We start from the raw sequence: 57,671 nt of genomic DNA on the forward strand, positions 1-57,671 counted from the left end.
CGCCTCGCACCTGACGGCCACCATCACCGCCACCTCGGGCGGCAACTTCGAACACCTGGTGGTCGGCACCGGCACGGCGACGGCCAACGTCACCGACACCGCCACCGACGCCACGGTCAACCTGAGCGCCTCGACGGTCGCCGAGGGGGCGGTCGCCAACTACGTGTTCACGGCGACGCTGTCGGATGCCTCGCAGGGCGTCACCACGATCACCACCGACCAGGGCATCATCACCATCGCCGACGGCCAGACCGTTGGCACGCTGACGATCGCCTCGGGCAATGGCGAGGACGTCTACAACGACGCCTCGCACCTGACGGCCACCATCACCGCCACCTCGGGCGGCAACTTCGAACACCTGGTGGTCGGCACCGGCACGGCGACGGCCAACGTCACCGACACCGCCACCGACGCCACGGTCAACCTGAGCACGTCGGATGTAACGGATCACGATGCCAACATCACCTTCACGGCGACCTTGAGCAATGCCTCGCAGGGCGTCACCACGGTCCACACCGACCACGGCGACATCACCATCGCCGACGGCCAGACCGTTGGTACACTGGTGATCGCAACTCCCAACGCCTCCAGCCTGTCCGCGACCATCACCGACACCTCGGGCGGCAACTTCGAACACCTGGTGGTCGGCACCGGCACGGCGACGGCACAGATCATCGACGCAACCGCGCCAACCATTCTGATCGGTACGGACGACAGCGCCCTGAAAGTCGGCGATGTGGCGCACCTGACTTTCACCTTGAGCGAAGCGTCGATCAACTTTGGCAGCGGCGACGTTAACGTGACCGGTGGCACGCTGAGCAACTTTGCCGGCAGCGGCACCAGCTACACCGCCGACTTCACGCCGGCGGCCAGCAGCACCACAACCGCCACTGTGAACGTGGCGGGCGGCACCTTCACCGATGCGGCGGCTAACAACAACACTGCAGCCGCGCAACTAAGCATGACGGTGGACACCGTCGCACCGACGGTGACGATTACCGACGACGAGCCCGGGACAGCCAACATTGCGGGCGGCAACGTTGTCTATACCTTCCAGTTCAGCGAGGCGGTAACCGGCTTTGATGCCAGCGACATTACGCTCGCAAACGGCACCAAGGGCACGTTCACCGTAATCGATGCCGACACTTACACGCTGGCGGTGACACCGAGCGCGAGCTTTACAGGCACTATGACGGTCGATGTGGCGGCGTCAGCCGCGTTCGACCTAGCGGGCAATCCCAGTACGGCGGCCACCCAGTCCGTGCAAGCGGTCGACACCTCTGCGCCATCCGCACCGGTGATCACCGGCTTTACCACCGACAGCGGCACAGTGGGCGACCACATCACCAACGACACCTCACTGACGATCAACGGAACGGCGGAGGCCAACAGCACGGTCACGGTGTTCCAGAACGGCGTGTCGATCGGCACGGCGTTGGCCGATGGCAGCGGCAACTGGAGCAAAATTGATAGCAACGTTCTGGTGAACGGCACCACTTATCAGTTCACGGCGACGGCAACCGACGCGGCGGCCAACACCAGCGGTCTGTCTTCTGCCTATGCGGCGATCATCGATACCACGGCCGCTGCACCGGTGATCACGGGCTTTACCACCGACAGCGGCACAGTGGGCGACCACATCACCAACGACACCTCACTGACGATCAACGGAACGGCGGAGGCCAACAGCACGGTCACGGTGTTCCAGAACGGCGTGTCCATCGGCACGGCGTTGGCGGATGGCAGCGGCAACTGGAGCAAAATTGATAGCAACGTTCTGGTGAACGGCACCACATATCAGTTCACGGCGACGCAGACTGACGTGGCCGGCAACACCAGTGCCGTCTCGGCCAGCTACGCGGCTATCATCGACACCACCACACCCACAGTAAGTTCAATTGTATTCTTAACACCTAACCCGGATGCCAGTGGCTACACGGACGTCAGTATCACGTTCTCAGAAGCGGTAAGCAACTTCGATGCCAGCGACCTTCAATGGCAAACTGGCGGTTCTGGATCTCCAGTAACACTCAGCGCCGCCTCTACCCCCGTGAAGGTCATATCCCTGACAACAGCGGACAACATCCACTGGGCCCTTCAACTCGATTATTCTGGCAGCAGTCCGAGTGGGAAAGATCTCGGAAGATTGATTGTCGCGGCCTCCTACACCGACATTTCCGGTAATATTGGGGCAACAGCTCAAACCTCATCGACGAATGAGAAAGTGGCTCCTGCGGGGGTTGCGGGGCAGCTTATTAATCTTGCTCTAACAGATCCGGAAACTGTGCATGGTGACATTGCAGTAACAGTTGCGGGCGTTCCGCTGGGTTGGAGCCTGAGCGAAGGCGTTGACAACGGCGACGGTTCTTGGACGGTGCAGACTAACAACATCGCCACTCTCTCTATCATCTCGCCCGACGGCTACACTGGTGCTCTAACACTCAATATCACTGAATACTGGACGAATGCCGACGGCAGCATGGCCAATGTTTTGATCGCCGACAATGTCGAGGCCTACGCGCCGGGCTCGCCGATCTTCGCCTGGTCGGGCGACGACGTGCTCACCGGCTCCCACGGCAATGATCTCTTCGTCTTCTCGCAACCGATCGGCGCCGACACGGTGCACAATTTCGATGCGGCCGCCGACCAGATCGATCTCATCGGCTATAACGGATTGGCTGATTTCGCCGACCTCCAGACGCATATCGCCGATGACGCCCATGGCAATGCGGTGATAGCGCTCGGCGATGGACAGTCGATCACGTTGGACGGCGTCCACTCGAGCGCGCTGACTACAAGCAATTTCCTCTTCGACCAGACACCGGTGGTCAACAATTCAGGCACCATGACGATCAGCGACGGCGCTCTGCTGCCGCTGAGCGGCACGGTCAACAACAGCGGCCTCATCTCGCTGAACTCGACCGGCGACGAAACGCTGCTGCAAGTCATCCAGCATGGCGTGACCCTTGAGGGCGGCGGACAGATTGACCTGTCCGACAGTGCCTTCAACGTCATCTCCGGCACCGGTCCGGACGTCACGCTGATCAATATTGACAACACGATCTCGGGCGCCGGCCAGTTGGGCGATGGTATGCTCGGCCTCGACAACAGGGGCACCATCATCGCTTCGGGCACCAACGCGCTCGTCATTGATACCGGCGGCAGTGTCGTCGCCAATTCCGGCACACTGGAGGCGACCGGTTCGGGCGGCCTGATCGTCGCCGGCGGGATCGCGAATTCCGGAATGCTCTCGGCCAATGGCGGCAACATCGTCATCCACGGTGAAGTCACCGGCGACGGCGATGCCACGATCGGCAACCTGTCGAAGCTGGAATTCGGCGCAGCGTCGTCGACGGATGTCACCTTCGCGCAGAACGCGGCGGGCACGCTGGAGCTCGATGACTCCTTTGACTACAGCGGACGAATCGGCGGCATCACCAACGACGACAAGCTGGACCTCAACGACGTCTTGTTCGGCACCGGCACGACGGTTGCCTATCAGGCCAGCCAGGACGGCAGCGGCGGCACGTTGACGGTCTCCGACGGCGCCCACAATGCCACGCTGCATTTGCTCGGCACCTATGATGCAAACAGCTTCAAGCTTGCCGATGATGGCGAAGGCCATACCGTCGTCACCTACAATCCGGAGTTCACGCTGACGGGCGTAGCCGGGGGAACGAGCGAGTTCGTGTGACGGAAAGAGAGCGAGGCCGCAATCACGCGCGGCTCGCCCGGTTTCTGCGCCGGTAGAGCGTTTAGCTTACGAATTAAGGTTTACGGAAGCTTTACGTGCAGATCGGGTGGCCCGTTGAAGGATCAGGAGTAGTATCGGGTCCGGGCATGCATTTTGGACAGGGGGCGGTTCTCCGCTAGATATTTTGGGTCTCGACAGCAAATCCAAGATGGTGAGGGAAGCGCTTCGCGCCTGCCGCCGCTATTTCCTGTTTGCGGCGGCGTTCAGCCTGGCGATCAATCTGCTTTATCTCGCATCCCCGCTCTACATGCTGCAGATCTACGACCGGGTGGTCACCAGCGGCAGCGAGACCACGCTGGTGATGCTCACCCTGGTGTTGCTTGCCGCTTTTCTGGCTCTTGCCGGCCTCGACCTTGTGCGCGCCGCCATCCTGACACGCGCCAGCGCGCGGCTCGACCGGCTGCTTTCGGTAAAGATCCTCGCCGCGTCCGTCGAAACTCCGTCGCCCAGCTCCTCGCCTAGCCAGCCAATCCGCGACTTCGATACGTTCAGGCAGGTCATCACCGGCAGCGGCATCCACGCCCTGTTCGACCTGCCATGGTCGCCCATCTATATCGGCATCATCTTCCTGCTGCATCCGTGGCTCGGCTTCTTCGCATTGGGCTGCTCGTTGCTCTTGATAGGCATGGCCGTGCTCAACGAGTATCTCGTGCGCTCGCCGCTAAAGCAGGCCAACGAGCTGGCGACGAACAACTATAACTTCACCGAAATGAGCCTCAGGAACTCGGAAGTCGTTCGCGCCATGGGGATGATCGACGGTCTCATCCGCCGCTGGGGCCGCGACCGCAACCTGGCACTGCGGCGCCAGGCGGAGGCAAGCGACCGTGCCGCCCTGATGTCGGGCCTGATCCGCTTCCTGCGGCTCACCATGCAATCGCTGATCCTCGGCCTCGGCGCCTATCTGGTCATCGAAAGGCAGATTACCGGCGGCACCATGTTCGCGGCCAGTCTCCTCCTGGGCAGGGGGTTGCAGCCTGTCGAGCAGATCGTCGGCCTCTGGCGCAGCCTGATCCTGGCTCGGGCAGCGTTTGCAAGGGTCGAGAAGCTGGTCGACGGGGGCGCTCGGAACGAACGAGCGTTCAACCTGCCCAAGCCCAGCGGCACGATCTCCGTCGAGCAGGTAAGCTTTGCAATTCAAAGCCAGCAGAAAGTGCTTCTGCGCGACGTGTCGTTTCGATTGGAGGCTGGCGAGGCGCTCGGAATCGTTGGCCCTTCCGGCGCCGGCAAGTCTACCCTGGCGCGCCACCTTGCCGGCGTCATGCAACCCAGCCGCGGCACAGTCAGGCTGGATGGTGCCGACCTGTCGCAATGGGGGCACGACGCACTCGGTGATCACATTGGCTACCTGCCGCAGGATATCGAACTCTTCTCCGATACGATCGCGGCCAACATCGGCCGCTTCAAGACCAATGTCGACCAGGAGGTGATCGATGCCGCGCGGCTCGCCGGCGTGCACGAGATGATCATCCGCCTGCCGCAGGGTTACGAGACTCAGATCGGCGAAGGCGGCGCAGTGCTGTCGGGAGGATACCGGCAACGGATCGCTCTTGCCCGGGCGGTGTTCGGAACGCCGAAACTGATCATTCTCGATGAGCCGAGCTCCAATCTAGACGCCGATGGTGACCGCGCGCTGAGCGACTGCGCGATTGAGCTGAAACGCCGCGGCAGCACGGTGATCATCGTCTCGCACCGGCCCTCGACCTTGGCGAATGTCGACAAGATCCTGCTGTTGCGCGATGGCGCCGTCGATGCCTTCGGGATGAGAAACGAGATCGTGGCGCTGCTCAACCAGCGCGCGGCTCCAATCGCGGTGGCGACCCAATGAACTGTGGTCGGAGAGTTCGATGAGCGACAGCGCCCTCACTTACCATAGCCTGCCCGGCGAGGCCGGCATCCCGGCTCCGGATTCCATCCGGGTGCCGGCCTATATCGGTCTGCTGATCATAGTGGCCTTTTTCGGAATTTTCGGCGGCTGGGCAGCTTTTGCCCCTCTGAACGGCGCCGTGCTCGCCGACGCCATCGTCAAGGTGGAAGGCAATCGAAAGAGCGTACAGCATTTCGACGGCGGGACGGTGAAGGAGATCCGCGTAAAGGATGGCGACGTCGTCAGGAAAGGCGACATAATGCTGAAGCTGGACGACACCAGGACCCGGTCCGAATTCAATCTCTATGCCCAGCAATATGCGCTGTTGCGCGCGACCGATGCCAGGATCAGGGCCGAACTGGACGGCAGCGAGGCTGTTGCCTTCCCCGAGGACACTCTCAAAGAGCACGAGGACTACCTCAAGGATGCAATGGCTAATCAGATCGCCGATCTGGAAACCCAGCGTGCCTCGATGGCCGGCGCCAAACAGATACTCGAGCGTCGCATTGCTGAGCTCGAGGAGCAGATACGGGGCAAGCAGTCTCGGGTCGAATCCTACCAGGCTCAGCTCAAGTCGACGATCGAGGAGAAGGCCAGCCTGTCGAAGCTGCTCAAGGCCGGATTGACGACCCGGCCACGCATCCTGGAACTGGAAAGGTCCGCCTCGGATTTGCAAGGCCTGATCGACGATAACCTCGGCGCAATCGGCGGCAGCCAACAGAGCAAAGCCGAACTCGAGAGCCAGATCGCCCAATTGACCAATGAGCGTCGGACCAAGCTGTCGGCCATGCTGATCGATACGCAATCGAATCTTTCCGACCTCGTACCCAAGATGTTCGCCGCCCGGGCTGCCATGGACCGGGCCGAAGTGCGCGCGCCCTATGATGGCCAAGTGATGGATCTCAGCGTCTTTTCGATCGGTGCGATCGTGGCGCCGGGCCAGACCATCCTCGACATCGTGCCGACCGAGAACTCGCTGATCGTCCAGGCACAGGTTCGCGTCGAGGATATATCGAACCTGCGGCCCAACATGGCCGCCGAAGTTCGCTTCACATCATACAAGCAGCGTTCGATACCCACAATTCATGGACGCGTCACCCGCATTTCGGCGGATCGCATTACCGACACCAAAACCGGCTTTCCCTATTACCTCGCGGACATAGCGGTCGATCCAGTGGAATTGGCCGCGGCCTCACAGATCGCGCTTTATCCGGGCATGCCGGCGTCAGTCATGATCGTTACCGACCAACGCACGGCACTCGACTACATTTTAGGCCCGCTGGTTGTGTCGTTCCACTCAGCGTTTCGCCAGAAATGACGGAAGTCCAACACCGTCCGCGGCGAGAACTCCCGCTAACCAGTCCTGAAAAATGCTTCTCTCCGCGTTGCGGCGCGCCTGGCCATCTTGTGATAATCCAGGAGACAGTCGGATATAGGCGCGGACGTATATTAAGTGTGCGCTGAATTGGTTCAGCCGTTTACCAAGCTCCGCATCGAGGGCTGTATGCTGCCCCGAGTAATGTCGACCGTCGCAAGGGTGACAGGCAGCTTGAACCGTCGTGGCCCAGCGCTGCCCGGATTCAAATAAAGCACGCCATCCACTGTCTCCATCCTCGGCACATGCGAGTGACCGGACACGACCAAATCGATGCCCTGGACAACCGGATCGATCTGCAGCGTCTTGAGATCATGAAGCACGTAGATTGCTCGCCCGGCGAGGCGTACGAGCTTGGTTTCTGCGTATTCCACAGCCCACCCACCGGTGTCCATGTTACCTCTGATTGCGGTAACCGGTGCGATACCGCGAAGCGCTGTGATGATCTCGGGGCGGCCGATGTCTCCACCATGAATGATGTGGTCGACCCCGGCCAGGCAACGCACCGCCTCCGGCCTCAGCAAGCCGTGCGTATCCGAGATGATGCCAATTCTGAACGTCATACCTTCTGTCACTAGACGGTGAGGGTCGTGAAATCCGTTGCGATAAGGCTGTTCGTAAATGTCCGGACGGCTTCCGCCAGAATTTCTTCGTCGCGATAGCGGCCGGAGATGTGCGTAAGAACGAGCTGCTTTACCTCACTGGTCGCTGCCAGCGAAGCTGCCTCCGCAGCTGTCAGATGTCCGTAGTCGCGCGCCATCGTTGCATCTCGTTCCAGGAATGTGGCTTCGATGACCAGCACGTCGGCGCCGCTCACCTGGTCGGCCAATCCATCGGTGGTTTCGACGTCGCCTACAATGACCAGTTTCTTGCCGGCTTCGGGTGGTCCGAGGACGGCTTCGGGAGCAATCATTCTGCCGTCGGGGAGAGAAATTGGGCGGCCTTCGGCCAAGTCCTTCCGGATCGGACCGTCTGGCACGCCCAGAGCTGCCAAGCGGTCCGGACGGAGATGACGGCGCGCCGGCGTCTCGAAGATGAAGCCGTAGCTGTCGGTGTCGCGATGGCGAACTTGAAAGCAGTCGACTGTGAACTCATCCACCTCGAACACGCGTCCGGGGACAAGCGGCACGAGTTTCAGCGGGATCGGCGCGCGTCCCTCACCCCAAAGGCCAGCGAGCATGCGGACGACGACGTCGAGGGTGTCGGCGCTGCCATGAATGATTACAAGGTCCTCGCTATGCCGAAGCCGAAGCGTCGAGAACAAGCCTGGAATCCCGAGCACGTGATCGAGATGCGCGTGCGTGAGGAGCAGGCGATCAAGTCGCCTGAATCCGGCGCCGCTGCGCAGAAGCTGACGCTGGGTGCCTTCCCCGCAATCGACCAGCACCCGCTGACTGCCGGCTTCAACGAGCAGCGCCGGGTGATTGCGCTCGGCCGAGGGCACGCTGGCCGAGGTGCCAAGCAAGACAAGCCTGAAGGTCATGCGAGCAGTCTACCTCGCGGGCAACGAGACCTCAAAGCGGGCGAAAGAGCGGTCCTGGATAGACTTCGCGTAGCCGGCTTGGCGCCGGAGATCTGGACATTGTGCATGGTGCTCTGGACATCGTTGGCGACCTCGATCTGTCCAAGCTTCACTGTCGGAATTCGACGAAGCGCGATTTCGCATCTGCGCATACCGGCCACAGGCCCATTTGGCATGCTCTCAATGGGACAGCATTGCCGCAACCTGGTTTCTCGTCCGCTCCTCTTGTGAGGCACTGAAAAAAGGGAAAACAGCCATGGCATCAGCCAAAAAAAGGCCTCTACCAAAGGCCTGAACGAACTCGTCGTCGACACTTTGTAGGACATCTATTTTCGCCGAGAAGACGATTCTCTCCACCTTGCCGAAGAGCAATAGCACAAACCCCGGACCTCAAAGTGCATCGATGACGGTACTTTTCAAGACGGGAGCGAGCATGTCGCCGGGTGGCGAGAGGTTGAAATCGTCCGATTGATCCCGATAGTCGAGGGAAAAAGGCTTTTCCCTTAGTCGACTGCCTTGCGAAATCTCAACTATATTTTCTGATCGATTTTCCCTTTAAAATAAAAATCAAATTTTCAGCGGCCACGCGGCGTCAACGTCCTCGGTAGAGAAAAATCGCCTTCAGATGATGTTTCAGTGCGGACGGTTTAGCTAGCCTAAGATGGCGTCACGAAATCTTTGGCGGCGTTGAAGTTGTGTTTTAGATTTCGGTGGCGGTTGCCTCGGCTCTCGGCCACTGCCACATATTACAACATCAAGGTCACGTGAGGGTCCAGTGTCTCCCGAGAGCAGTCAGCAGATGCGCGTGCTCGCCACGCGGCGACACGATGAGATCCTGAAGCGCCTCAGCGCCCAAGGTTCCGTTAGCATTGCCGAACTTGCCGGGTTCTTCGATGTCTCGCGCGAAACCATCCGCCGCGACCTGAAGCTGCTGTCGGATAAGGGACAACTCGGCATCGTGCATGGCGGCGCCGCCCGTTTCGAGCCGAGTGAGCCGGCAATGAACTTGCGCAGCCGAGAAAATGCCCGGGGCAAGGCCGTGATCGGCAGGGCGGCCGCAGGGCTCATACACAACGGCATGGTGGTTTTCCTCGATTCCGGCACCACGACGCTGGCCGTCGCGCAAGCCATGAGCGACCTGCGCGATCTCACCATCTGTACGGCCAGCCTGCCGATTGCGCTTCACCTGTGCCACATTCCAGGCATGCGCGTGCATATGCTGGGTGGCGAAATCGATCCCGGCGAGGAAGCGGCCGCCAGCATCGACATGCCCGAGGCAATGGCGCGCTTTCGCGTCGACATCGCCTTCCTCGGCGGTGGCGCACTCTCGCCCGACGGCGAAGTGACCGATTTCACCCGCGCCGGCGCCGAACAGCGCGGACGGATGATCGCGCTCGCAGCCAAAACCTACTTCGTTCTCGACAGCAGCAAGTTCGCAAAACTGACGCCGCTCAGGATCCCGAATTTCCAGCGCGCCGCCGGCTTGATCGTCGATGCGAAGCCGCAGGCTGATATCGCTGAAGCGGTGGTGCGCAAAGGACCTGAACTGATGGTTGCATCTTGATGTGATATTTTGTGGCATTTTGTGTTGATATTTGGGATTCGCCTGCTATGATCCAGCCGGTGTCAAAACGGCAGGATGTCCCATGGCAAACGAATTCCCCACGCAAGCGCGCGTCGTCATTGTCGGCGGCGGCATCACCGGCTGTTCGGTCGCCTATCATCTCACCAAGCTCGGCTGGACCGATGTGGTGTTGCTCGAGCAAGGCCAGCTCAGCGGCGGCACCACCTGGCATGCCGCCGGCCTTGTCGGGCAGTTGCGCAGCCATGCCAACATGACCAGCCTGATCCGATATTCCACCCAGCTCTACAGTGAACTGGAGTCCGAGACCGGTCTTGCCACCGGCTGGAAGAATTGCGGCTCGCTGTCGGTGGCGCGCACATCAGACCGTATGACAGTGCTGAAGCGTACGGCCGCCTCGGCGCGCGCTCAAGGGGTGGAGATCGATGTTATTTCGCCGAAAGAGGCGGCCGATCTGTGGCCGGTGATGGCGACGGACGATCTGGTCGGCGCCGTCTGGCTGCCGGGAGACGGCAAAGCCAATCCGACGGACTTGACACAGTCGCTCGCCAAGGGCGCACGCAACGGCGGTGCGAAAGTTTTCGAGCGGGTGAAGGTCACCGGGATCACGGTAAAAAACGGCGTTGCCTGCGGCGTTGAGACGGACCGTGGCGACATCGCCGCAGAGATCGTCGTCAACTGCGCCGGCCAATGGGCGCGCAAGGTCGGGTTGATGTGTGGCGTATCGGTGCCGCTGCATTCGGCCGAGCATATGTACATCGTCACCGGCAGGATCGAGGGCGTGCATCCGGATCTGCCTGTCATGCGTGACCCCGATGGTTTCATCTACTTCAAGGAAGAGGTCGGCGGCCTGGTGATGGGCGGCTTCGAGCCGCATGCCAAACCGTGGGGCATGAACGGCATCCCGGAAAATTTCGAGTTCGCGCTGCTGCCCGACGATTGGGACCAGTTCGAGATACTGATGGAAAACGCGCTTGTCCGCGTGCCGCAATTGGCGCAGGCCGAGGTGAAGAAATTCTACAACGGCCCGGAAAGCTTCACGCCCGACAACAATTTTCTCCTCGGCGAGACGCCGGAGCTGAAAAATTTCTATGTCGGCGCCGGCTTCAACTCGATGGGCATCGCCAGCGCCGGCGGCGCGGGTAGGGCGCTGGCCGAATGGATCGTCAACAGCGCACCGACCATGGATTTGTGGCCGGTCGATATCAGGCGCTTCGCCTCCTTCAACAACAATCCGCGCTGGCTGCATGACCGCGTCAAGGAGACGCTCGGCCTGCACTACGCCATGCCCTGGCCGAACCGCGAACTCGACACCGCACGGCCCTTCCGCCGCTCGCCGCTCTATGACCGGCTTGCCGCCAAGGGCGCCTGCTTCGGCTCCAAAATGGGCTGGGAGCGCGCCAACTGGTTTGCCGCTCCAGGAGAGAAAGCCGAGAACGACTACGCCTTAGGCTGCCAGAACTGGCATGGGGCGGTCAGACGCGAGATGAAGGCGACGCGTGAAGCCGTCGCCATTTTCGACCAGACTTCCTTCGCCAAGCTTCTCGTCCAGGGCCGCGATGCCTGCGCCGTGCTCAACCGCATCTGCGCCGGCAATGTCGACGTACCGGTCGGTGCGTCCGTTTACACAGGCGTGCTCAATGCCCGTGGCGGCTACGAAAGCGATCTCACCGTGATGCGGCTGGGCGCGGAAAAATTCCTCATCATCACCGGTTCCGCACAAGCGGTGCACGATGCCGACTGGATCGTGAAGAACACCCCCGCTGGCGCCCATGCCATCCTGACCGACGTCACCTCGTCCTACGCGGTGCTGGCGTTGATGGGGCCGCGATCGCGCGATGTGCTGGGCAAACTGTCCTCGGCTGATCTTTCCAACGCCGGCTTCCCTTTCGCCACCATCCGCGAGATCGATATCGGCTACGCCACCGCTTATGCCAATCGAATGACCTATGTCGGGGAACTCGGCTGGGAACTGATCGTGCCGACCGAATTCGCCGTCGGCGTCTATGAGGCGCTGCATGAGGCCGGTCACGAATTCGGCTTGACCGATGCCGGTTACTACGCGCTCGATGCCTTGCGCATCGAAAAGGGTTTTCGCGCCTGGGGTCGTGAATTGACGCCTGATATCAACCCCTGGCAGGCCGGACTTGGCTTCGCTGTCGCGATGGACAAGCCTGATGGCTTCATCGGCCACGAAGCGCTGGTCGAGGTAAAGCCGTCAGCGGCACCGGTTAGGCGCATCGTGCTGTTCACGCTCGATGATGCCGAACCAATGCTTTGGGGCGGTGAACTGATCCTGCGCGACGGCAAACCGGTCGGCGAGGTCCGCTCGGCGGCATACGGCCACACGCTTGGCCGTTCAGTGGCGCTCGGCTTGATCGAGAACGAGACCGGCGTCGACGCAGCGTTTCTCACCGGCGGCCGGTTCGAGATCGACCTCGCTGGTGATCGCCATGCCGCGACACCGCATTTGCGCAGCCCCTACGATCCGAAATCGGAGCGGGTGAAGGCCGATGTGGTGGAGATAAGGGTCGCAGCTTAATCCACCGACATCGAGCGCGCCATGTCGAGAAAGGCGCGCACGAGTTTGCCGCCGCTGCGTTCTCGCAAGCAGATCAGCGCCTCATCCATCAGCGTCTCAGGCGCGTCGATGGCGATCGGGACGAGCCGCGAATCCTGGCCGAATTCAGCCGCCGAGACGAAGCCGATGCCAGCGCCCGAGGCGACGATCTCGCGGACGGCTTCGCGGCCTTCGGCCTCGATCACGGGCCTCAGTTCAATCTTTGAAGCGGCTGCGAGGTCTTCGAGCTTCTGACGCGTCTTCGACCCGCGCTCGCGCATGACCAGTGATTCCTGCGCGAGCTGCTTGAGGGTCAGCGATTTGCTCGCGGCCAGCGGATGGTCGACGGAGGCGAAGGCGATGATCGGCGTCGAGTTGAGTTTCAAGACCTCGAAATCGCGCCCGGTCGGCACCTCGCCCAGCACGCCGATGTCGGCGTCGTAGCTGTAGAGGCTGCTGATCACCGTCTCGGTGTTGCCGGCGCGCACCGAAACCTGGACGCCCGGATAGCGGGCCCGGAAGCTGCCCAGGATGTGCAACAGATGATGCGCCGCATCGGCGACGATGCGCAGCGTGCCGGAGCGCAACGCGCGCGACTCCGTCAGCAACTCGAGCGCCTGCTGCTCGGTGTCGAACATGCGGTGGGTTATTTCGAGCAGCTTCTGGCCCGAATGGGTCAGCGTCACCTGCTTTTTGTTGCGGTTGAACAGCAGCACATCATACTCTTCCTCAAGCTTGCGGACCTGGTCGGATATCGCCGGCTGGGTCAGGAACAGCGCTTCGGCAGCCCGCGAAAAGCCACCTGAGATTGCCACCTGGTGAAAGGCCCGAAGCTGAACATAGCGCATTTCCCGTGCCTCCGAGATGCCAAGATAGACGGCAGCTTACCATAAGGTGTGCTAACTGAAAGATCGAAATGAACGATTTGACTTATGTTTAGCCGAGCCTCAGCCTGAATGAGGTCGACGTCTGCCGGCCATGGTTACCGGAGGCGCGCCATGCAATTTGCAATCATTCTGCTGGATCTGGCGGGTGCCGTCATGCTCCTGCTCTGGGCTGTGCGCATGGTGCGTACAGGCGCCGAGCGGGCCTGCGGTCCGGCGTTGCGCGGTGCCTTGAGACAGGCGCGCAACGCCCGGATCAGGTCAGCGGGCGCCGGCACCGTGCTCGCCGTGCTGCTGCAGAGTTCCACCGCCGTCGCCATGCTGGCTGCCGGATTTGCCGCGAGCGGCATGATCCCGGTGTCGGCCGGGCTGGCGATCCTGCTTGGCGCCGACCTTGGTTCGGCACTGGTCGTGCAGGTGCTGTCCTTCGACCTCAGTTGGTTGGTGCCGGCGTTGATCCTGGTCGGCGGCGCGATGGCCCTGAAGTTCGAGGCGCGCGGTATCAAGCAAGGCGGGCGCATTCTGATGGGTGTGGCGTTTGTTCTGCTGTCGCTGCACATGATCGGGGAGGCGACCGCGCCGATGCGGCAGAGCGCATTGCTGCCCCTGGTGATCTCCTATTTGCGCGCCGATTACTTCACCGCCTTTGCCGCCGCTGCCCTGTTCACATGGCTGATCCATTCCAGCGTAGCGGCGATCCTGTTGTTCGTGACCCTGGCCGCGCAAGGCGTCTTGCCGGTCGAGGTCGGTCTGTTCTTCATCCTCGGCGCCAATTGCGGCGGTGCACTGATTGCGGTGTGGCTGACGCGCGGCGAACCTGTCGAGGCGCGCCGTGTCCCGCTCGGCAATCTGATCTTCCGTGGCGCGGCGGCACTCGCCGCTCTGTTTGTGCTTCAGGTCGTGATGTTTCCGACGCATCCGTTCGGCGCAACCGAGGGCCGGCAACTGGTCAATCTGCACCTCGCCTTCAATCTGGCACTGGTCGTCTGTTGCTTGCCCTTCACCGGCACAATGGAAAAGTTGGTCACGCTGTTGATTGCCGACAGGCCGGCGGCGAAGGTGAAGGAGGGCAGGGATCTTCTCATGTCGCGCCGAACCAGTGCGCTTGACCGCACCGTCATGCGCACGCCAGGTCTGGCGCTGGCAAGCGCGACCCGCGAGTTGCTGCGCATGGGCGAGGTCGTCGAGGTGATGCTTCGACCCGTGATGGATTTCTTCGATGCCGGCACCACAGACCAGATCCGCAAGGCGCAGAAGCTCGATGACGACGTCAACCGCGCGCACACCGAGATCAAGCTCTACATTGCCGAAGTCAATCGCGGCAGCATGACCGCGGCCGAGGCCCAGCGCGGCGTAGAACTCACCGATTTCGCCATCAATCTCGAACGCGCCGGCGATATCGTCGCCAAGAACCTGCTCGTGCTTACCCAGGAGCTGCGCGACAAGAATCTGCGCTTTTCACGCGCCGGCTGGAGCGAACTGGCCGGGCTTCACAACCGTGTCATGGCCAACATGCAGCTTGCGCTCAACGTGCTGGTGTCGAGCGATCTTGTTTCGGCGCGGCAACTCGTCGTCGAGAAGGAGCGGATGCGCGAGCTGGAACGCATGAGCCATGACCGTCACCTCAAGCGCCTGCAATCGGGAATGACGCAAAGCGTCGATACCAGCGACATCCATCTGGAGGCGGTCAGGGCGCTGAAGGAAATCAACTCGCTGATGGCCTCGGTCGCCTATCCCCTGCTGACGCAAAGCGGCGATCTGCTTGAGAGCCGGCTGGCGAGAAGCGGTGAGGCCGCGGACTCAATAGCTGCCGCGCTGGCCTGACGGGAGGCATTCGCCGCTCGCGAGCTGCAATTTTTACCATCGTAACAATCGATATGTCGATACAAAATAACGATTTTACAAATATATCATTCGGACCAAGAATTAGGCGACATCGAAAAGCAGATCTTGCGGAGGACAATATGCTCGCCGAGACGAAATTTGCCGCGGAGCCGCTGGCCAGCCCGGCGCTGGGTGAGCCGTATCTGCTCACCCCGGGACCGCTCACCACGGCTTATTCGGTCAAACAGGCTATGCTGCGGGACTGGGGGTCCTGGGACGGCGACTTCCGCGCCATGACATCAGACATGCGCCGCCGCTTGTTGGCGCTGACCGGCGATGCCCGTGGCGAGTTCGATTGCGTGCCGATGCAAGGCAGCGGTTCCTTCTGCGTCGAAGCGATGCTGGGTTCGTTCGTGCCCAGGGACGGCAAGGTTCTGGTTCTGGCCAACGGCGCCTATGGCCTGCGCGCCGCGCAGACCATGCAGTATCTCGGCCGAGCCTACACGCTGATCGACAAGGGCGACTACCTGCCACCGCGCGGCGACGAGGTGGCGGCAGCACTTGAGGCCGACGGCGCCATCACGCATGTGATCGCGATCCATTGCGAGACAAGTTCCGGCATCCTCAATCCCGTCGCCGAGATTGCTGAAGCCGTATACGCCAAGGGCCGCAAGCTGCTGGTTGATTCCATGAGCGCCTTCGGTGCCATCCCACTCGACGTTAACGAGATCCGTTACGAGGCTATGGTCTCGTCCGCCAACAAATGCATCGAGGGCGTGCCGGGCTTCGGCTTCATCATCGCCCGCAAGAGCGAGTTCGAGGCCGCCAAGGGCCGCAGCCACTCGCTGTCACTCGACGTCCACGCGCAGTGGGCGCACATGAACAAGACAGGCCAGTGGCGCTACACGCCGCCGACGCATGTGGTCGCCGCCTTCCTCGAAGCGTTGCGCCAGCACGAGGGCGAGGGCGGCGTTGCCGGCCGTGGCGCCCGCTACACCAGGAACCGCGACGTCATGGTGGCCGGCATGCGTGAGCTCGGTTTTGAGACATTGCTGAACGATCGCTGGCTGTCGCCGATTATTGTCACCTTCTTCAACCCGGCCCACGCCAACTTCGCCTTCGATCGGTTCTACGACCTGATGAAGGACAAGGGCTTCATCATTTATCCAGGCAAGCTGACCGCCGTCGATAGCTTCCGCGTCGGCTGCATCGGCCAGATGGACGAACATGTCATGCGCCGCGTCGTCGAGGCGGCGGCTTTCTCGTTGAATGAAATGGGCGTCGACACCGCCGCTCCACCCGCCGCGGCAATCGCCGAGCGCGCCAAACTCGCCGCCTGAAGCGGCAGATTTCGAGGATTTCGATGAACCAGATCTCTCCCATCAATGTCGCTGTCAATGGCCGCACCTACGCCTGGCCGCGCGTGCCGGCCATCGCCATCTGCCTTGACGGCTGCGAGCCGGCTTATCTCGACGAGGCAATCCATGCCGGGCTGATGCCGGCCCTAGTCAGGATCAAGGAGAAGGGCACGGTGCGCTTTGCACACTCGGTCATCCCGAGCTTCACCAACCCCAACAATCTGTCGATCGCCACCGGCCGCCCGCCATCAGTGCACGGCATCTGCGGCAACTATCTCTACGAGCGCGAGACCGGCAAGGAAGTGATGATGAACGACCCGCGCTTCCTGCGTGCGCCGACCATTTTCCAGGCCTTCTACGATGCCGGCGCCAAGGTGGCGGTGGTCACCGCCAAAGACAAGCTGCGTGCGCTGCTCGGCAAGGGGCTTGCTTTCGATGAAGGCCGGGCGCTGTGTTTCTCGGCCGAAAAGTCGGACACCACCACCAAGGCCGAGCACGGCATCGACAATGCGTCGAAGCATTTCGGGCTGCCGGTGCCGGAGGTTTATTCGGCCGAACTGTCGGAATTCGTCTTCGCCGCCGGCGTCCAGTTGCTGAAGGAGTTCCGCCCCGACATCATGTACCTGACGACCACCGACTATGTGCAGCACAAATACGCGCCCGGCGTGCCGCAGGCCAACGCCTTCTACGAGATGTTCGACAAGTACCTGACCGAGCTTGATGCGCTGGGCGCTGCGATCGTCGTTACCGCCGACCACGGCATGAAGCCCAAGCACAAGGCGGACGGTTCGCCCGACGTTGTGTATGTCCAGGACCTGCTCGATGAGTGGCTGGGCAAGGACGCCGCGCGCGTCATCCTGCCGATCACCGATCCCTATGTCGTGCATCACGGCGCGCTTGGCTCGTTTGCAACCGCCTATCTGCCTGATGGCGCCGATCAGGCCGGCATCATGGCGCGGCTGGCCAAGGTCGACGGCATCATGCTGGTCGTCGACAGCCCGACGGCCTGCGAGCGCTTCGAACTGCCGGCCGACCGGATCGGCGACATCGTGCTGATCTCGACCGAAAACAGGACGATCGGCACCAGTGAACACCGCCATGATCTGGCGGCGCTCAACGAACCGCTACGCTCCCATGGCGGCCTGACTGAGCAGGAAGTGCCTTTCATCGTCAATCGCGTGCTGCCGGACCTGCCGAACGAACCGATCTTGCGCAACTTCGATGCCTTCTACTACGCCACCATGGCGGCGGCGCTGGCGGGCTGAGTGCCACCGTCGACCTCCACTCCGCCTCGCTTCGCTCGGCACCTCTCCCCCGTCGATCGGGGGAGAGGTGGCCCGAAGGGCCGGAGTGTGGGTTCGATCCTCCGCCGCGCCGCGTCCAAGAATCTGCTGGAGCAGAGCACATGACCAAGCTTGACCCTGCCATCAAAGTTCGCCACGAGCCGATGCGCATCGCCGGCAAGGAAGTCGATGCCGACGGCGTCGTCGAGGTGCGCTACCCCTGGAACGACACCGTAATCGGCACAGTGCCGGCTGGCCGCGCCGAGCATGCGCGCCAGGCGTTCGAGATTGCTGCCGACTATAAGTCCAAACTGACCCGCTACGAGCGCCAGCAGATCCTGTTCCGTACAGCTGAAGCGCTGGCGTCGCGCCGGGAAGAAATATCCGATCTCATCACGCTGGAACTCGGCATCTCCAAGATCGACTCGCTCTATGAAGTCGGCCGCGCCTATGACGTCTTCACGCTGTCGGCGCAAATGTGCATCCAGGATGACGGCCAGATATTCTCCTGCGATCTCACCCCGCATGGCAAGGCGCGCAAGATCTTCACCACCCGCGAGCCGCTGAAGGCGATCTCGGCGATCACGCCCTTCAACCATCCGCTCAACATGGTCTCGCACAAGGTGGCGCCGGCGATTGCCACCAACAATTGCGTGGTGGTGAAGCCGACCGAGCTGACGCCGATGACGGCGCTGCTGTTGGCCGACATCCTCTACGAAGCCGGCCTGCCGCCGGAAATGCTGTCGGTGGTGACCGGCTGGCCGGCCGACATTGGCAACGAGATGATCACCAACGAGAATATCGACCTGATCACCTTCACCGGTGGTGTGCCGGTAGGCAAGATGATCGCCCGCACAGCCGGCTACAAGCGTCAGGTGCTCGAACTCGGCGGCAACGATCCGCTGATCATCCTCAACGACCTCTCCGACGCAGATCTGGCCAAGGCAGCCGATCTCGCCGTTGCGGGTGCCACGAAAAACTCCGGCCAGCGCTGCACCGCGGTCAAGCGCATCCTCGTCCAGGAAAGCGTCGCCGATCGCTTTGTGCCGCTGGTGCTTGAGCGGGCGAAGAAGATCCGTTTCGGCGACCCGATGGATCGTTCGACCGACCTCGGCACTGTCGTGCATGAGAAGGCGGCGGCGCTGTTCGAGGCGCGTGTCCATATGGCCGCCGAGCAGGGCGCCGACATTCTCTACAATCCGGGCCGGCAAGGCGCGCTGCTGCCGCCGATCGTCGTCGATCGCGTTCTGCACAAATCCGAACTGGTGATGGAAGAAACCTTCGGACCGATCATTCCGATCGTGCGCGCGCCGGACGATGACGAGGCGCTGATCGCACTCTCCAACTCGACCGCCTTCGGCCTGTCGTCGGGCGTCTGCACCAATTCCTTCCCCCGTATGCAGAAATACATCGTCGGTCTACAGGTCGGGACGGTCAACATCTGGGAAGTGCCGGGCTACCGCATCGAGATGTCGCCCTTCGGCGGCATCAAGGACAGCGGCAATGGCTACAAGGAAGGCGTCATCGAAGCGATGAAGAGCTACACCAATGTGAAGACATTTTCGCTGCCCTGGTCCTGACCGGACCATAGCAACCGGCAGACCAACCGAGGGGGCATTTCACGCTCCCTCATTCGCGTTTCGGAGACCATCATGGCCACGATATCTGAGCTTGTGCATACCGAGGGCGATTCCAACACCACAGCGGCGCGCGGCCGCTGGGACGCACGCCAGGACGATCCGCGGATCCGTGGCCTGCTCGATCGCGATGCTGCCGCCTTCATGCATCAGAGCCTGTCCAGTCCCTGCCTGTCGACGATCGCCAAGGCTGAAGGCATCTGGATCGAGGACACCGCCGGCCGCCGTTTCATGGATTTCCACGGCAACAGCGTGCATCACCTTGGTTACGGCCATCCAAGGTTGGTCGCCGCGATCAAGAAGCAGCTCGACGAGCTCTGCTTCGCGCCGCGCCGCTTCACCTGCGAGCCCGCTGTCGAACTGGCCGAAAAGCTGGCAGCACTTGCGCCCGGTGATCTCGGCAAGGTGCTGTTCACTACTGGTGGCTCGGACGCCATTGAGGTGGCGCTGAAGATCGCGCGCGCCGCGACTGGCCGCTTCAAGACAGTATCGTTCTGGGATGCCTTTCACGGCGCCGGCTTCGGGGCGGCGAGTGTCGGCGGCGAGGCGACCTTCCGCTCCCACATCGCCGGACCCATGATGACCGGCACCGAGCATGTCGCGCCCTGGGACGGCTATCGGTGCCCGTACGGCCACGATTCGCTGGAAGCATCCGGGCTCGCCTGCGCCAACATGCTCGCTTACGTGCTTGGCCGCGAACAGGACGTGGCGGCGGTCGTCGCCGAGCCGATGCGGGCGACGCCCAACCCGCCGCCGCCCGGCTTCTGGAAACGGGTACGCAAGGCCTGCGACCGGCACGGCACACTGCTGATCTTCGATGAGATCCCGACCGGCCTTGGCAAGACCGGAAAGTTCTTTGCCCACGAGCATGATGGCGTGACGCCCGACATCGTCGTTCTCGGCAAGTCTCTCGGCGGCGGCATCCTGCCGATCGCCGCCGTCATCGCGCGCCGCGACCTCGACGTCACCGGCGGCTTTGCCATCGGTCACTACACCCATGAGAAGAACCCGGTGACGACGCGCGCGGCGCTGACGACGATCGACATCATCCTGGAGGAAGGACTGGTCGATCGTTCGGCCGAGCTTGGCCAACATATGCTGGGACGCATGCAAGACCTGATGACACGCTCGCCCCATGTCGGCGACGTCAGGGGCAGGGGGCTCATGGTCGGTGTCGAACTGGTCGAGGACCGCGTTACGCGCCAGCCCGCGCGCGACCTCGCCGAGAGGATCTTCTATACCTGCCTGGAGCAGGGCCTGAGCTTCAAGGTCAGCCAGGGCAATGTGCTGACGCTGTCGCCGCCGCTGGTCATTTCGAAGACTGATCTCGACCGCGCTCTCGATAGTGTCGAACGCGCCGTGCTGGCCGCCTGATCGTGAAAGCCATCCGCACAGATCGGGAACTTGAGTGTCCAGGGATCGACGCCGGCCTGCGGGCAAGAGGCGTCGATCTGGTGACGCTGCCCGACGGCATTCCCGAAGCTGACCTGATGCAAGCTGTCACCGACGCCGATCTTCTGCTGATGTGCTACACGCCGATTACCGCGCGGGTGATCGAGGCGGCTTCCAGATTGAAGGGCATCGTCAAATATGGCGTCGGCGTCGACGCCATCGACATCCCTGCCGCGATGCGGCGCGGCATCCCTGTCGTCAACGTACCGGAATATGCCGAGGAAACCGTCGCCGAAGGCGCCTTCGCCCTGATGATCGCGCTGGCCAAGCGGCTGCCGGCGATTACGTCCGCAATGTCGCGCGACGGCTGGATCTGGCCCGAGCAGCTCTGGCTGGGGCGAGACATTTCCGGCGCCACGCTGGGGTTAGTCGGCTGCGGCAAGATCGGCCGCAGCATGGCGCGCATGGCCGGGCAGGGATTTCGCGCCCGGGTTCTTGGTTTTGATCCCGGTGTCGATGCCGCAACCATGCGTGCCGCCGGCGTCGAGAAGGCCGATAATCTCCGCGCCATGCTGCGGGCCTGCGACTTCATTTCCCTGCATTGTGTGCTGAATGACAAGACACGCGGACTGATCGGCAAAGCAGAGCTCGCCTGCCTGAAGCCTTCCGCCATCATCATCAACGTCTCGCGCGGCGCGCTTATCGATGAGCGGGCGCTTGTCGAGGCGGTCGTTGCCGGGCGCATCGGTGGCGTAGGGCTCGACGTTTATTCGGCGGAGCCGCTCTCCAAGTCGGACCATCCGATGCGCGCGCTTTTCGATCGCGACAACGTGATCCTTTTTCCGCATCTCACCTTCTTCACGCATGAGGCGATGCGCAGGCTCGAGGACGACACGCTGGCGCGCTGTTTCGAGATCCTCGAGGGCCGGCCAGTGATCATCCGCTCGCAGGATCCGCGTTTGCGGGCTCAGACATCGGGCGTCTTATTCGGCTGATAACGGATATATTTCCAATCAGATCGTCCACTCCGCGCAGCCGCGACCGCACCCACGACAATGATGCGACACTTCCAAGACAAATATCAGAGGAAGTTTGGCTCTCATAAAATAAATAGATTTTACTTATCGATCGCTAGTCCCCAGAGTTGACACAACGACGACATCCACCAGCGCTACAAGGCCGGAAGGTCCCGACGGCGCGATCGTCCTAGTGCATCGCAGAATGTGCCATCAATCACAGGGGAACTGATCATGAAATCGCGCAATGCAACCATCGTTACGGCCTTTGCCGCGTCGTTATTGGCGTCCTCGGCTCTTGTTGGACCGGCATTCGCCGACGGCGTTGTCACCATCTATTCCGCCGACGGCCTGCATGACGGCAATGGCAGCTGGTACGAAACCGAATTCGCCGCCTTCACCAAGGCCACCGGCATCACCGTGCAGTATATCGAGGCTGGCTCGGGCGGTGTCGTCGAGCGTGTCGCCAAGGAGAAGTCGAACCCGCAGGCCGACGTGCTGGTGACCTTGCCGCCCTTCGTCCAGCGCGCGGCCGCCGATGGCTTGCTGCAGGACTACAGGCCGCAAGCCGCCGACCAGATCGACGGCGGCACCGACAAGTACCGGCCGCTGGTCAACAACTACATGAATTTCATCTACAACAGCGCCGTGCTTTCGGAAGCGCCGAAAAGCTATAACGATCTGCTCGATCCGAAGTTCAAGGGCAAGATCCAGTATTCCACGCCCGGCCAGGCCGGTGACGGCACCGCCGTCATGCTGCAGATCATCCATGCCTTCGGTGGCGAGGACAAAGGCTTCGAGTTCATGAAGAAGCTGCAGGACAACAATGTAGGCCCGTCCGCTTCGACCGGCAAGCTGACCGCGCTGGTCAACAAGGGCGAACTGCACGTCGCCAACGGCGATCTGCAGATGAACATGTCGCAGATGGCCGACAACCCGAATATCAAGGTGTTCTGGCCCGCCGGTCCTGACGGTGTGCGCTCCACTTTCGCACTGCCCTATGAAATCGGCCTGGTCACTGGCGCACCCAATGCCGACAATGGGAGGAAGCTGATCGACTTCCTGCTCGCCAAGGAAGCCCAGTCCACCATAAGCTCGGTAGCGCTCGGTATGCCCGCCCGCAAGGACGTGAAGCCGGATGACGCCAACTTCGCCAAAGCGCAGGAGGCGATGAAGGGTGTGACCGTCTGGGCTCCCAACTGGGACGAAGCGCTGAGCAAGCTTCCCGACTATGTCAAGAAATGGAACGAGGCGACCGGAAGCTGACACCCGGGGGCAAAAATCCGGAGGACCAAGCCATGTCGGCCGTCGCCTTTACTGGTACCAGTGTCATGGACATCGACGCCGCGAAAATTCGCGGCGCCGGTTCCAACGTCCACTTCGACAAGGTCAGCGTCGCCTATGGCGCACATGTCGTCCTGCATCCGCTGACCCTGGATATTGCGCCGGGTGAAATCCTGGCGATGATCGGGCCTTCGGGTTCCGGCAAGACCACCGCCCTGCGCGCCGTGGCCGGGTTCGTGCGCCCGGCAAGCGGCCGCATCCGCATCGGCGCGGCCGATGTGACGGATCTGCCACCCTACGAGCGCGGTCTCGGCATGGTGGTGCAGAACTACGCGCTGTTTCCGCATATGCGGGTCGAGGACAACGTTGCCTTCGGCCTCAGGGCACAAGGCGCCGACAAGGCGTTGATTGGCGAACGGGTGAAAGAAGCGCTCGCCACCGTCGGCATGGCGACTTTTGCCCGGCGTTATCCCCGCGAGCTTTCGGGTGGCCAGCAGCAGCGCGTCGCGATTGCGCGTGCTTTGGCCGTGCGGCCACGCGTGCTGCTGCTCGATGAGCCGCTTTCGGCGCTCGACGCGCAGATCCGCCGCAACATGGTCGAGGAGATTGCCCGCCTGCACCGCAGCCTGCCTGGCCTGACGATCCTCTACGTCACCCATGACCAGACCGAAGCGCTGACGCTTGCCGACAAGATCGCCATTATGCGCGACGGCAGGGTCTGTTCGCATGGACCGACAACCGAACTCTACCGTCGCCCGCCAAACCGTTTCACCGCTGAGTTCCTCGGCCGTGCCAACCTTCTGCCGGTGACGGTCGCCGAACCTGCCGGGTCGAAGGGCTTTGCCACGGCAAGGCATCGCGACGCGGTGCTGACAGGTGCCGGCCGCGATGAGAAGGCCGGCGACAGGAGCCTGCTCTGCATCAGGCCGCAGCATCTCAGCCTGACCGCCGACAGCGAGCATACCAACCGCATCGTCGGTAGGTTGAGGGAAGTGCACTGGCAGGGCGAACTCACCCACCTCGTGCTCGATGTCGACGGTACGCCGGTGCGGGTCTCGGCAACGAAACTGCCTGTCGCCTTGCCTGAACCCGGCGCCGAGGTGCCATTGTTCTTCGCGCCCGCCGACACCTCGCTCCTTCCGGAAGACGCCGGTGGCTGAGGCGGTCGCACTTTGCGCGCCGGCGATCAGGAGAGAACCCGGCAAGTTCTGGATCGTACCGCCGGCGGCCCTGCTGGCGCTGCTGTTCTTCTACCCCCTGGCGCTCATCGCCCGACAGGCCTTCCTCGACGACAGCGGCGTCGCCAATGCCGCCGAGATCATCCGCGTCCTGCATTCGCGCTTCTTCCTCAACGCGCTGATCAACACCGTGACGATTTCGGTCACGGCGACGGCCGGATGCCTGATTGTCGGCCTCGTGCTGGCGTTGATCCTTGCCTTCGTGCCATTCCCCGGCAGCGGCTTCATCGCCCGGCTGATCGATACCTTCATCGCTCTTCCTACCTTCCTGGTGACGCTTGCCTTCACCTTCCTCTACGGTTCCGCCGGCATGCTCAACTCTGGGCTGATGGAGGCCTTCTCGCTGCCGCTGCCGCCGGTCGATTTCCTTTATTCGACCTGGGGCGTGGTGCTCGCCGAAGTCACCGTCTATACGCCCTTCATCCTGCGGCCGCTGCTAGCCGCCTTTTCGCTGGTCGATCGCGGCCAGATCGAAGCGGCAAGCGTGCTTGGCGCGCGCCCGTTTCGCATCGTTCGCCAGGTCATCTTGCCGGCCGCGATTCCGGCGCTCATCGCCGGCGGAAGCCTCTGCCTGTTGTTGACCGTCAATGAATTCGGCATCGTGCTGTTCATCGGCGCCAAGGGCGTCATCACTCTGCCACTGCTAATCTACGGCAAGGCAATCCAGGAATCGGCCTACCAGGTTGCCTGCATCATAGCCGTCGTCAACATCGCGCTGTCGCTCGGGTTGTTCGGCCTCTACCGTTTCGCCGCCGGTCGGTTGGGAGTCTAGCCATGCTGGTCTGGTCGCGCCCTGGTCGCATCGTGTTGTGGCTGCTTTTCGCGCTGCTGTTCGGCGTGCTGTTCCTGGCGCCGCTCGCAGTGATCCTGCTGTCAAGCCTAGCCGACCAATGGAACGGCGTGCTGCCGAGTGGCCTGACGACGGAGCACTACACCGATGTCATTTCCGGCTCCGCCGGTAGAGCGGTAAAGGCCAGTCTGGTCACTGGTTTCCTGGCCAGCGCACTGGCGCTGGTCAGCGGCACCTGGGCAGCATTGTCGCTGCGCCTCCAGGGTCATGCCTTGCGGCGATTGCTCGGCCTTTTGTTCTTCATCCCCAGCGCGGTGCCTTCGGTGTCCGTCGGTCTTGGCATGCTGGTGGCGTTCAGCCATCCGCCGCTGCTGCTCAACGGCACGGTGGCAATCGTCATGATCGCGCATTTCGTGCTGATCTCGGCCTTTACATTCGGCAATGTCTCGGCCGGCTTGGCACGGCTCTCGCCCGATTTCGAGCAGGTGGCGTCGAGCCTTGGAGCGCGGCCGGCATATCGGCTCTGGCATGTCACGCTGCCGTTGCTGGCGCCCTACCTGGTCGCTGCCTTCGGCTTGAGCTTCGCGCTGTCCATGGGCGAACTCGGCGCCACCGTCATGGTCTATCCGCCGGGCTGGGTGACGCTTCCGGTGTCGATCTTCAGCCTCACCGATCGCGGCGACATCTTCGCCGGTGCGGCACTCACCATGATCCTTGTGGCGGCAACGCTGGTCCTGCTGCTCGGGCTGGAGCGCATCACCGCGCGCGCGACCGGCGCATAGGCCGGCGTCCAGAAAATCAATCGAGGTGCTTCGTAAAGTGGCGAAGCGCTTCAGTTAATCAGAGCGTCTCTTGCTCGGGTAGCCAGACCAATATTTTTTGAGGCGATTTTCACTTTGAAATCTTTCGGTACCGCAAGAAAGTAAAAACCCATCTAATCAACGCTTAGATGGGCTAAAAACAATCGAGTGGGAGTGATTCAGGCCTACGCAAACGCCGCCGAAATTAGGTCGATTTCCGCCGTGACTGTTTGAAAACAAATACTTCGGTGAAGGCATTCGCAGATCGAAAGGCATCCGATTCGTGGACCGAGGCGGTCCCGAAACAAACGACGAACCCCCTATTTGATCCATTCCAGCTTGGCAAGCGCGGCGGTGAAGCCGGCCAGCGACACCGGGATGGTGACCGGTTTGCGGGTGACCGATTCCATGCCGATGTTCAGATTGGTTCCCGACTTCATCGCCTTGACGAGTTCCGGCGGCAGCGGGGTGGCGGCATAGGCGCCGTTCTGGTCGCTGGTCTGGATGGCGATGGTCATCTTCTGCCCCTGGTCGATCTGATAGCTGGCGCCGGACGGCAGGAACAGGCCGTGCGGCAAAGCGAGCAGCATGGCGAGGCTGCCATTGGCATTGTCGCGGCGCACGGTCACGGTAAGCACGCGCTGTCCTGTCTTGGCCTCGGTCAGGTTCTGCGACACCTGGCATTGAAGCTGGGTATTCGCCGAGCCGCTGGAGCAGTTCACCGCCCAGGGATTGGCGTCGGTCGGCTTTGACTGGGCCGGTTGGGGCTGGGCCGGCTTGGCGGCGGCATCGGCAAGTGCGGGTCCGGCGACCGACAAGATCAGCCACAGAGCACCAATACCCGCGGCCAAGCCAAAAGTATTAGCTCTCGCTAAAGCAACGATCATGTTCTTTTTGCCCCGGCTGGTATTTCCCGCAGTACGGCTTGATACAACACTCCAACCCTGCCCGGAAGCCAGGAATCCGGCCAAGTAAGCCGGCAAATCTACTGTGTCAATATTGCCACAGGGAAGAATTTTGGAGGACGATAACAGCAGCCGGATCATTAGGGACTCGCTATACAATAGAATTCCGGTAAACATCCCGCACGCGGGACGTGTAGTCCAGAAGGGCTCGCCAGGGATGGGAACTACCGAAAAATCTCGGCAAGTTGGTGAGATGGCGGCACGTGGGGAGGGGTTCCACGTGAGCGCCGGCTATCGCCGTTCGAGCCTTGCGAGGCATCTCTGGAAGACGACTGCGCTTACGTCGCTGGCGCTGGCGCTGGCGCTCTCGGGCGCGGCCGCCTATGGCGACGACGCCGGGCTCTGGCAGCCGCAGGTCCGGGCCATCATCGGCGCCGACAACAATGGCGGCAACGCCGCGCTCGAAGGCTTCATCCCGATCAAGCAGACCGCGGAATCGGTGCTGTTCCTGGATGTGCGGGCCAAGCACGATTTCAAGGACGCCTTCGGCCAGGATATCGGCCTCGGCATCCGCCGCATCGTCAACCCGGACCTGATGCTCGGCGGCTACGCCTATTTCAATGCCGAGAGTTACGGCGGCAGCCAGTTCACCGGGGGCACGCTCGGCGTCGAGGCGATCACGCCGAATTTCGACGCGCATGTGAACGTCTTCGTGCCGATCAAGGGCGACAGCGCCGACCACTCGACCAGCTCGACCCTGTCGATGGTCAGCAATCAACTGATCGAGCAGATCTCCGTGCTCGACCATCGCGATTACGCGGCCTGGGGCATCGAAGGCGAGGTCGGCGCGAAGGTGCCGCTCAGCCTGCCCGACAAGCATTCGCTGCGGCTGGACATTGGCGGCTACCATTTCGAGGATCCGCATGGCGATGACGGCAGCGTCACCGGCGCCAAGGCCGGCATCGAATATGAGATCGGCGATGTCTTCGGCACCGGAACGTCGCTGACCTTCACCGGCGAGGTGCGCAACGACAACCGCGACGACACCCAGTTCGCCGGCAGCGTGCGGCTGAACATCCCGTTCAATCCCGGCGGCGGCTCGGACAGCACCGGCAGCGTACCGGAACCGGTGTATCCGGTCAGCGAAGGCCTGCGCAAGCGCGTCAATGAGCGGGTGCGCGGCGATATCGGCGTCCGCATCCAGAGCCAGGACAAGAGCGGCGGCTCGACGACGCGCGTCGCCATTAACGCCGCCACCAATGCGGCCTTCGGAAAATTCTACTTCGCCGATGGCGGCCTGGCCGGTGCCGGCACCCAGGCCGACCCGACCACGCTCGACGACGCGGTCACCAGGGCCGGCGCCGGCGGCTTCGTCGTGGCGCTCGGCGGCAACGGCAATCTGACCACGGCCGGAGTGACCCTGACCACGGGCCAGACCGTGATCGGCGGCGGTGAAAGCGTCACGGCGAAGCTTCTCGGCGGCGGCACCGCCACCTTCAATCTCGGCGGCAGCGACGGCACGATCCAGGGCACCAACGTCGCCAACAACGTCATCACGCTCGGCAATGGCAACACGCTGAACGGCATCACCATCACCGGCGGCGCCGACGGCATCTTCGGCACCAACGTCGCCGGCACGACGCTGACCAAGGTCACGGTGACGGGTGCCGGTGGCAACGGCGCCGAGTTCACCGGCAATTCGACCAGCGTGAAGGCGTCCGATTTCACGTCCACGAACAACGGTCTCGACGGCCTGCATATCGAGGACAACGGCACCTATAATTTCACCGGCACGACTTTGCTGTCGGGCAATGTCGACGACGGCCTGGATATCACCGGCCAGGGCACCTACACCTTCGCCGCCGTCAACGCCCAGAACAACGCCGACCGCGGCATCACCGTGCAGGGCACGTCGAGCGGCGGCACATTCACGACCACTGGCGGCAATGTCTCCGGCAATGGCGGCATCGGCGTCTACATCGACCCTATCACCGCCCATGTGGTGCTGGATTCGATATCGCAGACCGGCGGCACGTCGGGCGTGGTGCTCGATCACGTCTCGGGCAGTTTCACCGTCAACGGCGCCACGACGATTTCCGGGACGTCCGGACCGGCGATCGCTATTTCCGATTCGCCCGCAGCGATCCGCTTCGGCGACGTCAGCATCACGGCGCCCGCCGGCGATGGCATGGTGTTTTCCGGCGTCAACGCGGCGGTGGTTGCCGGCAACATCGTGGTCTCAGGGCTGGGTCTCGGCCATACCGGCCTCGACTTCTCCGGCAGCCAGACGACCTTCACCGCATTGTCGGCCAACATCAGCGGGTCCGGCGCCGGCTCGATCGGCATCGATCTCGCCGATACGACCGGCGATGCCTCGATCGTAATCACCAATGGCGGGACCATTTCCGGCGTCGACACTGGGGTGCGCCTCGGCATTGCCGGCTCGCTGGCCCACTCGGCCAATGCCCAGTTCACCTTCGGCGGCGGCTCGATCGCGGGCGTTACCGCCTCGCTCGATACGCGCGGGCTCAACCAGACGCTCGGCCTCTATGCGTTTGGCTCGACGACGTTCAGCGGTCCACAGTTGTTCGACGTGCAGAACGTCATCTTCGTCGGCGCCGCGGCGTCGGGCTCCGGCGATGGCTCATCGCTTGGCAACCTGGCGTCGATCGGTACGGCCGACGGCATCAGCGACAGCAATGCGATCTTCGTGCTGGTCAACGACGCCGGCAACACGCCTATCAATGCCGCGGGCGGTTTCTCGCTCAGCGACGGACAGACACTGGCTTCGTTCGGCAATGGCCGTTCCTTCTCGCTCGGCGGCGTGCCGGTCAACGTCACCGGCACCAACATCCAGCACGACCAGGTCATTTCGGATCCCGGCACCGGGGCGGCGACGCTGACCAATTCCGGCGCCGGCGACGTCGTCACGCTGGGCAACGGCAACTCGCTGCAGGATTTCAACATTTCGGGCGGCAGCGGCGCGGCGGTCCATGGGACGGGCATTGCCGGCCTGATGGTCCACGGCGTCACGGTCAGCAACGTCGCGACAGGCCTCTTCCTCAATGGCGTGACCGGTGCCGTGACGGTCGATGATCTTCACATCCAGAACGTGAGCCAAACCGGTATCGCGGTTGCCGGTTCGAGCGCGACCGTCAATTTCACCGGCAACACGACCATCGCCAACGCCGCCGGTGTTGGGCTGTTCGCCAATAATTTCGACGGCACCGCCACTTTCGACGACCTCGATATCACCGGCGGCGGCAGGGGCGTCGCCATTTGGAGCGGTTCGAGCGGAACGCTGACCTTCGGGTCCGCGAGCTCCATCACCAACACAGGCGATGTAGCCTTCAACATCAACAACGCGACGCCCAACGTCACCTATAACGGCACGATTAACCAGGCCACCGCGGCCAACGCGGTGCGTATCCTTGCCATGACCGGCGGCAGCGCCACCTTCGCCGGCAAGATCACCGCCAGCACGGGCGCGGCCAGCGCGATCGACCTGAGCGGTAATGCGGGCGGCACGATCAACTTCACCGGCGGCCTCGACCTGACCACCGACGGAGGCTACGCCTTCAGTGCCATCAATGGGGGCACGCTGACGGCAACCGGCACAGGCAATACGGTCAACACCGGCGCCGGCGTGACGGAAAACGGCATCCTGATCGGCGGCGCCAGTGGTCTGACGATCGGTACGGCCGGCGTGACGTTCGCCAGCGTTACCGTCGATGGTTCCGGCGGTACGGCAGCGTCCGGTATCGTCATCGAGAACACCAGCGGCGGCAATGTCACCTTTGGTAACGTCAATATCAACCGCGCCAGTGGCGATGCCATCCGCCTGACCAATATCAGCAGTGGCACCTACACGTTCAACGGCACGACGACGATCGCCACCGCTGGCCCCGGTCCAGGGTTCGTCGTCGAGGACAGCGCCGCGACCGTCAGCGTCAGCAACCTAGTCACGACCAATGTCGCCGGCGCCGATGTCGGCCTAACCAACAACACCGGCACGATCGGCATTGGCGGCACCATCACCAATTCCGGCGCGGGCGACGGCGTCGTCGTTTCCGGCGGCAGCGCCGCGATCACCATCGGCGCGACCATCAACAGCTCTGCGACAGCGCCCGGCACGGCAGTCAAGGTCGACGGCATCACCGGCGGTTCGGTCGCGCTCACCGGCGCGGTCACATCGACCGGCACCGGCAACCTCTTCGCCATCGGCTCGACCTCCGTGCCGACGGGCGGCGCCATCAGCTTCACCGGCTCGGCGCTGACGGCGACCGGCGGCGGCGGCGCGGTCATCGTCGGTCTCGGTGCCGCCGCGACCTTCAACGCCACCGCGCCGCTGTCGATCACCAACGCGACCGGCAACGGCGTGTCGGTCTCCAATGTCGCCGGCAGCGCCACCTTCGGCGCCGTCACCGTAACCACCGCCGGCGGCAACGCCATCGACATTTCAGGCAATTCCGGCTCGGTGACCTTCGGCACGACCAACGTGACGATGGGCGCCGCGGCCAACACCGCCGGCATCAATTTCAGCGGCACCAACGCCGATGTCAGTTTCGGCACGACCAGCGTGACCATGGGCGCTGGTGGCACCCAGACCGGCATCGATTTCAGCGGTTCGTCGACGACGGCCGATTTCGGCCTGACCACGATCACCGGCACCGGCGACCTGACCTCGCGCGGCATCGACCTGTCGTCGACCACGGGCAACAAGACCATCACCTTCCTGCGCGGTTCCAGCATCACCAACGCCGGCGTCGGCGTCGAACTGTCGTCTGGCGGCACCACGGCGACCTCGGCCAACGCCAACTTCACCTTCGGCGACGGCAGCTCGGCCGACGGGCTGCAATCCTCCATCAGCGCCGCCATCGGCGGCTATACGGTCAACACGATCGGGCTCGATTCGACGCTCGGCAACTACGATTTCGACGATGTCGCCTTCAGCGGCAGCGCCCATCTCGCCAGCGCCGTCGGCGGAGTCACAATGGTCTCGCAGACGGGCGGCGTCATCAACGCCGGCACGGATGGGCTCAGCGCGGATGTGAGCACCATTTCGGTGACCGCCGCCGACGCCATGACCGGCAGCGGTGTGATCTTCGCCTTTGTCGGCACGGTCGATCTCAGCGGCACGCCGTTCACGCTCGATTCGGGCCAGTCGATCACCGGCTTCGGCAACGGCAATTCGATTGTCACCTCCGGCACGATCCAGCCGATCAATGTCCAGGGCAATCTCGGCGCAACCGGCGGCAACGTCACCGGCGACGAGGGCGTGGTCAAGAGCACGGGCAGCGATACACTGCATCTGCTCGGCAGCAATCAGGTGAAGAACACCGCTTTCGACTTCAGCGGCGGCAGCGGCTCGGTCTTCCTCATCGACCAGAGCGCGGTCGGCTTCAGCAATGTCGGCGGCATCGTCGTCGAAGGTGTGGCGGTCAGCAATGTCGGCGTCGGTCGGACGGCGTTCAAGGTGGTCGGCGTCGACACCAACGTGTCGATCACCAACAACAATGTCAATGTCACCGGCACGCTGCTCGACGCCAATGGCGGCAACGGCAACATCACGGTCACGCGCGGCACCTTGCCGAACAGCGCGACGCCGGGCACGCTGACTGGAGGCGGCATCTCGATCGCCAACCGCACCGGCGGCCTGGTCAACTTCACCGAAAAGGTGACGGTGGGCGGCACCGGCGTTTCGCTGATCAACAACACCGGTTCCACCGTCACCTTCGCCGATCTGGACATTTCCACCTCGGGCGTGACGGCTTTCACCGCCAGCGGTGGCGGAACGGTCAATGTCACCACCGGCACGATCAACGCCACGGGTGCGCGAGCGGTGGCGCTCGACGGTATCACGGCCGGTATCAACTTGGCCTCGACCACCGCGACATTCGGCTTGGGCAACGGCATCGACCTGCTGAATCTTAACGGCACGGCCGCTTTCGGCGCCGGCACGCTGACCAACACCGGGTCCGGCACGGCGTTCAATGTCGGCTCCGCAACCAACCTCAGCGGCGGCAACGCCGCCATCTCCTATGGCGGCACGATCGCCAGCAACGGCACGGGTGCGTCGGTTTCGATCCAAGAACTAACCGGCGGCTCGGTGACGCTGTCGAGCAATCTGACGGACGGCAACGCGGCGGCCGGCGGCCAGATCGTCGTTGCCGGCATCGACAATGGCACGGCCGCGACCGTCACTTTCTCCGGCACCACCAAGCAGATCAGCTCGGGTGCGACCGACGCCGTCAGCCTGGGTCTGCTGGGCAATTTCCCTGCGGGCACTCCGGCACCCAATACCAACGGTACAATCGACTTCACCAATGGCGGCCTTGATATAACGACTACGACCGGGGCGGGCTTCGCCGCGGGCTACGGTGGCACGGTCAGCGTGTCCGGCAGCGGCAACAAGATCGCCTCTGGCGGCAACGGTTTGCTGATAGCTTTCGCCGACGTGGGCAGCGCCGGCGTCAACTTCGACAGCATCTCGGCCGTATCCAATTCGGACGGTGCCGGCGTGTTCCTATCGGGCGCCAACCTCGCGGGCGATGTCAACATCGGCGGCTTGAAAGACACCGGATACACAGGCGCGTCGTTGTCCGCCCTGAGCGGCACCGGCGAGGTCAATTTCACCGGCACGATCGATCTCGACGTGAGCTACGCAGGGTTCGACATTGGTGGGCCTCAGGTCGGCACCATCAACATCGCCAACGTCGCGGGATCCACCCTGACCATCGATGGCGGCCAGTTCGGCATCATACAGAGTTCGCAGGGTGGGACAGTCAACGTCGGCGTCAACGGCAGCGCCAGCATCACAAACACCACCGGTGCGGCCATCAGCCTCGGCGGCGGCAATGACCTGGCCTTTACCACGCTGACCTACAAAGGTTCGATCACAGTCGGTGCAGGCTCGGTGTTGAGCGCCAGCGGCGACGGGACCCGCCTGAACATGAGCGGTTCAGTGGTTTCCACCACGTCATCGACGACCTTCGACTTCTTTGGCCATGCCGACGGCATATACGATATTTCGAGCACCATCGATCACAGCGGCGGCAAAGGTGTCGCTGTCGGCGGCTCGGCGAACGGCACGGTCACCTTCTCGGGCACGTCGAAGACATTCAACACCGGGGCCAACGATGCCATCTACAAGGCGCCTGTGTACGGGCCGGACCCGCAGAACAAAGGCACGCTGGCGTTCACCAATGGCGGCCTCGCCATCACCACCACCAGCGGCGCCGGCTTCACCGCCAGCACCACCGGCCCGGGCACGGTCAGCGTCACCGGCACGGGCAACACCATCACCACCACGACCGGCACCGCGCTCAACCTCGATGGCGCGACCGTCGGCGCCGGCGGCATCAATTTCGACAGCGTCTCGGTCAACGGCGCGGCGACAGGCATTGCGCTCAACAACGTCAGCGGCGGCACGATCGGCCTGGGCACGGTCGACCTGCAAGGCATCACCTCGCGCGGCGTCGACATTTCGGGCACGCTGGGCTCGACGCTCAGCGCCACGAGCCTGAACATCGTCCTCGGCGCCGCCAATGCGGTCGGCCTCGACCTCAGCGCTGCAGCGCTCGGCGCGAGCAACATCACGGCAGGCGATTTCGACGTCGACGGCGGCAGCTTCGCCGGCACGATCGGCATCGACATGGCCGGCACGACGGGCACTGGAACGATCCAGCTTGGCGATCTCCTCAACAACAATCCCGGTCCGAGTGGCCAGACCTCGACCATCGACAATGTCGGCTATGGCGTGCAGTTCTCCAGCGCCACCAACGCCAAGCTGGTGTTCGGCGATGGCCAGGGTCCGGCCGAGTCCTCGATCTCGACCACCGGCGGCCAGGTCATCCACGCCACCGATAGTTTGCCGACCAACGGCGACTACAATTTCAACGACGTTACCTTCAGCGGCGATACGTCCAACCTGGCGACCATCAGCGTCTATTACGTCACCGAAGGCGGCACCGGCGCCGGTAGCCTCGCCGATCCGGGCAGCTATGCTGGCGCCCAGGCATCCACAACCGCCAACGTCATAGTGCTGATCGACCAGACCACCGGCGGCAGCCAGTCGACGATCGACCTCGCCGGAACCACGTTCCAGCTTGATGACGGGCAGGTGCTGCTCGCTTTCAAGAGCGGTGATGCCGCCGTCGATGTCTCGCAGCTTGGCGTCTCCTCCACCGGCGGCGCGTCCGGGGTCTTCCACTTCACCACGGCGCAGAACTCGCCGATCGTCTCGGCGCCGGGCGGCATCGATTCGCTGCGGCCCATCCTGCAGAGCAACAGCGCCGGTTCGGTCGTCAGCCTTACGACATCAGGCTCGGGCCTGATCACCGGCGGCGTCCAGAACCTCATCATCCGCAATACCGGCGCCGGCGCCGGTGTTTCCGGCAACGCGTCGGCCAACTCCAGTTTCTTCCTCAGGAACAACGACGTCGCCGCCGGCGGCAGGGCGCTCGATTTCATCACCAGCGGCGGCGCAACGGCCGACAAGCTCCTGTTGTCGATCGACGGCAACACCCTGAAATCGACGGGATCGGCGCTTGCCGCATCCTTTGCCGGCCAGAACATCAGCGCAACGGACAATTCGATCGCGATCCGGTCTTTTGCCAATAACACGGTGATCGGCGGTACCGGTGGCGGCATTGCCTTCAATGATGTGAGGTTCGATTCCGACGGCCTCGGCGGCACCGTCAGCGCAGGCACGCTCGTCGTCGGCACTCCCGGCGTGCGGGTCCAGGGCAACGGCCTCAGCTTCACGAACACCACCGGCACGCTCGACCTGGGCGCGCTCAGCCTCGCCAACAACGCCGGCACCGGTGTGCTTGCGTCCACCAAGACCACCAATTTCACCCTGAACAGCAGTGGCGGCTCGGTCGATACCACCGGTGGCGCGGCGTTCAATCTCGACCCGCTGACGGTCGGCATGGTGCTCAACAGCGTTGCCGCCAGCGGAGGGGCCAGCGGCATCATCTTCGACGGCGTCGCCGGCACGTTCACGGTTACGGGCGCAACCACGGTCACCGGCACCTCGGGCGACGGCATCAGCGCCATCAACACCAACACCGGTAGCTTCAATTTCAACACGGTAACGGTGAACAATGTTGCCTCGGCGGGCGGCGGCATCGGCTGGGCCAGCGGCACGCTCAACGTCACCGGTCTCGCAAACATCGACACCACGACCGGCGCCGGCCTGTCGCAGAGCGGCGGCACGACCAGCTTCACCGGCGGCCTGACCATCGACACCACGACCGGCACCGGCATCGCCGGAACCGGCGGCACGATGGGCATAACCGCCACCGGCGGTGCCGAGACGGTGACTTCGACCGGCGGTCCCGCGATCGGCCTTTCCGGTATTGCTGCCGCCATCGCGCTCGACTCGACCTCGTCGGCCGGCGGCACCAGCAATGTCAGCCTGACCAATGTCACCGGTACCGTTGGCCTCGGCGGCGGGGCGCTGAGCGGCGCCACGGGCACCGCGTTCAACGTCAATGGCGGCAGCGCCAACGTCACCTATGCCGGCACGATCACGCAAGGCACGGCCAACCAGCGCATGATCGTCGTCGCCGACACCGCAGGTGGCACGGTGAACTTCACCACCGCCGTGGCGAACGGCCTCAACGACACCGCCGGCGCCGGCATCATCGTCGACGGCGCGGCGGGCAATGTCACGATCAACAATGCAAATCTCGCGGGTACGGCCGGTATCACCATCCTCGGCGATGCGGGGCACACCGCCACGGGCACCTACACCTTCAACAATGTCGCCATTCACACCCTCGCCGGCGCGACCAACTACGCCTTCGTCATCGATGGCGACCAGGGCACGCCAGCCAATGACGACGTCAGCGCGACCGTCAACCTCAACAATGTCGACATCACAAACCCAGGCGGCAATGTCGCCAACATCCGCGGCATGGCCGGCGGCTCGGTCAATTTCGATGCCGCCAGCTCGATCACCCGAAACGATGGCGGGCTGGGCATCGTCGCCCTCAGCAATAGCGGCGGCACGATCAATTTCGGCGGCGCGACGAAGACGCTCTCGACCGGCGCCAACGCCGCCGTCATTTTGACCAGCAATGCCGGCGCGACGATCAACTTTACTAATGGCGGCTTGGCGATCGGCACAACCAGCGGCCAGGGCTTCAATGCCACCGGCGGCGGTACGGTCAGCGTCACGGGGGGCGGAAACACGATTTCGACCAGCAGCGGCGCCGCGGTCAACCTGGACACCGTCGCTGTCGGCGCCGGCGGCATGATTTTCGCCTCCACGAACACGAGCGGCGCCGGCGGCAGCGCCGTGGTCCTGGACACCGTCACAGGTCCGGGAGCCATCAATCTCGGCACCGGCGCCCTGGTCGGCGGCAATCTCGCCACTATCCGCATCGGCGACGGCGCCGGCGGCGCGAACAGCGGCGGCACGGCGACCTTCAGCTATGCCGGCACGATCACCAGCGGAACTGGCCGGGCGATCGACATCCAGGATCGCGCAGCCAGCGCGGGCAACATCACCCTGTCGGGCAACATCACCCACAATGTGGGCGGCCAGACCGGCATCTTCCTCGACGACAACGCCGCCGGCACGATCACCTTCTCGGGTGCTTCCAAGTCGATCACGTCAGGCAGCGCGGCCGGCGTCAGCCTCACCGACAACGCCGGCGCGATCATCGACTTCACCAATGGCGGGCTGGTCATCAACTCGACCAGCGGCATCGGCTTCAACGCCACCGGCGCGGGTCCGGCAGCGACCACCGGCGGCACGGTGACGGTGCAGGGTTCGGGCAACACGATCAATTCGACCTCCGGCACCGCGCTCAATGTCGTCAACGCGACGATCGGCGCGAACGACCTGATCTTCCAGAAAATCAGCTCGAGCGGCGGAACGAGTGCCGGCATTGTTCTCGACAACACCGGCTCGAGCGGCGGTCTGCACGTAACCGGCAGCGGGTTGAACATTGGCGCGACCGGCGGTGGTGTCATATCCGGCAAGACCGGTGCCGACATCAACTCGCAGGCCCTGGACGGCAGCGCCACCATCACCGGTACGAATGGCGTCGGCATTTTCCTGCGCAACACCAGCGACGTTCAGCTGAACGGCATGCAGCTCAACGACTTCTCGAACTACGCCATTCTTGGCAGCGGTGTCACCGGCCTGATCATCGACCACACCACGATCAATGGTGTGAACGGCGACAACGACGCCGTCAACGAGGGTTCGGTGTGGCTGCAGCAGCTGCTCGGCACCGCGACGATCCAGAACAGCTCGATCAGCGGCGGCTGGGAAGACAATCTGCATGTGCAGAATTCCAGCGGGACGCTGAACCGGCTGACAGTTGATAATGTTGCCTTCGGTGCCAACAGCGCCGGTTTTGGCAACGAGCAGATCAACGCGATCGCTCTCGGCACCGCCACGCTGAACATGACGGTTCAGAATTCGACGTTCACCGGCTCGCGCTCGGTCAACATGCAATACACGATGGGCGTCGACGCCTCGAATGTCGGCGCCGCGCACGGCGACGTGGTTATCGCCAACAACACGATCACGGGTGCTGCATCGCAAATCTCGGGTGCTGCGGGCATTTTCATCACCAGCGGCGGCACCGGCGATCACCCGACGCTGACCTACAATATTCACGACAACAACATCAACGGCATGGTGGGCTCGGGCATCAATGTAAGCATGGCGAGCAGTACGGCCGCCGGCTCGTACAGCGGCTTCATCAACAACAACACCATCATCGGCAACGCAACCAGCGGCGGCGCAAACGGCATCTCCATCATCACCGCAGGCGGTGGAACGCACACGACGGCCATCACCAACAACACCATCACCAAGATGGCGTCCGATGGCATCTATATCCAAAACGGCGACAACACCTCGGGCGGCGACGGCATCATCTTCGCGACCGTCACCGGCAATTCGGTCAAGGACGCGTTTGGCGGTTTCCCGAACGCCGCGTTCGAATTGAACAACGGCACGACCAGTTCCGGCGAGGCGGGCGGCGATCATTCGATCGTTCATCTGACACTGGGTGGCGCGGGCGCTCTGCAGAACGATTTTGCTACCAGCGCCGGCCAAGCCGGTGCCTACGCCGAAGAAGTGCGCATGCGTATGCGGTTCAGCGCCACGACATATCTGAACGGTTATGCTGGCGGCGCCACCGATGATGCTGCTGTCTCGACCTGGGTCGGCAACAACAACATCCTCAGCACCTCGGGTGGGGAGGACTCGCATGTCGTCACCAGCCATGGCTCAGGTTCGGCAACCTGGCAGCCAGGCCCGTAACGGAGCTTGGGCGAGCAGACGGAGCTTTGCGGTCTCGACCTGACATCAAACACGCCAAAGTATAGTTATATGAGTAGCGAATTAAATTTTCCATGCACGCCTAGCGGCGTGCAGGCGGCAAGTAGAACTTGCTTTAACGAAATTAGCATCAGGCGTAAAAAGCCGGTTGAATTTCCAGAAACTTGACGTAAGGTTATGACACAAAGTCGAGGGGAAGAATATGGCGGAACCATTTCTATCCGAAATCAGAATCATGTCCTTCGTTTTTGCGCCAAAAGGCTGGGCGCTGTGCAACGGACAGCTTCTGCCCATCGACCAGAATCAGGCTCTGTTCTCTCTCCTCGGCACGACATTTGGCGGTGACGGCCGTGTGAACTTTGCCCTTCCCGACTATCGTGCGCGCATCCCCATCCATGTCGGCAGCGGCCACACGCTCGGTGAACGTGGCGGCGAGCAGGCGCACACCCTTTCAATTTCCGAACTGCCGCAGCATGTCCACACGGCACAGGGCACGTCGGCCACGGCCAGTCCACAACCCGTGCCGACCGGCGCCTACCTTGCTCCGACCGCTTCCATGTATGGCGCCGCAGCCGGGCTGACGGCGCTTACGGCGCAGACGGTGACCAACATCGGCAGCAGCCAGGCACATCTCAACATGCAGCCGTTCCTGACGTTGAGCTTCTGCATCGCCCTGCAGGGCATCTTCCCGTCGCAGAACTGAGGGAGCACGATCATGGCACAGCCTTACGTCGGTGAAGTCAAGATGTTTGCCGGCAATTTCGCCCCGGCCGGCTGGATGTTCTGCGAGGGCCAGCTTTTGCCGATTTCGGAGAACGAAACTCTCTTCCAATTAATCGGAACGACTTACGGCGGCGATGGCCAGAGCACTTTCGCACTGCCTGACCTTCGCGGGCGCGTCCCCCTCCACCAGGGCAGCGGCTTCATCCTCGCCGAAACCGGCGGGGCCGAGCAGATCACGCTCACCATCCAGCAGATTCCGGCCCATTCGCACCCGTTCCTGGCGTCCACAAATGCGGGAAATCAGGCAAATCCCGGCGGCAACGTCACCGCGCAGAACACGCTGGTTCAACTTTATGCCGAGGATGTGCCCACGGTGAATATGGGCATCAACGCGATCTCGTCGGTCGGCGGCAGCCAGCCGCATGAGAATTTCCAGCCCTATCTCTGCGTGAATTTCATCATCTCGCTGTTCGGCATCTTCCCATCGCCGACCTGAAGGGGAACCCATCCATGGCCGATCCGTTCGTTGCCGAAATCCGTATCTTTCCGTTCAATTTCGCGCCGAAGGGCTGGGCGTGGTGCGACGGGCAGCTTCTGCCATTGTCGCAGAATACGGCGCTGTTTTCGCTGCTTGGCACGACCTATGGCGGCAATGGCAAGTCCAATTTCGCGCTGCCGGACCTGCAGGGTCGCTCGCCTATGCATCGGGGGCAGGGACCGGGGCTGTCCCTGCACGACTTGGGAGAAACCGGCGGTTCGGAAACGGTGAGCCTGCTGGAATCAGAAATGCCGATGCATGCGCACACTCTGCGTGCGATGACCGACGTCGCTGACCAGCCGATCCCCAGTACGGCTCGCTCGCTCGCCCGCTCCAACGGGGGCAATGCGTATAATCCGACGCTCACAGTCAGCGCCATGTCACCCAGTACGCTCGCCCCCGCAGGCGGGGGCCAGCCGCACAACAACATGCAGCCCTATCTCACCTGCAATTTCTGCATCGCGCTGCAAGGCTTCTTCCCGCCGAGAACCTGATACCGAGCCAACGAGGTAGGACCGATACGATGGCCAAGACAGAATCACCAAAGTCGAAAGCGGCCAGCGGCAAGAAGGTCGAAGCCGCCGCCCCTTCGCATGACAGGAAGATGCCGGGCGGCCGCGCGCGGGGTCCCGCGCCCGTCTACCAGAACATGCCGGCCGGCACGCCGTTCTTCGAACTGTCGCGGCTGATGGTCGTCGGCATCGATTCATCGGCCGGGCGGCTGATCCAGAAGGCGCAGACGTCGCCCAACGGGTCGTGGCCTTCCGCGTGGTCTCCAATTGCTCCCGGCGCGTGGGTGATCATGACCGCAGGCCTGACCAAGGACGGACGGGTCGCCGTGGTCGCGCAGCCGACCGGCACCACCAGCCTGTCCTTCATCACGGAGGATGCCAACCAGGTCGGCCCGATCGAGAAATGGAATCCGCCGGCCGGCATCGGCGCGCCGCCCGGCGCGACAAGCTATCAAAAGCTTTCGATGGCGCGCGGTGTCGACGGCCGCATCGAAATCTTCCTCACCGACAACCAGGGCCGCATCTGGTGGATCTACCAGAACCCGGATGTCATCGTTCAGGTGCAGAAGACCATCACGCCGCCCGGCACGACGACGCCGATCATCGTCACTGTGGACGAACTCGCCCCACCCGCCCAGCCATGGAGCGGCTGGCAGCAGATTCCCGGCGGGCTGGTGGCGACTACCGCGCTGCGCCAGGCCGATGGCCGTATCGCGCTGTTCGGGATCAATTCCGCACTGCGTCTCTACCGCTGTCAGCAGTCCAAGGCGCAGGCGCTGACGCCGGCCGACTGGACGCAGTGGGTGGAAATAGACGACGGCACCACCTTCACGGAAATGGCGCCGGTCGTCGGTCCGCTTGGCGCCACCAATCTTTTTGCCCTGACGCAGTCAGGTCAGGTGCTGCACAGCAAGCAATTGCCAGCGGGCTCCGACACCTGGACGAACTGGGCGACACCCGGATATAGCAGGGTTCCCAGATACACGCTCTGCGCTGGCATTCAAGGTGACGGCGACATCATGCTGGTCGCCTCCGACCAGCAGCATGTCCACTCGTTCAACGCCCAATACGATGCCGCCACCCAAAATTGGTCGGGGTGGCGTGATTTCAGCGCCTCCGGCGCCAACACACGGCTGTCGCTCGACTACAATGCCGATGGCCGCCTTGCCCTGTTCAGCATGATGATCACGAATGACGGCACGAACAGTCTCTGGACCATCAATCAAATGGCCATGGACAGCTCCGAATGGGAGTGGAGCTGGACGGCGCTGGCCACCGGTAACCTCAAGCAGATCGTCGTGGTGCGTGACCTGACGCCGCCGGTATGACGGCAATCGCGGCGCAGACTGATAGCGTGATAGACAGCATGCCGGCGCAGTCTCGTTCGGCCTGGCCTCGCTCCGATGCGGCCGGGCTGACATTTCGTGCGGCCGGCGAGGCCGACATTCCCTTTCTGTCGCGGCTCTACGCCTCGACCCGCGTCGACGAGCTCGCCCTAACCGACTGGAGCGAGGCGCAGAAGGCCGCCTTCCTCGACATGCAGTTCCAGGCGCAGCACGGCCACTACCACAAGTATTATCCGCAGGCCGACTGGCTCGTGATCCAGCACGCCGGGCAAGACATCGGCCGCCTCTATATCGAGCGCTGGCCGAGCCAGCACCGCATCATCGACATCGCCTTGCTGCCGGCGCATCGCCGCAAAGGTTATGGCAGGGCGCTGTTGCGCGACCTGATAGACGAGGGCTTATTGGCCGGCAAATCTATGTCGATCCATGTCGAGAAGAACAATCCGGCAAGGCGGCTCTATCTCGATCTCGGCTTTGTCGTCGTCGAGGACAAAGGCGTCTACGATTTGATGGCTTGTGCGCCGGCGGGCAACCCGTGATCGTCGCCGCAACGCGGCAGGCCTCAATGCATGCAGCTCAAAGCCGGACGCTAATTGAACACAGCCTCGTAGACCCGCCCCGCCGCATCGGCCGCGACCGGCACGATGAAAATGTCGTGGGTGCAGCCTTTGCCGGCAAGGCTGTAGGTCGCCTGGGGCAGCGCCACATCGACCGGACCCTTGAACAACAGGGAGAATCCGCCACCGGGGCGCGGGCTGGCGGGAATCGGCCTGACATCGGTGAGTTCCAGCGCAATCGACCTCTCGCCGAGCGTGACGGCGAAGGTCGTGCCCTGCTCGAAATCCGTCATCTTCATGCCATCCCTCGATCCGCCTGCCGTGGCGGGTAATGTCGCCGCTTCATGGCAAGCTGTCCATAGCCGCAAGCGGTCCTGGCAGGATGGCGCGGTACAAAGTTCGGCGTAAAACCGCACTATCGCGCTGTGCATGCTTTTGTAGCGGCGAGGAACACGGTAGAGCCTTTGCTTCCATTTTGCGCACGATCTCTTGCCACCCGAAGATCAGCGCAGAAAAACAGAGATCCAGGCGGGATCGTGTATAAGCGGACCGGCGCAACCGGGCCGTGGGAGACGGGGAACCGAACGATGGCCGACAGCGGTGTGAAGAAAGAAACGGTGCCGACGGGCGAATCCATGCCGTTGTTCTATGCCAGGCCCGAGGCGCTCAATCCGACCCGGCACGGCTCGCTGGGTCTCGCCGCGCGCAGCGACTTTTCCTTCGCGGGCTCGGCGCACGCCATTCCCGTGGTGGCGTCGGAAATGCCGGCAGCGATGCGCTCCTACCCGATCGTCTTCATCGGCGCCGGCAAGGCGCCTGTCATCATCACCGGCGTGCGCCAGGACGAGAACCTGTTCGTCGATGCCGACGGCAAGTGGAACGCGCCGCACTACATCCCGGCTTATGTGCGCCGCTATCCTTTCATCCTGGCCGAGGATCCGACCTCGGCCGGCCGGCTGACGCTGTGCGTCGACCGGGCGAGCGAGCGCGTCGTCGACCAGATCGTGGCGCCGTTCCGCGACGACAAGGTGCTGCCGTTCTTCAGCGGCAATGAACCGACCGAGGCGACCAAGCAGGCGCTCGCCTTCTGCAACCAGTTCCAGATCGACTTCAGGGCCACCCGCGAGATGGTCGACAAGATCGACACGCACGGCCTGTTTTCGCCGCGTCAGAGCAAGGTGACGCTGGAAGGCGGCGAAGTGCTCAACCTCACCGACTTCCAGGTGATCGACGAGGCGGCCTTCAACACATTGAGCGACGAGGCCTTCCTCGACCTCAGGAAGTCAGGCGCGCTCGGCCTGCTCTATTGCCACCTCGCCTCGACCAACAGCTGGACCTCGCTGGTGCATCAGGCATCGGTGCGCAAGGCGGAGCGGGCGAAGAGCGCCTGAAGGCAAAAGCGTCTCTGCTGGTCACTTTCGAGCAGACATGTGGTCGTTTGGTGCTCAGGCGCAAGCACCAATCGACTGTGCATGTCTCCCGAGGTTTCGCAATGTCCCAGCGCAACGCCGTGGTCAACTCTGAAGGCCGTCACGGATGGACGAGAAATAGCGGTCGGTTCCTACCTGCCCGCCCTTCAACGCGACCTCCAGCCCGTCGATCGCATCGATGCTGGAATGGGCTACGCAAAGCGGGGAACCGGGCGAGGCGGGCAGGGGCATCCTGACGGTCAGCGCGTCTACACCCATTTGTCCCAGCGCATGGCTTGACGTGTCACCGCCTGCGATGATCACGCGCCGCAAGCTCTGCTCCTCCGTCAATTGGCGCAGCAGCGCACCAAGGCCGCGGCCAAGCTTGTGGCGGGCACCATCCTCCCGGTCGATTTCGGCGCCCCTGTCGGCGGTGGGGCCAAGTGCCGTATAGAGGATGACGCTGCGCCCGGCTTGCAGACTGGCGCGGCCCTTTGCCGCCGCACGCGCAATCGCCTGCACCGACCCCTCCGAAACCAATTCGACAGGGTCGACCTCAATGCCGTCGAAACCGTCGGACAGGGCATGCCGGATCTGTCGTTCGGTGGTCGGCGAGCAACTGCCCGACACGACGGCCACCCGGTCGACGGCACCCGGCGGCGCAAAGCGTGGCCCAGCGTTGGCGATGCCCCTCGACGCCCACTCGGTCAACAGCGCATATTCGATTCCGGACGAGCCGACGACGATGGAACCGCCCGGTTTGCGAACCCGCCATATTTCCTTGCCAGCAAGGGCTTGGGTCTCCCGGTTGTCGACGTCGATAAGAACGATGGCGGCACCGTTCTCCACGAGGCGATCGAATGCCTGCGATCGCGATGTGGACTGCAGCGTCGCCAGGTCAAGCAATCCCAAGGAGAGTCCGGTCTGTCGCGACATATGAATCAGCAGGTCGGACTCATTCATCGGCGTCGTCGGATGGCGGCTCATCACCGGATGACGGTCGATGCGGAAATACTGGTCGCGATAGGCCGCGAACAGGTGGCCAAAGGCAGTGTAGCGTCTGAGCTGCGGTGCGCCGACCAGCATGGGCACGCTGTCCTGTGCGAAGACCGAGCGGCCGATCTCGATTGCCCGGCCGATACTGCCGATTACCGGACTGGAATCGAAGGTCGAGCAGACCTTGTAATGGCAGATATCGGCTCTCAGCGCCTTCAGCCAGGCGAACGCGTCACGCAAATGCGTGTCCATCCACTGCGGGGTCTCGCTGCGGCTGGTGCCAGCGAGGCCAACCGCACGACAGTGCGAAAACCGTGCAAGCTGCTCGGCGTCCGGCTGGCGCATGAACAACACGGTCGGGACGCCACCAAGCTCGAGTGCTTCCATCACATCGGTCGAGCCGGTGAGGTCGTCGCCATAGTAGCTAAGCAGCAGGTCTTGCATGGGTGTCAGGCCGCCCTGCCATCGCCGAATTTTTCAATCGACCGCGCTAGTTCGGCATGGCTGCGGGCATAGTCGGCCAGCGGAATGCCGTCCACAGCCGCCTGCCAGGCCTGACGCACGGCGCGCACGCCGGCGCCCGGTCCGTCCGGATGGCTGACGATGCCGCCGCCGCAGAGATAAAGGAGATCGACCGTTCGCCCGGTGCGTTCATAGGTCTCGGGTGCCTGTCCACCCCACTGGCCGGAACCGGCCACCGGCAGCGCGCAATCGTCAGGCGAGAAGATCGGCGTGGTTACCGCCTTGAAGGAGCGGACGAAGGATGCATCTGGTTCCCAGTATTTCGAGGCAATGCCATTAATCTGGAACTGGTCGACGCCGAGCAGCCGCCAGAACTGCTGCCAGACCTTGAAATCCATGCCGAGGCCGGGATGGCGGGTGAGGATGTCCCAGCCATTGCGGTGGGCGTGCAGCACCAGGCCGGAGCGCTTCCTCAAGAACGCCATGCCGGCGAAGCCGATCGAGTTGATGTTGACCACGGCACAATTGCCGCCAGCCTTGATCACCAGATCGTGGTTGCGCATCATCTCGTCGGGATCGGCATGCGAGATGCCGAAGGCATACATCACCTTCTTGCCGGTCTTCTGTTCATGGTCGAGGACGAGCGGCATGATCGCCTTTACCCGCTCCGCCAGCGGCGAATAGGCAGGGCTCATCAGCTTCTCGTCGTCCTTGATGAAATCGACGCCGGCCTCGATCAGTTCGCCCACCATCGCGGCCGTCTCATGCGGCCGGAGGCCCAGCGCCGGCTTGACGATGGTGCCGATGATCGGACGGTCCTCGACGCCGGTCAGCCTGCGGCTGCCAGCGAGGCCGAATTGCGGGCCTGGATGGGCGCCCCGGTATTGTTCCGGCAGCTTCATATCGATGACACGAATGCCGGTGAGCCCCTTGATCGAATATGTGCCGCCGATGGCAATGGTCATCAGTGCGGCAAGATCGGTGCCGATGGCATCGAACGGAAAGGCGATGTCGACATCAGCGCGCCTGAAGGGCCCGTTGCCGGATCCCGGGAGAGACGGCTGCGCGGCATCAGGCAGGTGACGGATTGCCAGCACGCGCGCTGCCACGCGAGCCTTCAGTTCCTCCGTCTCGCCGGGCAGTTCGACGAAGGTACCCGTCGACTGGTCGCTGGCGATCTTGGCCGCCAGCGACTCGATGCTGCCTGGCGTCTCGATGCGGTAGGTCAAGGTGATCATGGACGTCGGCCGGTCGAAAAGGGTTCGAAAAAGTTTCGTCGCGCAGGAAATCTGGTATAATGAGTACATAAGTATTGCAAGCAATATCCGAATTGGCGGAGTCCGGTCAGCGGACGGGCATTCCAGGAATCGCAGCGGCAATGCTAGATAGGGCCGGGTCAAGGGAGTGATTCGCGACGATGAACCGTTCGGAGCCGATCGTCCGGCGCAAACTTTCCGACGAAGTCTTTGCAAGACTGAAGCGGCTGATCACCAGCGGCGAACTGCAGCCCGGCGACGACATGCCGTCCGAGCGCGAGTTGATGGAGCGCTTCGAGGTCGGCCGGCCGGCGATCCGTGAAGCCATGCAGGCGCTGAGCAATATGGGGCTCGTCGCCATCTCGCATGGCGAGCGCGCCAAGGTGCTGCAACTGACCGCCAAGTCGATCATCAAGCAGGTCGACGGCGCGGCCAAGATCATCCTGTCTTCGTCCAGGGACACGCTGGAGCACCTGAAGACCGCGCGCATCTTTTTCGAACGCGGCATGGTCAGGGAAGCCGCGGAAAAGGCTACATCGGAGGATGTGCAACTGCTGAAGGCAACCGTGGCCGAGCAGCGCGCCGCGCGCGGCGATTCGGAAGCCTTCATCTCCGCCGACATGAAGTTTCATACCCAGATCGCGTCCATTTCAGGCAATCCGATCTATGTCGCCGTCAGCGAAGCCACGCTGGGCTGGCTGAAGGAATACCACACTGAAATGCTTATCTGGACCGGCAAGGAAAAATACACGCTGACCGAGCACGAGGAGATCATCGATCGCATCGAGCACGGGGATGCCGACGGCGCCGAGAAGGCGATGATCAAGCACCTCGAGCGCTCGCGTGCGCTCTATGTGATGAATTCCGAGAAGTAGCCGATCCTGGTAATCGCATAGGGCGGCATTGCGAGATTGCCCTGGCCAAGCGCGGAAGCGTCGACCGGGACATCGTTCGATGTCAGATTCGCCAGCCAGACGATGATCTTGCCCGAGACAGAGCGGCCGGCCAGCGCCAGGACCCGCGTCTCGTCGCTCGTCGTGGCGGAAACATGCGTCAGTCCAGCCAACTCACAAAGCCCTTCGATGGCCTGGAAGATCGGCCGCGGCGTTCCTTGCGCGAGGGGTTCGCCTGATCCCGCGACCACGCCGAACGGCCCGCTGAAGCTGGACAGTGTCAGCATCTCCAGGCCCGGCGCGACGCGCGCGGCATAGCCGATCGTCCATGCGGCGGCGAACTGCGCGGCATGGCGGGGATCGCGGTTCGCCATGGCGATGCGTTGCCCCTGAGGATTGTTCTTGGTCGCGCCACCATAGGGGTTCTGGCGCATGGCTATCGTCGATGGCCCGATCCGGTACGGCTTTGTCCCGAAGATCGCCCGAGTGGACCGGATGATGAAGGGCAGCGCCTCCAGCGATTGCATGACGCTGAGATCATCGGCGGCATGCACGATCGGACAGGTGCAGTGGGTGATGAAATCGAGCTGGTGTGCCGGAACGCGCTTGCGGTTGAGCTCGGTGAAATAGCTGAACATGCCGCCGCCGAGACGGATATCGGGAAAGGCGCGTCGCGCCGCGGTGTAGACGTCCTCGAGCGGCGGGCATGCCGGCCAGGCACTGCCCGGCGGCGTCGACTGGCGGTCGACCGCAGGAGACACCGCGACAGCATCGAGCCGCAGGCCTGCCCGGCGTACCATATCGGCGACATCGGAAAGTTCGGCGTTGAGATCGCCGGCGCAGGCGACCACGCATTCCAGCGTCGTCGAAACAGGGTAGGCGGCGGCGAGCCGGGCATGGGCGCGCAGCGCGTTGAGGCCGTGGCCTCGCGTCGGATCAAAGTGGAAAAGCAGCTGCCGCGGACCGAGCCTCCCCAGCATCGGCAGGTCGGCAAGTGCCGCCTCGACATCCTCGGGATAGATCACCACGCCGATGTCAGGCAGCTTCGAGCCGGCCTTGCCGAGTTCGACGCGAACCGGTTCGGCCGCCGCTGCCGAGGCAGGCACGTTGGCGTCGCCGGTGATTTGCAAGCTGATCGTCTGGTGCAGGGGTTGTCTGGCCGGCAGCACATAGGGCCATGGCAGCGTCAGCGGCCTCACATAGGTCTTGTAGGAAGCGTCAGACCAGTTGCGCTGGTCTTCCATCTCGAATGTGTCGCCATCCATCCGGCATTGCGCGACAACGCCGGGCCGCACCTGATGCGTGATGGCGCGCAAATCCTTGAACGGCTGCCAAGGGTCGATCAGATCGGGCAGTTCCGTCTCGACCACCCCGCCGTCGGTATGCTCGACCGTCACCGGGCTGCCGGCAAGGCCGGCGATCGGGTGCAGGATGCAGAAGCCGCAGCGGTTGGTTTCGAAATCGCTCTCTGGCAACGCGGTCACGTCGAACACCAGCCTGCCGTCGGCGGAGCCTTCGATCGTGGCGCGGAAGCCGAGCCGGCTGCCATTCGGGCCGAGGCAGCTTGCCGTGTAGCTGATTGAGAAACGGTCATCCTTCTGGTCGATCACCAGATCTGTCAGATCAGGCTCGTATGTGCCCCAGTCGCGGTCGCGCACGATATAGGCGATGGCGCGCAGCACTTCGGTGCCGCCATAGCGGATGGTGCGCAGATTGCCGTTGACCAGCTCCGTACTCAGCGCGCCCGCGCGCAACGTGACCGGCTTGGGCTCGGCCGCGCGCGTGCCGTAGAGCTGGAAAGCCTCAGCCGTCATCTGAGCGGGCGTCGATTTGCACCGGCCCGCGGCTGGCGGCACCCGCATAGGCGGCCTCGACCAGGGCAAATGTCTTGAGATTGTCGGCGCCTGAAGTAGCCGGTTCCTGGCCTGATGCAAGGCAGTCGATCCAGTGCTGCTGGATGGCGGCAACGCTCTCCTGGATGTTGTGCCATGGTCGCGAGGCCCAGGGCAGCAGTGGTGGCGAGACGTCGTTCACCTTGGTTCCGGTTTTGCCTGTGACGGTCAGCCGGTAGCCTTGCGCCAGCCGGATCGTGCCGTCGCTGCCATCGAGTTCGATGAGTGTTTCCGGGAACGGCTCCACGGCGAGCTTGGTCGCATAGCTGCAATCGACCACCGAAGTGGCGCCGCCGGCGTGGTCCATGAGCATCGTGGCGACATCCTCGCCGGCGATGGCCGGGTTGATGCGTGCGGTCCGCGCGGTCAGGCTCGACACATCGCCGAGCAGGAAGCGGGCGATGTCGAGAATATGAATGCCGAGATCCTCGATGATGAAGCGTTTGCCCGTCGCCAGATAGGGCTGGCCGGAAAACACGTCATAGCCGGAGCGAAAGGAGATGCGGCCGAAGAAGGGCGTCCCGATCTCGCCGCTGTCGAGTACGGCGCGCACCGCCTGGATCGGCGACTGCCAGCGAAAGTTCTCATGCACCATCAATGGCACGCCGGCTGTTTGGCAGGCCTCCACCATCGCCCTGGCATCACTGAGCGTCGGCGCGAACGGCTTCTGGCAAATGACGGGAACGCCGTGCGCGGCGGCCATCTCGACCAGCTCACGATGGCTGCCCACCGTGGTGGCGACGTCGACGAAGTCGAGTTTCTCCGCCGCAAACATCGCCGCTGCGTCCGTGTAGCGCCGTGCGACATCGAACTGGTCGCCGACGATCTGCAGTCGCTCGGCATTGCGGTCGCAGACCGCGACGATCGAGGCGCCCTTGATGTCGCGCCAGGCATGCATCTGGTTGACGGCGAAGAAGCCGCAGCCGATCAGCGCTCCACTTAGGCTCTCCATGCTCAACCCACCTTTGCCATCTGCATCAGCGTGACGCGCTGCTGCAGCCGGCGCTGCGCCTGGTCGACGACGACGGCGACGATGATGACCAGGCCCTTGATCACCATCTGCCAAAAGGAACTCACGCCCATCATCACCAGCCCGTCCGACAGGATGCCGATGACAAAGGCGCCGACGATTGTGCCGCCGATCGTGCCGCGTCCGCCCGACATCGAAGTGCCGCCGAGCACCGCCGCGGCAATGGCGTTCAATTCGAAGCTCTCGCCCGTCGCCGGGTGCGAGGCCATCAGTTCCGAGGAGATGATCAGGCCGACGATCGCGGCGCAGAAGCCGGAGAACATGTAGACGAACATCTTGACCATGTTGACGCGCACGCCCGAGATCCGCGCCGCGCGCTCATTACCGCCGACGGCGAAGATGTGGCGACCGAGCGGGGTGTAGCGCGCGAGGTAGGCAGCCCCCAGCGCCACCACGATCAGGATCCAAATCGACACCGGCAAGCCGAGCAGCCGGCCGGCGCCGAGGAAGCCGAAGCCGGTGGTGCCGAGTTCCAGCTTGCCGACGAGGTTGGGAAAGGTGCGGCCGTCGGAGGACAGCAGCGCGAAACCGCGCGCGACATAGAGCACGCCGAGCGTGGCGATGAAGGGCGCGACGTTGAGCCTGGTGATCAGCAGCCCGTTGACGGCGCCGATCGCTATGCCGACCAGAAGCGTGATCACGATGATCTCGAAGACGTTGAAATAGACGGTGTAGCCGATCTGCAGGTCGATACCATTGAGCACGAGATAGCCGGCCACCATGCCGCACAGGCCGACGATCGAACCGACCGAAAGGTCAATGCCGCCGGTGATGATGACGAAGGTCATGCCCATGGCGAGGAAGGCGTTGAGCGCCACGTGCTTGGCCATCAGGATCAAATTGGCGGCCGAGAGGAAGTTCGGCGCGGCGATCGAGAAGAATACCAGCACCGCGATCAGCGCGATGAAGGTCCTGAGCTTCATCAGCGTCAGCAGCGCGGAACCGCTGGAGGCGGAAGGAGCGGCCGCCTTGGCCGGAATGTCAGTCATCAGCGTTGCTCTCCATGTGCCGGTCCGTGGCCCAGCGCCGACGCAGCGACGATCGCCGCTTCCGTCGCCTCGGCGCGGTCGAACATGCCGGTCAGTCTGCCATAGCTCATCACTGCGATGCGGTCGGACAGCGCCATCACCTCGTCGAGATCGGAGGTGGCGAACAGGATGCCGAGCCCGTCGCGCGAAAGCTTGCGCATGGTGCGGAAGACGTCGGCCTTGGCGCCGACATCGATACCGCGGCTGGGTTCGTCCATCAAAAGCACTTTCGGTTCGGTGAGCAGTGCCTTGCCGATCACCACCTTCTGCTGGTTGCCGCCCGACAGTGACGAGACTTCCTGCGCCGGATCGGCGACCTTGATCGCCAGTTCCCGAACCATCTGGACGACGGCCTGCCGCTCGGCGCCGCCGCGGATATGGAACAGGCTGACGAAGCGCGACAAGCTCGCCAGCGTCAGGTTGCTGGCGACCGAGAGGATCGACACCAGCCCTTCGCGCTGGCGGTCCTCGGGGATCAATGCCAGCCCGCGCTGGATGCGGCGCGTCGTGTCGCGCTCCTTCACCTGCTTGCCGGCGATGAAGATCTTGCCGCTGGCATGGCCATGACGGCCCATGATGCAGTCAAAGAGCTCGCTGCGCCCAGCGCCCATCAGCCCGTATATGCCGAGGATTTCGCCGGCGCGCAGCGACAGCGAGACATGGTCGACCGCCAGTCCGCCGGTAACGCGCGGCAGGCAGATCTCCTCGGCGCGGAAGATTTCCTCGCCGGGCTGATGTCCGTCGGCCTTGGCGAAATCCTTGGCATCCGAGCCGATCATCTGCCGCACGATCCACTGTGTGTCGACTCGTCTCATTTCCTCCTGGCCGGTGATGCGGCCGTCGCGCAGCACGGTGACGGTGTCGCCGATGCGGATCAGTTCTTCCAGCCGGTGGGAGATGTAGACGATGGCGACGCCGCGCGCCTTGAGGTCGGCGATCACCTTGAACAGGATTTCGACTTCCGCCGCGCTCAGCGCCGAGGTCGGCTCGTCCATGATCAGGATCTTGGCGTCGAGCGAAACCGCCTTGGCGATCTCGACCAGCTGTTGCTGGCCGATGCGCAGGTCCTCGACCAGCATGTCTGGCCGGATGCCGGCTTCGAGCCGGTCGAGGAATTCGCCCGCCCGCTTTTCCTGCTCCTTGCGGTCGATCTTGCCCAGCCGGTTGGTGATTTCGCGTGTGGCGAAGATGTTCTCGGCGACGGTCATGTTGCCGAACAGGTTCAGCTCCTGGAACACCATGCCGATGCCGCGCGCCACCGCATCTCCCGATGAGGAGAAGGAAACCTCTTCGCCTTCGAGCAGGATGCGGCCGGCGGTCGGCTGCTCGACGCCGGCGATGATCTTCATCAGCGTCGACTTGCCGGCGCCGTTTTCACCGACCAGCACGTTGACGGCACCCTTGCGCACCTCGAAGTTCGCCTGCTTGACCGCCACCGTGCCGGCATAGACCTTCGAGACGTCCTCCAGCTTGAGGATGACCTCGCGACCGGGGCTCATGGCTTCGGCCCGATCTCGGCCTCCGCCGGAGTCACCAGCGGCAGGTCCTGGCCACCTTCGATCGTATAAGCGCCGATCACCTTGGCGGCGCGGCCTTCAAGTGCCTCGCGCGGCAGTTTGGACAGCACGGCCTTGTCCGCATAGGCGTTGAAAGCCTTGCCGAACTGGGCGAAGTCGATCTGGTTGGTGAAGTCGTTGAACTGGACGAAATCGAGGCTGTCGCGCAGTGCCGTGCCGCGCATCGCTGGCCCGATCTGGACGCGCGCATCGGCTTTGCCGTCGCCATCCACGTCAATGTCCATCGTTGCCGCGCGCGACTGCGTGTTGGCGGCGATGATCTTGCCCTCGACACGCACCGCGAAGGTCCATGGCGAATTCGCCTGCTTCCTGGGGTTGCCGTATTTGGCGCCGGCCGCCGCCGGATCGGTCTTCGCCAACGCATGGACCTCGGCAAACGGCCCGGCCTTCTGCTTGAGATAGGGTATGACCTTCGAGGCCCAGATGTCCTCGACCATCTTGTCCGGTTTGAAGGCAGGCGCATTGTTTTCGCTTTGCGCCACGGGCGTCGGCAGGATCTTGCAGGCGCTGAGGCCAAGGCCCACGAGCGCCGCAAGCATCATCCCGGTGAAACGGGTCAGCCAGGTCAATCTGTTCGGCATGGCGGTCAAAAAATCACCCGGAACGTGAAACTGGAGCAATTCCAGAAAAAGTGTGAAACGGTTTTCCGTCCGAAATCGCGTCAAAACAAAACTGGGCGAGGGGCGAACACAGGTCCGCCCCTCGCCGTTGCGTTGAGCCGGCTCAGTTCTTCAGCGCGAAGGTTTCCAGCTTGGCGGCATTTTCGCCATTGACGAGCACGCAGTCCATCAGCTGCTTTTCCTTCTCGGGTGACTTCTTGTTCTTGATGAAGTCGTTAGCCTGTTCGACCGCCATCTGCGCCTGGGCAAAGGCAGGCTGCAGCACTGTCGCCTTGATGCCGCCGGAGGTGATGGAATCGCGCACGTCGTTCGAGCCGTCGAAGCCGACGACGATGACATCCTTGCGGTTCGCGGCGGCGAGCGCGGCATAGGCGCCCATCGCCATCGTGTCGTTGCCGGAGATGACGCCCTTGATGTCGGGATTGGCCTGCAGGATCGATTCCATCTTGGAATAGGCCTCGGTCTGGCTCCAGTTGGCCGACTGCTGCGCGACCATCTTCAGGTCCGGATAATCATCGATTACGTCATGATAGCCCTTGGAGCGGATGCCGGCATTGGTGTCGGATTCCTTGCCGACCAGCTCGACGAAGTTGCCCTTTTCACCCATCAGCTTGACGAACTCCTGCGCGCCGAGCTGGGCGCCCTGGTAGTTGTTGGAGACGATCTGCGCCACGGCGACGCCGGTGGCGTTGATCTCGCGGTCGATCAGGAACGAGGGAATGCCCGCGTCCTTGGCCTTCTGCACGGCGGCGACGGTGGCGTCGGCGCCGGCATTGTCGAGGATGATCGCCTTGGCGCCGCGGCCGATCGCGGTGTCGATCAGTTCGGACTGCTTGTTGGCATCGTCGTCATGCACCAGCACCAGCGCCTCGTAGCCGAGTTCCTTGGCCTTGGCCTCGGCGCCGACCGCTTCCGCCTTGAAGAACGGATTGTCATGCGATGGCGTGATGATGGCGATGAGGTCTGCCGCGTAGGCGGGCATCGCCGTGCCGAGTGCCAGCACGCCGGCGAACGCCGCAAGCGTTATTCTGCGAGTCAGTTTCATGAAGTCCTCCCGTTTGAAAAGCCTGTGTCTCGACCGATCGAGGCCACTGTCTGCGTTTGAATCCATTCAGCCTGTGAAGGTTGCGGAACGCCTGGCCCAAGCCGTCAGTCGGCCTCCCAAGCAAGTTCCTGTTCCCCGCCATCCTCCACCCGTCTCAGCTTCGAACTCCCGGCGAAGCGTGGTTGATCCGAGCGAAGATTAGCTTAGTCAGCTGGTATAATGAGTCAACCACAAATTCAGGTAATCTGTACCCAAGTCGACTCAGGTGATCCGCTGAATGCTGGCTGCGATCTCTTCCGGCTCGAAGACCCGCTTCCAGTCGTCGCGCATCAGCACCGGCTTGCCGAATTCGATCGCCTTGTTGCAGGCGTCAGAGAACACGCCCTTGGTTTCGCCGAAGATGACGGCGCCGAGCACGTTCATGTGGCCAAGCAGGAAATCGAGCGCCGCTTGCCGGTCGACGCCACGCGCCACGACCTCGTCGACCGCCTCCTTCATGACGACCAGCAGCGAAGCGCAGACGGTTTCCGAAAGACCTGGCTCGAGCAGCGCCATCTGTTTGACGGAAACGCGGTGCGAGCGCATCACCGGCGCCCAGATGATCTTGGCGATGGCCTCGCCCTTGGCGTAGTCGGCTTCCGGTCCCTGCATCAGGGCGCTGACCATGTGCTGCTTGGCCTTCACACCGCCGAAATAGTCCTTCTTCGCCGCCATATCGGTCTCGTCGTTGAAGATCGGCGGATGGCAGGGATGGGTGACGAAGTAGGTCAGGTCGGGACGATCGGGCAAATGGCCGGCGAACGGCGCGGCTGCGTCGAGTACGATGACCATCGTGCCCGGCGCAAGCTTGCTCTCGATGCTTGTCGCGACCTTGCCGATATGGGTGTCCGGCACGGCCAGGATCACCACGTCGGCGCCTTCCAGCGCCTCGTCGGCGCTGACAGTGTCGAAGCCCAGTCCGGTCTTCAGCCGCTCACGCCCGGCCTCGCTGACCTCGACATGGCGGATCGTATAGGGCGAGCCGCGGAAATTGGTCGAAAGGCGGTAGCCCATTTTGCCGCCGGCACCGAACAGCGCAATCATCGTCATCTAGCCCTTGCTCCCTGGTCGTGGACGATGGCATTACCGATCGTCAGCTTATCTACTGGTATGATCACTCTACCACATTGGCAAGAGAAATCATCATCCGCTTGTCATTCCCGGCGGACAGCCGCCGCATTTGGCTCGGATTCCAGTGTGCCGTCGTCGTCGGTGCGGTCGACGGCGGCTCGGCGCGACAGCACTTGCCGGCCGGCCAGCGCCAGAACGAAGATGACGACGATGCCTTGCACGATGTCCTGCGCACCTGGCGGCAGGCCGACGATCTGCATGGTGGTGACGATGAGGATCAGCAGGATACTTGCGAACAGCGTGCCGACGGCGCTCGCCGAGCCGCCAAAGATCAGCGTGCCGCCCAGCACCACCGCGGCGATCGACTGCAAGAGATAGGGCTGGCCCATTTCGAGGAAAGCGCCACCTATATAGGCGCCGAGCAGCAGCCCATTGAGCGAAGCCAGCACCGACGAAATGATGAAAGCCGAAGCGATGACCCGGTTATTACGGATCGCAGCCAGCCGCGCGGCGGTGCGGTTCTGGCCGACCGCCGACAGCAATTGTCCGAAAACCGTGTAGCGCAGCACGAAGGAGGTCGCGGCCACGCCAACGATGGCGATGGCGGCCATGATCGGCACGCCGGCAATGCGGCCCGTCGCCAGCGTCTTCAAGAGCGGGCTGATGGCGAAGCCCGCTATGGCGCGGTTCGACAGCAGTGTCGCGGTTGCCAGTACATAACCTGTCGCCAGCGTGGCAATGATGGCCGGTATGTTCAGCCCGACGACGAGCAGCGAATTCAACCCGCCGACCGCGAGGCCGAGCAGGATCGCGGCGCCGACACCGGTGGCAAGGTTGGCGTCCTGGCCCTTGATGGTGAGCAGCGCCACGAAGGCGCTGAGCGTGATCACCGAGGCCACCGAAAGGTCGATATTGCCGCGCCCGGTGGTGACGACGAACATCTGGCCGATGCCGATGACGGTCAGGAACGAGGCCGACAGCATGATGCCCGACAGGCTGGAGAGGCTGAAGCGGTTGGTGACCACGGACAGCACCAGCCAAAGCAAAAGCACGCCGATCGCCGACCAGACCCAGCGGTTCTTCTGCGCCCAGAGGCTGAAGGCGGCGAGGCCATTCATTGTTCGCTCCTGCGGTCCGCGATCAGGCTGCGCAGCGTCAAAAGGGCGATGAGGATCAGCCCTTGCGTTGCCGCGTTGAAGTCGCTGCTCACGTTTAGCGTGCCGAGCAGGGCGCCGATCAAGGCCAGTGTAACCGCGCCGGCGACGGTGCCGACCGGCGAGATGACACCGCCCAGCAGCG

General features: G+C 63.1%; 39 protein-coding genes (1 of these 39 running past the window's edge). 23 read left to right on the forward strand and 16 right to left on the reverse strand.

Features of this window, described 5'->3' with window-relative positions; genetic code table 11:
- The 3 genes from O7A61_RS09575 to O7A61_RS09585 form a co-directional block, all read left to right on the forward strand.
- The coding region (locus O7A61_RS09575; RefSeq protein ID WP_337129501.1) for a beta strand repeat-containing protein at nucleotides 1-3,694 on the forward strand (3,694 nt) is incomplete at its 5' end.
- A gap of 208 nt (nucleotides 3,695-3,902) precedes the next feature.
- The gene (locus tag O7A61_RS09580; RefSeq protein ID WP_337129502.1) at nucleotides 3,903-5,579 is read left to right on the forward strand and encodes a type I secretion system permease/ATPase; all 1,677 of its coding nucleotides are present in this window, start codon (nucleotides 3,903-3,905) and stop codon (nucleotides 5,577-5,579) included.
- Nucleotides 5,580-5,598: 19 nt separating this feature from the next.
- Nucleotides 5,599-6,936 (forward strand): HlyD family type I secretion periplasmic adaptor subunit, encoded by a 1,338-nt coding sequence (locus tag O7A61_RS09585; RefSeq protein WP_337129504.1) that lies wholly within the window; start codon nucleotides 5,599-5,601, stop codon nucleotides 6,934-6,936.
- Nucleotides 6,937-7,088: 152 nt separating this feature from the next.
- Here the strand turns inward: O7A61_RS09585 and O7A61_RS09590 are convergent, their stop codons facing one another.
- Nucleotides 7,089-7,556, reverse strand: a complete 468-nt coding sequence (locus tag O7A61_RS09590; RefSeq protein ID WP_337129505.1) for a metallophosphoesterase family protein — start codon at nucleotides 7,554-7,556, stop codon at nucleotides 7,089-7,091.
- Between the two features lie 11 nt (nucleotides 7,557-7,567).
- Nucleotides 7,568-8,476: an MBL fold metallo-hydrolase gene (locus O7A61_RS09595; RefSeq protein ID WP_337129506.1), complete on the reverse strand. Its 909-nt coding sequence runs from the start codon at nucleotides 8,474-8,476 to the stop codon at nucleotides 7,568-7,570.
- A gap of 838 nt (nucleotides 8,477-9,314) precedes the next feature.
- Here O7A61_RS09595 and O7A61_RS09600 point away from each other — a divergent pair.
- Nucleotides 9,315-10,079 (forward strand): DeoR/GlpR family DNA-binding transcription regulator, encoded by a 765-nt coding sequence (locus tag O7A61_RS09600; protein WP_337129507.1) that lies wholly within the window; start codon nucleotides 9,315-9,317, stop codon nucleotides 10,077-10,079.
- An 82-nt stretch (nucleotides 10,080-10,161) separates the two neighbouring features.
- The gene (locus tag O7A61_RS09605; RefSeq protein ID WP_337129508.1) at nucleotides 10,162-12,639 is read left to right on the forward strand and encodes a GcvT family protein; all 2,478 of its coding nucleotides are present in this window, start codon (nucleotides 10,162-10,164) and stop codon (nucleotides 12,637-12,639) included.
- Here O7A61_RS09605 and O7A61_RS09610 read toward each other — a convergent pair.
- The gene (locus tag O7A61_RS09610; protein ID WP_337129509.1) at nucleotides 12,636-13,505 is read right to left on the reverse strand and encodes a LysR substrate-binding domain-containing protein; all 870 of its coding nucleotides are present in this window, start codon (nucleotides 13,503-13,505) and stop codon (nucleotides 12,636-12,638) included. The two genes, O7A61_RS09605 and O7A61_RS09610, sit on opposite strands and share 4 nt — an antisense overlap.
- Nucleotides 13,506-13,655: 150 nt before the next feature.
- Between O7A61_RS09610 and O7A61_RS09615 the strand changes: the two genes are divergently transcribed.
- The 10 genes from O7A61_RS09615 to O7A61_RS09660 all read left to right on the forward strand — a co-directional run bounded on the left by O7A61_RS09615 (nucleotide 13,656) and on the right by O7A61_RS09660 (nucleotide 26,145).
- The gene (locus O7A61_RS09615; protein WP_337129510.1) at nucleotides 13,656-15,365 is read left to right on the forward strand and encodes a Na/Pi cotransporter family protein; all 1,710 of its coding nucleotides are present in this window, start codon (nucleotides 13,656-13,658) and stop codon (nucleotides 15,363-15,365) included.
- Between the two features lie 140 nt (nucleotides 15,366-15,505).
- Nucleotides 15,506-16,705: a 2-aminoethylphosphonate--pyruvate transaminase gene (locus O7A61_RS09620; protein WP_337129512.1), complete on the forward strand. Its 1,200-nt coding sequence runs from the start codon at nucleotides 15,506-15,508 to the stop codon at nucleotides 16,703-16,705.
- 23 nt (nucleotides 16,706-16,728) lie between these two features.
- Nucleotides 16,729-17,988 carry a phosphonoacetate hydrolase gene (gene phnA / locus O7A61_RS09625; RefSeq protein ID WP_337129513.1) on the forward strand — a complete coding sequence of 420 codons (1,260 nt, stop codon included), beginning with the start codon at nucleotides 16,729-16,731 and terminating at the stop codon, nucleotides 17,986-17,988.
- Nucleotides 17,989-18,128: 140 nt separating this feature from the next.
- Nucleotides 18,129-19,586, forward strand: coding sequence for a phosphonoacetaldehyde dehydrogenase (gene phnY, locus O7A61_RS09630; protein WP_337129514.1), 1,458 nt, complete (start codon nucleotides 18,129-18,131; stop codon nucleotides 19,584-19,586).
- A gap of 72 nt (nucleotides 19,587-19,658) precedes the next feature.
- On the forward strand, nucleotides 19,659-21,017 hold the full coding sequence (gene pbfA / locus O7A61_RS09635; RefSeq protein ID WP_337129515.1) for a (R)-1-hydroxy-2-aminoethylphosphonate ammonia-lyase: 1,359 nt from the start codon (nucleotides 19,659-19,661) through the stop codon (nucleotides 21,015-21,017).
- Between the two features lie 2 nt (nucleotides 21,018-21,019).
- On the forward strand, nucleotides 21,020-22,030 hold the full coding sequence (locus tag O7A61_RS09640; protein ID WP_337129516.1) for an NAD(P)-dependent oxidoreductase: 1,011 nt from the start codon (nucleotides 21,020-21,022) through the stop codon (nucleotides 22,028-22,030).
- A 255-nt stretch (nucleotides 22,031-22,285) separates the two neighbouring features.
- Nucleotides 22,286-23,317, forward strand: coding sequence for a 2-aminoethylphosphonate ABC transporter substrate-binding protein (locus O7A61_RS09645; RefSeq protein WP_027145258.1), 1,032 nt, complete (start codon nucleotides 22,286-22,288; stop codon nucleotides 23,315-23,317).
- 32 nt (nucleotides 23,318-23,349) lie between these two features.
- The gene (locus O7A61_RS09650; RefSeq protein ID WP_337129517.1) at nucleotides 23,350-24,495 is read left to right on the forward strand and encodes an ABC transporter ATP-binding protein; all 1,146 of its coding nucleotides are present in this window, start codon (nucleotides 23,350-23,352) and stop codon (nucleotides 24,493-24,495) included.
- On the forward strand, nucleotides 24,488-25,345 hold the full coding sequence (locus O7A61_RS09655) for a 2-aminoethylphosphonate ABC transporter permease subunit (RefSeq protein WP_337129518.1): 858 nt from the start codon (nucleotides 24,488-24,490) through the stop codon (nucleotides 25,343-25,345). Before O7A61_RS09650 ends, O7A61_RS09655 begins: the two co-directional genes overlap by 8 nt.
- A gap of 2 nt (nucleotides 25,346-25,347) precedes the next feature.
- A complete protein-coding gene (locus O7A61_RS09660; protein WP_337129520.1) occupies nucleotides 25,348-26,145 on the forward strand; it encodes an ABC transporter permease subunit in 798 nt (265 codons plus the stop codon).
- Nucleotides 26,146-26,483: 338 nt separating this feature from the next.
- Here O7A61_RS09660 and O7A61_RS09665 read toward each other — a convergent pair whose 3' ends face one another.
- Entirely contained in the window at nucleotides 26,484-27,209 is a 726-nt protein-coding gene (locus tag O7A61_RS09665) for an invasion associated locus B family protein (RefSeq protein ID WP_337129521.1), read from the reverse strand.
- 139 nt (nucleotides 27,210-27,348) lie between these two features.
- Between O7A61_RS09665 and O7A61_RS09670 the strand changes: the two genes are divergently transcribed.
- From O7A61_RS09670 to O7A61_RS09695, 6 genes are all read left to right on the forward strand, one after another.
- Complete coding sequence (locus tag O7A61_RS09670) at nucleotides 27,349-39,360, forward strand: hypothetical protein (RefSeq protein ID WP_337129523.1); 12,012 nt, start codon at nucleotides 27,349-27,351, stop codon at nucleotides 39,358-39,360.
- Between the two features lie 220 nt (nucleotides 39,361-39,580).
- Nucleotides 39,581-40,081, forward strand: a complete 501-nt coding sequence (locus O7A61_RS09675) for a phage tail protein (RefSeq protein WP_337129525.1) — start codon at nucleotides 39,581-39,583, stop codon at nucleotides 40,079-40,081.
- Nucleotides 40,082-40,093: 12 nt separating this feature from the next.
- A complete protein-coding gene (locus O7A61_RS09680) occupies nucleotides 40,094-40,597 on the forward strand; it encodes a phage tail protein (RefSeq protein ID WP_337129526.1) in 504 nt (167 codons plus the stop codon).
- Between the two features lie 14 nt (nucleotides 40,598-40,611).
- Entirely contained in the window at nucleotides 40,612-41,133 is a 522-nt protein-coding gene (locus O7A61_RS09685; RefSeq protein WP_337129528.1) for a phage tail protein, read from the forward strand.
- A gap of 29 nt (nucleotides 41,134-41,162) precedes the next feature.
- Nucleotides 41,163-42,479 carry a hypothetical protein gene (locus O7A61_RS09690; protein WP_337129530.1) on the forward strand — a complete coding sequence of 439 codons (1,317 nt, stop codon included), beginning with the start codon at nucleotides 41,163-41,165 and terminating at the stop codon, nucleotides 42,477-42,479.
- Nucleotides 42,480-42,517: 38 nt separating this feature from the next.
- Nucleotides 42,518-43,036: a GNAT family N-acetyltransferase gene (locus O7A61_RS09695; protein ID WP_337129532.1), complete on the forward strand. Its 519-nt coding sequence runs from the start codon at nucleotides 42,518-42,520 to the stop codon at nucleotides 43,034-43,036.
- A 50-nt stretch (nucleotides 43,037-43,086) separates the two neighbouring features.
- On the opposite strand, the gene O7A61_RS09700 is transcribed toward O7A61_RS09695, so the two are convergent.
- Entirely contained in the window at nucleotides 43,087-43,353 is a 267-nt protein-coding gene (locus tag O7A61_RS09700) for a DUF6916 family protein (RefSeq protein ID WP_337129534.1), read from the reverse strand.
- Between the two features lie 288 nt (nucleotides 43,354-43,641).
- On the opposite strand from O7A61_RS09700, the gene O7A61_RS09705 reads away from it, so the two are divergent.
- Nucleotides 43,642-44,445 carry a SapC family protein gene (locus tag O7A61_RS09705; protein ID WP_337129537.1) on the forward strand — a complete coding sequence of 268 codons (804 nt, stop codon included), beginning with the start codon at nucleotides 43,642-43,644 and terminating at the stop codon, nucleotides 44,443-44,445.
- A gap of 123 nt (nucleotides 44,446-44,568) precedes the next feature.
- Here O7A61_RS09705 and O7A61_RS09710 read toward each other — a convergent pair whose 3' ends face one another.
- Nucleotides 44,569-45,903, reverse strand: a complete 1,335-nt coding sequence (locus O7A61_RS09710; RefSeq protein WP_337129539.1) for a four-carbon acid sugar kinase family protein — start codon at nucleotides 45,901-45,903, stop codon at nucleotides 44,569-44,571.
- A 5-nt stretch (nucleotides 45,904-45,908) separates the two neighbouring features.
- Nucleotides 45,909-47,159 carry a 3-oxo-isoapionate-4-phosphate decarboxylase OiaX gene (gene oiaX / locus O7A61_RS09715; RefSeq protein WP_337129541.1) on the reverse strand — a complete coding sequence of 417 codons (1,251 nt, stop codon included), beginning with the start codon at nucleotides 47,157-47,159 and terminating at the stop codon, nucleotides 45,909-45,911.
- A 179-nt stretch (nucleotides 47,160-47,338) separates the two neighbouring features.
- Here oiaX and O7A61_RS09720 point away from each other — a divergent pair, with 179 nt between their 5' ends.
- Entirely contained in the window at nucleotides 47,339-48,052 is a 714-nt protein-coding gene (locus tag O7A61_RS09720) for a transcriptional regulator NanR (RefSeq protein WP_027145252.1), read from the forward strand.
- Here the strand turns inward: O7A61_RS09720 and apnL are convergent.
- From apnL to O7A61_RS09765, 9 genes are all read right to left on the reverse strand, one after another.
- The gene (apnL, locus tag O7A61_RS09725; protein WP_337129543.1) at nucleotides 48,028-49,884 is read right to left on the reverse strand and encodes a D-apionate lactonase; all 1,857 of its coding nucleotides are present in this window, start codon (nucleotides 49,882-49,884) and stop codon (nucleotides 48,028-48,030) included. The genes O7A61_RS09720 and apnL overlap by 25 nt on opposite strands.
- A complete protein-coding gene (locus tag O7A61_RS09730) occupies nucleotides 49,874-50,914 on the reverse strand; it encodes a Gfo/Idh/MocA family protein (protein WP_337129545.1) in 1,041 nt (346 codons plus the stop codon). Before O7A61_RS09730 ends, apnL begins: the two co-directional genes overlap by 11 nt.
- 2 nt (nucleotides 50,915-50,916) lie before the next feature.
- Entirely contained in the window at nucleotides 50,917-51,981 is a 1,065-nt protein-coding gene (locus tag O7A61_RS09735) for an ABC transporter permease (RefSeq protein WP_337129548.1), read from the reverse strand.
- Nucleotides 51,981-53,519 (reverse strand): sugar ABC transporter ATP-binding protein, encoded by a 1,539-nt coding sequence (locus O7A61_RS09740; protein ID WP_337129550.1) that lies wholly within the window; start codon nucleotides 53,517-53,519, stop codon nucleotides 51,981-51,983. Before O7A61_RS09740 ends, O7A61_RS09735 begins: the two co-directional genes overlap by 1 nt.
- The gene (locus O7A61_RS09745) at nucleotides 53,516-54,178 is read right to left on the reverse strand and encodes a DUF2291 family protein (protein ID WP_337129552.1); all 663 of its coding nucleotides are present in this window, start codon (nucleotides 54,176-54,178) and stop codon (nucleotides 53,516-53,518) included. The genes O7A61_RS09740 and O7A61_RS09745 overlap by 4 nt, the downstream gene beginning before the upstream one ends.
- Nucleotides 54,179-54,320: 142 nt before the next feature.
- Nucleotides 54,321-55,262 carry a D-ribose ABC transporter substrate-binding protein gene (locus O7A61_RS09750; protein WP_140752337.1) on the reverse strand — a complete coding sequence of 314 codons (942 nt, stop codon included), beginning with the start codon at nucleotides 55,260-55,262 and terminating at the stop codon, nucleotides 54,321-54,323.
- Between the two features lie 261 nt (nucleotides 55,263-55,523).
- Nucleotides 55,524-56,351 carry a phosphogluconate dehydrogenase C-terminal domain-containing protein gene (locus tag O7A61_RS09755; RefSeq protein ID WP_337129554.1) on the reverse strand — a complete coding sequence of 276 codons (828 nt, stop codon included), beginning with the start codon at nucleotides 56,349-56,351 and terminating at the stop codon, nucleotides 55,524-55,526.
- 104 nt (nucleotides 56,352-56,455) lie between these two features.
- A complete protein-coding gene (locus O7A61_RS09760) occupies nucleotides 56,456-57,490 on the reverse strand; it encodes an ABC transporter permease (RefSeq protein WP_337129556.1) in 1,035 nt (344 codons plus the stop codon).
- Nucleotides 57,487-57,671 carry part of the coding region annotated (locus tag O7A61_RS09765; protein WP_337129558.1) for an ABC transporter permease on the reverse strand (this coding region is incomplete at its 5' end). The annotated region continues 691 nt past the right edge of the window, so 185 of the 876 annotated nt are shown. The genes O7A61_RS09760 and O7A61_RS09765, both read right to left, overlap by 4 nt.

Source organism: Mesorhizobium sp. Cs1321R2N1, assembly GCF_037179725.1.
Lineage (GTDB): Bacteria > Pseudomonadota > Alphaproteobacteria > Rhizobiales > Rhizobiaceae > Mesorhizobium > Mesorhizobium salmacidum.

What these genes read in the sequence shown, in the direction of transcription:
- O7A61_RS09580 (WP_337129502.1), top strand. Translation starts at nt 3,903, where the DNA reads ATGGTGAGGGAAGCGCTTCGCGCCTGCCGCCGCTATTTCCTGTTTGCG.
- O7A61_RS09585 (WP_337129504.1), top strand. Translation starts at nt 5,599, where the DNA reads ATGAGCGACAGCGCCCTCACTTACCATAGCCTGCCCGGCGAGGCCGGC.
- O7A61_RS09590 (WP_337129505.1), bottom strand. Translation starts at nt 7,556, where the DNA reads ATGACGTTCAGAATTGGCATCATCTCGGATACGCACGGCTTGCTGAGG.
- O7A61_RS09595 (WP_337129506.1), bottom strand. Translation starts at nt 8,476, where the DNA reads ATGACCTTCAGGCTTGTCTTGCTTGGCACCTCGGCCAGCGTGCCCTCG.
- O7A61_RS09600 (WP_337129507.1), top strand. Translation starts at nt 9,315, where the DNA reads ATGCGCGTGCTCGCCACGCGGCGACACGATGAGATCCTGAAGCGCCTC.
- O7A61_RS09605 (WP_337129508.1), top strand. Translation starts at nt 10,162, where the DNA reads ATGGCAAACGAATTCCCCACGCAAGCGCGCGTCGTCATTGTCGGCGGC.
- O7A61_RS09610 (WP_337129509.1), bottom strand. Translation starts at nt 13,505, where the DNA reads ATGCGCTATGTTCAGCTTCGGGCCTTTCACCAGGTGGCAATCTCAGGT.
- O7A61_RS09615 (WP_337129510.1), top strand. Translation starts at nt 13,656, where the DNA reads ATGCAATTTGCAATCATTCTGCTGGATCTGGCGGGTGCCGTCATGCTC.
- O7A61_RS09620 (WP_337129512.1), top strand. Translation starts at nt 15,506, where the DNA reads ATGCTCGCCGAGACGAAATTTGCCGCGGAGCCGCTGGCCAGCCCGGCG.
- phnA (WP_337129513.1), top strand. Translation starts at nt 16,729, where the DNA reads ATGAACCAGATCTCTCCCATCAATGTCGCTGTCAATGGCCGCACCTAC.
- phnY (WP_337129514.1), top strand. Translation starts at nt 18,129, where the DNA reads ATGACCAAGCTTGACCCTGCCATCAAAGTTCGCCACGAGCCGATGCGC.
- pbfA (WP_337129515.1), top strand. Translation starts at nt 19,659, where the DNA reads ATGGCCACGATATCTGAGCTTGTGCATACCGAGGGCGATTCCAACACC.
- O7A61_RS09645 (WP_027145258.1), top strand. Translation starts at nt 22,286, where the DNA reads ATGAAATCGCGCAATGCAACCATCGTTACGGCCTTTGCCGCGTCGTTA.
- O7A61_RS09650 (WP_337129517.1), top strand. Translation starts at nt 23,350, where the DNA reads ATGTCGGCCGTCGCCTTTACTGGTACCAGTGTCATGGACATCGACGCC.
- O7A61_RS09660 (WP_337129520.1), top strand. Translation starts at nt 25,348, where the DNA reads ATGCTGGTCTGGTCGCGCCCTGGTCGCATCGTGTTGTGGCTGCTTTTC.
- O7A61_RS09665 (WP_337129521.1), bottom strand. Translation starts at nt 27,209, where the DNA reads ATGATCCGGCTGCTGTTATCGTCCTCCAAAATTCTTCCCTGTGGCAAT.
- O7A61_RS09675 (WP_337129525.1), top strand. Translation starts at nt 39,581, where the DNA reads ATGGCGGAACCATTTCTATCCGAAATCAGAATCATGTCCTTCGTTTTT.
- O7A61_RS09680 (WP_337129526.1), top strand. Translation starts at nt 40,094, where the DNA reads ATGGCACAGCCTTACGTCGGTGAAGTCAAGATGTTTGCCGGCAATTTC.
- O7A61_RS09685 (WP_337129528.1), top strand. Translation starts at nt 40,612, where the DNA reads ATGGCCGATCCGTTCGTTGCCGAAATCCGTATCTTTCCGTTCAATTTC.
- O7A61_RS09690 (WP_337129530.1), top strand. Translation starts at nt 41,163, where the DNA reads ATGGCCAAGACAGAATCACCAAAGTCGAAAGCGGCCAGCGGCAAGAAG.
- O7A61_RS09695 (WP_337129532.1), top strand. Translation starts at nt 42,518, where the DNA reads ATGCCGGCGCAGTCTCGTTCGGCCTGGCCTCGCTCCGATGCGGCCGGG.
- O7A61_RS09700 (WP_337129534.1), bottom strand. Translation starts at nt 43,353, where the DNA reads ATGAAGATGACGGATTTCGAGCAGGGCACGACCTTCGCCGTCACGCTC.
- O7A61_RS09705 (WP_337129537.1), top strand. Translation starts at nt 43,642, where the DNA reads ATGGCCGACAGCGGTGTGAAGAAAGAAACGGTGCCGACGGGCGAATCC.
- O7A61_RS09710 (WP_337129539.1), bottom strand. Translation starts at nt 45,903, where the DNA reads ATGCAAGACCTGCTGCTTAGCTACTATGGCGACGACCTCACCGGCTCG.
- oiaX (WP_337129541.1), bottom strand. Translation starts at nt 47,159, where the DNA reads ATGATCACCTTGACCTACCGCATCGAGACGCCAGGCAGCATCGAGTCG.
- O7A61_RS09720 (WP_027145252.1), top strand. Translation starts at nt 47,339, where the DNA reads ATGAACCGTTCGGAGCCGATCGTCCGGCGCAAACTTTCCGACGAAGTC.
- apnL (WP_337129543.1), bottom strand. Translation starts at nt 49,884, where the DNA reads ATGACGGCTGAGGCTTTCCAGCTCTACGGCACGCGCGCGGCCGAGCCC.
- O7A61_RS09730 (WP_337129545.1), bottom strand. Translation starts at nt 50,914, where the DNA reads ATGGAGAGCCTAAGTGGAGCGCTGATCGGCTGCGGCTTCTTCGCCGTC.
- O7A61_RS09735 (WP_337129548.1), bottom strand. Translation starts at nt 51,981, where the DNA reads ATGACTGACATTCCGGCCAAGGCGGCCGCTCCTTCCGCCTCCAGCGGT.
- O7A61_RS09740 (WP_337129550.1), bottom strand. Translation starts at nt 53,519, where the DNA reads ATGAGCCCCGGTCGCGAGGTCATCCTCAAGCTGGAGGACGTCTCGAAG.
- O7A61_RS09745 (WP_337129552.1), bottom strand. Translation starts at nt 54,178, where the DNA reads ATGCCGAACAGATTGACCTGGCTGACCCGTTTCACCGGGATGATGCTT.
- O7A61_RS09750 (WP_140752337.1), bottom strand. Translation starts at nt 55,262, where the DNA reads ATGAAACTGACTCGCAGAATAACGCTTGCGGCGTTCGCCGGCGTGCTG.
- O7A61_RS09755 (WP_337129554.1), bottom strand. Translation starts at nt 56,351, where the DNA reads ATGACGATGATTGCGCTGTTCGGTGCCGGCGGCAAAATGGGCTACCGC.
- O7A61_RS09760 (WP_337129556.1), bottom strand. Translation starts at nt 57,490, where the DNA reads ATGAATGGCCTCGCCGCCTTCAGCCTCTGGGCGCAGAAGAACCGCTGG.